The sequence below is a fragment of the Spirulina sp. LEGE 11439 genome, assembly GCF_059821285.1.
In genome coordinates this window covers 1-49950 of record NZ_JCAMRX010000048.1, presented here as the reverse complement: position 1 = coordinate 49950, position 49950 = coordinate 1, and the positions used below count along the sequence as shown (strand labels likewise).

Sequence of the window (49950 nt, the reverse complement as noted above, 5' to 3'; positions counted from 1 at the left end):
TAAAGGAGTCAGTAGCGGCGCTTTGACTACGCCTGTAAGAGTTCGTTACTGGACTGCTTCCGAATCCCCGTCTCTTTAGAGCGGGGAGGGTCAAAGTTACGAATATCGGTATTACTGGGTTGGTTGCGGAAAGGTTCGAGAGAACAAGGAATCGCGACCATTTGCCCGAGTAGTCCTAAGTCTGGGGGTGAAGGTTGGGGAGTGAGTGAGGGAGAAAAGTAGACATCTACTTGACGCACTTCTGAGGATACCTCTTTTCCGATCTTAACGTTGCCGAGAGGTGAGAGTAGCCCTTCAAGATATTGTTTGGCGAATTGGTCATGGGGTTGACGGGTCATTTCAGTTATCAGTTCCGACTGCTAAAGTAGGAGGCTTGAGACCTCAATTATTTTGGTCATTGATAGTTAAATTTTTCAATATTAACGGCGGACGGGTGCAGGGGAAGAAATGGCAGAGCGATCGCCTGGAGAGTCTTCAAAAATAGCCCCTCGTCGGATGAGATCGGCTTTTAAGGTTTTGCTAATTCCAAAGTTGTAGCCAAAGTGAGCTAATTCTACGATAGCTCCTCTGAGGTTAGTTTCTCTGAGGTTGGCTTCTCTGAGGTCGGTTTCTCTGAGGTTGGCTCCACTGAGGTCGGCTCCTCTGAGGTCGGCTTCTCTGAGGTTGGCTCCTCTGAGGTCGGCTAGTCTGAGGTTGGCTTTAATGAAGTTGACTCCTCTGAGGTTAACTCGTCTGAGGTCGGCTCCTCTGAGGTCGGCTTCTCTAAAGTTGACTCCTCTGAGGTCGGCTTCTCTGAGGTTGGCTTCAATGAGGTTGACTCCTCTGAGGTTAGTGAATTGTCGCATCCGAATTGCTTCAACGAGACGCAATTTCTCATTCGTTTGCTTCTCTTCTTCCTCAGTTAAAGTGCTGATCTCTTCGACTGCAACCCCTTCAAGTTCTTTGAGTTCTCCCGAGGCAAATAATTCTTCAATGCGCTTTAAACCCTCTTCTGAGCCTTCTATAATTAGTTTGATGCTTCCCTCTTGCAGATCGATTAGTTGAATTGAATTATCTCCACTAATTTCTCGTAAAAGAATCACGATCGCTTCTAATTTCGTGCGATCGCATTCTGCAAAGGTCGTCCCGATATGAATCCCCAAACGATTGCTCGTTTTTGGCTCTGGTTTTGGCGGTTCTGTAACATTCTCGGCTGGTGTATCGCCAATAAAAGTACAGTTATTGTATTGATGGCCTCCCACTTTTCCAGCCGCACCATTGACCGACTGAAGGTTCATTTGGGTCTCAACCGATTTTGACTCTTTTTCTGTCATCATCATTAGCGATCGCGGGTAATTCTTGTGGGTCAAACTTCTTTATTGGGGTTCTCGCCATCCTTCGTAAGTTGCTAGCAAAATATTAACATAGGGATTATCCGTCAGTTCTTTGAGTGCTTCCATACCTCCCGCTTTCAATGCACCGATCGCTCGTTCTTTGAGAGCGGGATCGCGATCGATTCCTTCAACCGCCACCGCGATCGTATTGCGAGTTTTTTCGGGAATATCGGGGGGATAGGAGCGATCGAGGATTCGCAACAATTGCTGAATTTCGGCGGCGGAATCAGCTAGATTTGCTTTAGCGTTGATTTGATTGCCCATAACTTTCCCAGCTATTCCGGTTACTTGACCGCCGCTTACATTCATTTCAACTTCGGTGTATTTTGATTGATTTTCTGTCATTGCTTTTGCCTCTGCGTTATTAATATTATGAATCGGTCTGCTGGCTGCCAGTTTCGCTAATTCCATTATGTCAGCACTTTTTTCTTTATAAATTTCGATTTCTCTCTCTTTTGCCTGCAATTTCTCCCGATACACCGCTTCGAGTAACTTCACTTCTGCATCATAGCGATCGCAAAAGGATCGCTCGATTTCTCCTTTATTCGTATTTTCGGGAACTTCAACTCTGACCACAAAAGAACCATCGCGTTTTTTCTCAATCGCTTGGATGGAAAGTTCGCGATCGTCTCCTTCTACTTGCAATCCTTGGAATGATTTGAGAAAAGCACTCCAATCAATTCCTTCTCTAAAGATGAGATCCACGGTTTCGAGAGATTTCTGCACGAGTCGGGCAAAATCTCCCGGTGCAAAGGTTTTATCGGGATCGGATGGCCTGCGATCGGTGAAGACTATCTCATTGTTTTGGTTTTCAGATTTTAAGTAAATGTATTCGCAAATAACATTTTCGAGATTGGTATCGCTATGAATATGCCAATCTTCAATACAAGCTCCTGTCAGATTTACACCGTCAAAGTTAGTATAGAGTGCTTGAGTTACGCGAAGGTCTGCTCCACTGAGGTCTGCTCCACGGAAGTCGGCTTCACTGAGGTCAGCAAAATCGAGTTTAGCTCCACGGAGTTCAGCTCCACGGAGGTCAGCTTCACTGAGATAGACACTACGAAGGTCAGCTTCGCTGAGGTCTGCTCCACTAAGATAGGCTTCACTGAGATTAGCTTCGCTGAGATTAGCTTCATTAAGGCTGGCTTCACTGAGATCGGCAAAACTGAGAAGGCTTCCTCTGAGGTCAGCAAATCTGCGTTCTAGCTGTCCGAGATAGCGATCGGCTTGCGTTTTGCCCCAAGTTTGATAGGTATATTACCAAATTCCGACAATATCTGCATCCGCAAGTCGTGTCAGGCGATATTCAGGCATTCTCTTCTACAAAATTGTTGGCGGTGGCGACGATCTCAGCCACCGAGCGATCGCTGAATTCTCCTCGTTCGGCTTGGTCAAAACCCAAGAGAACGGCATCTCTTAAGGCTTGACGCTTTATACATTTCCATGCTGCCTAAATTGACAAAGATTGTCAATGTTTGAGAGTCATTAGATTTTCTTTTTTCTCTGGAAATCTCTCGTGATTTTGAATCAATCACCACGGAGAGCCGATCGCAACGAAAGCCGACCAATAATAGGGATGTGCTAAATTAACTTGACCAAACGGCAAGTCTGGAGGCAATTCGATCGCACCACCAGAATTGATTAACTGACCTCCTTCCAAGCGAATATCGCCGCGAATCATGGCGATTTGTGCTTGTCGCAGAGCTTCGGCTTTAATCGGGGCGGTTTTAAGTTGCTGATAGAATTCACTCATCAGAGCAAGGGTACCAACGTCGCTCACAGACCAGAGACTCGCGATCGCGGTTTTCACTCCTGCTTGTACTGCCAGTCCTGCAAAGCCCAATTCTGCCTCGCGATCGCCTAATGCCGTTTGACAAGCGCTTAAAACCAACAATTCCACGGGAGGATCGCGCCAACCCAATTCATCAAGGCGCTCGAGGGAGAGTTGGCGATCGCTAAACTGAATGTAGGAGCGATCGGGGGCACCAGAGCGAAATTCGGCGTGGGTGGCGAGGTGTATGATTTCTACGGGGTTTTGTTGGCGCTCGGCTTGCAGGTTGGTGATGGTAAAATTTTGATTGAGGAAGGCTTTTCCCGGCCAAACTTCCGGAACGATCGCAGAAAGTTCGACTTCCACTCCCGGTAAAGGAAATTGTTCTTGAAATTCCGAGGCTCCCATGGCCAAAACTCGAGCGTTACGAACATCGGTATAGGTGGTTTCTGTGAGGCTAAAGGCAGGGATCGTCGCGAGGCTATATTTTTCAATGAGGAATTGTTCCCCATCGTACAGTGCCGCAAAAGGAAGCGATCGCAGATTTTCCCCGACGCAAAATAAAAGCGTGTCGATCTGTTGACTTTCGAGAATGGGTTCAATGGGTGCAATCAGCCATTGATAAAGCTGTCTGGCGGCTCCTTTATGAGCGGCACTATTGGCTCGGCGAGGGTTGGCAACTTCTCGGCGAAAGGTTTTCGCCATAATATCAATTTCGTGGCTATCTGCTTCGATAATGGTGCGGCTGATGGGTTCCCGACCGGGGGTAATGAGTAAGATAACGAGGTCGTCAGGGCGCGGAAATGCCCAAATAACCGCAGGATTTTTGCCCGTTTCTCGGGCGATATCGAGGAGTTTTTGCGCGATCGCGTCGGTTTGTTGGATCTGTTGTTCGAAACTTTGCCGATAGAAGTTTTGATAGTCCTTTTTCCAACCTGTTTCCACCATTGCGATCGCTTCTGATATTTCGCCGCGATCGAGGAGATTATCAAAACGAGATGGTTTCTCTTGGGATAGAGAAGGAAAGAGAGAGGAAAATGTTAGCAAAAACAGCAAAGACAGCAGAAATGGCAAAAGAAAAAACCTTTGCCAGCGATGTAATTTGCGGAAGAACCAAGCATTGAAAATATTCATAATCAGAATTCAAGCGAAAGGTTCGAGGATAATCATAATTTCTGTAATTTCTTCGCTGTTTCGGGAATTTTTGAGTTTCCGTTTTCGGTTAACTTCCGGGTTCGGAAGATTTTAAAAGTCTCAGAATTTTCCGATAAGTTTCTCGATTAAGAGTAACGGATTCTTTGCGATCGCTTTGTGGAAAAAGAACAAGAGTGAAAGTTTCTTCTTTTTCCGGTTCTGCAACAGTTTCCTCGCTCGCTTCGGTTTCTGCAACAATTTCCCCTTCTTCTTCTGGAGAAATCATCGGAGTCACGACTTCTTCATTGACTTCTGCTGGTATTTCTTCAGGAGCGGTAATAACTTCCTCGCTCGCTTCGGTTTCTGCAACAATTTCCCCTTCTTCTTCTGGAGAAATCATCGGAGTCACGACTTCTTCATTGACTTCTGCTGGTATTTCTTCAGGAGCGGTAATAACTTCCTCGCTCGCTTCGGTTTCTGCAACAATTTCCCCTTCTTCTTCTGGAGAAATCATCGGAGTCACGACTTCTTCATTGACTTCTGCTGGTATTTCTTCAGGAGCGGTAATAACTTCCTCGCTCGCTTCGGTTTCTGCAACAATTTCCCCTTCTTCTTCTGGAGAAATCATCGGAGTCACGACTTCTTCATTGACTTCTGCTGGTATTTCTTCAGGAGCGGTAATAACTTCCTCGCTCGCTTCGGTTTCTGCAACAATTTCCCCTTCTTCTTCTGGAGAAATCATCGGAGTCACGACTTCTTCATTGACTTCTGCTGGTATTTCTTCAGGAGCGGTAATAACTTCCTCGCTCGCTTCGGTTTCTGCAACAATTTCCCCTTCTTCTTCTGGAGAAATCATCGGAGTCACGACTTCTTCATTGACTTCTGCTGGTATTTCTTCAGGAGCGGTAATAACTTCCTCGCTCGCTTCGGTTTCTGCAACAATTTCCCCTTCTTCTTCTGGAGAAATCATCGGAGTCACGACTTCTTCACTAACCTCTGCTGGTATTTCTTTAGGGACGACAACAGTTTCCTCGATCGCCTCTGTTTCCGTAACAATTTCCCCTTCTTCTTCTGGAGAAACTATCGGAGTGACTTCTTCTTCACTAACCTCTGCTGGTATTTCTTCAGGGACGACAACAGCTTCCTCACTCGCTTCGGTTTCTGCAACAATTTCTTGTTCTACTGTTGTTTCCGAAGCTACGATCGCTTCCTCCTCTTCAGTGTCAACAACATCCGATAATTCTGTTTCTTTTGTTTCTGGAATTGTTTCCTCGACAACTTTTTCTATAGATTCTTCTTGATTAACTTGGGGTTCTTCCTTATTGTTTTGAAACCGAGAGAAAATATCCGCATTAAACGGAAAGGTCTCCTCATTAACCACAGGAAACTTTAAGAGAACCGTTTCATCATCGATCCGTTCAACAGCAACACAGCCAGTATTGAGAAAGAGTAAGATTGCAAAACAAAATGAGAGAAAAAGTTGTTTAAACTTCATTGTTGTCAACATGAGGTGTTGCTCCAAATTAAGTTATTGAAGAAGCAATTGAGCATCGCCGGGTTCTGGAAAATCGCGATCCGATGAATTATCCGAATCTGATTGAGGTTCGTCGTTGTTTGGACTAGGAGAAGAAGAGTCCTGATTTTCATTATTAATATCAGGACTAAAAACTTGAATCAGTGCTTGAATGAGTTCCTCTCGTTGCGGTCGAGTTAAGCGATCGATAACGGCAATATCTCCTTTTAAAGGATTATCTCGCAACGTTCGCGTTCCCGAATATCGACTTGAAAGAATTGTTTCATTTGCGCCTAAATAATCAGCAAGAGTGAGTTTCCAATCAAAACGATATTGCGGGGGGCGATTTTTCAGGTAAATGTGATAGTAAATCAAACGAGCGATTAAGGTGTTTTGAGATTCAACTTCTTTAGACTCTTGCGAAATATATTGGTTTTCCCGGGGAAAATCAGGCAGGAGTTCGTAAGTATTTTCCGCATCTCGAATCGTTTGTAATGTTTGGGCAATGACGGGAGAGCGATCGCTTCCCATCACCAAAATAATTGCCAAAACAACTGAAAATATACCGAAATGACGCAATAAATTCTGTTTCATTCTGCCTCCTCTTGCCTTCACTAGATGCGATCGCCTCTAAAGTATTGATTTAATCTCCGATAATTTCCGGCTGAGTCAATTCGTCAGACATTTCGATGACCGCACGGATCACGGGTTTCATTGCGGGATCGTCGAGATTCTCAAATTCTTCATAGCGTCGGCGTTTGGCGCGATGTGCCACTTGGACGGTAATGCGATAGCGGTTTGAGGCAGCAGCCATCAACTCGTCAGCACGAGACATGATTTCAGGAGAATTGAAAGGTAGCCGTTTAGACATGGGGGAATCAATCCGAATTAAGGCAATGATTGTCTGGTTTTGAGCCAATGAGCCAACAATAACGGTACAATCCGTTAATTGTTGCTGCAATGACTAGAGAACAGTCTAGCAAAGTTTTGCCAAGGGCTTCAGCAGATTTCGCGATTGGTTCAAGATACTTTTTTGATTGTCGCCATGCTGTCAATATTAACGCGAGGAATCTTAGCATAGGCTCGTTTAAATAACCCTGCTAAGACTTTACCCGGTCCCACTTCTACGATTTGTTCGACTGAGTTGGCGGCGATCGCGTCCATAATTTCCCGCCAGCGTACCGATCCGGTCATTTGTTGTTGCAAGCGTGCTTTTAATTCTCCGGCATTGGTTGCCGGAATGGTTTCGACATTGGAGAGAACGGGGATTTTTGCCTCGCTAAAATTCACCTTTGCTAAAATCTCATTAAATTGTTCTGATGCCGGTTTCATTAAATGAGAATGAAAAGCACCCGAAACATTTAACTCTACCGCGCGTTTGGTTTTCACAGCAGCTACGACGCGATCGACGGCTTCTGGGGTTCCAGAAATAACCACTTGTGCGGCACTATTATCATTAGCGAGGACGACATTGGCGGTTTTCTCGATTTCTCCTTGGAGTTGTTCGCGATCGAATCCCATCAGCGCATACATTTTCCCCCCTTCTGCCTTATCCATCAATTCTCCGCGACGCTTCACCAACTGCAATCCGGCTTCAAAATCGTAGACTCCTGCCGCATAGAGGGCAACGTATTCCCCCAAACTATGTCCGGCGACGTATTGGGGGGTTTGGACTGCTTCTTGGAGCAAATCGGCAAGAATCGCTTCAATCGTGTACAAGCAAGGCTGCGTGTAGAGGGTGCGAGAAAGTTTATCGGGTTCGTTTTGACAAACTTCGAGGATAGACCACCCTAAAATTTCTGCGGCGCGATCGAGTTTGGCTTTGGCAGAGGGAATCTCTTCGAGATCCGCTTGCATCCCGATTTTCTGCGATCCCTGTCCGGGGAAAACCCATGCTGTTGTTGTCATTGTTGTGATTTCTTCATAATTGCCAGCATTTATCTTAAAACTACGAGTCCTTTTTGCCTAATGCGCGATAATAATGCTATTTCTCAATCTCAAAAGCTCTTGTCTTCTTCACCCTCGAAACACCATCCCTTAAAACGCCTCCTTCGCTACGGACGCAAATATCGCTTATTAGTTTGGCAAGCGATCGCCTGCTCCATTCTCAATAAAATCTTCGATCTTGCTCCTCCCGTCCTCATCGGCATCGCTCTTGACGTAGTAGTACAAAAAGACCATTCTTTTATTGCTCGCTTCGGCATTACCCAAATTTTCCCACAACTGATCGTGTTATCAATTTTAACGGCGATCGTTTGGGGGTTAGAATCTGCTTTTCAATACGCTTATGAGCGATTGTGGCGCAATTTGGCGCAAAGCATCCAGCACGATTTGCGCCTCGATACCTACGCGCATTTACAAGACCTCGAACTCGCGTTTTTTGAAGAGCGCAGCACGGGAGGATTACTCGCCATTCTCAATGACGATATCAACCAACTAGAGCGCTTTTTGGATGTTGGAGCCAATGATATTTTACAAATTTGCACTGCCGTGCTGACGGTCGGGATCGGGTTTGCGATCGCTGCTCCTAATATCGCTTGGATGACGGCTTTACCCATGCCGATTATTGTTTGGGGATCTTTTATATTTCAAGGACTTCTCGCCCCTCGCTATGCAGAAGTTAGAGAAAAAGTGAGTTTGCTGAGCACTCGTCTTGCCAATAATTTAAGTGGAATTACTACGATTAAAAGTTTTACCACCGAAGCCTACGAATTGGAGCGACTGACCAAGGATAGCGAGGCTTATCGACAAAGCAATTATAAAGCGATCGCTCTCAGTGCCGCTTTTATTCCCCTCATTCGCATTGCCATTTTATGCGGTTTTACGGCGACTTTGTTGGTGGGGGGTTTAAATGTCGTCGAAGGGCGCTTATCCGTAGGAATTTATAGCTCTTTGGTGTTTATGACCCAACGTTTGCTCTGGCCTCTGACCAGTTTGGGGAAAACTTTGGATCAATATCAGCGATCGATGGCTTCTACTTATCGAGTAATGAGTTTGCTGGATACCCCCATTACGATTCCCTCTGGACACCTTTCTCTTCCTCATGCAAAAGGCGCGATCGCATTACAAGATGTTCATTTTACCTACAGCGATCGCAAACCCATCTTAGAAAATCTTTCCCTCACTATTCCCGCCGGACAAACCATCGGTATTGCCGGGGCGACGGGTTCGGGAAAAAGTACCCTTATTAAACTTCTCTTGCGCTTTTACGAGATCCAAGGGGGCAAAATTACCATTGATGACATCGATATTCGCGATATTCACCTGAAAGACTTGCGGCGAGCGATCGCTTTAGTCTCTCAAGATGTATTTTTATTTCACGGGAGCGTACAAGAAAATATCGCTTATGGAACTCCGGAAGCTACTTTGAATGAGATTATTGAAGCGGCAAAACTGGCAGAGGCGCATGAGTTTATCACACATCTTCCTCAAAAATACGACACGATTGTCGGGGAGCGAGGACAAAAACTATCGGGAGGACAGAGACAGCGTATCGCGATCGCTCGAGCCATCCTGAAAAATCCCCCCATTCTCATTCTCGATGAAGCGACTTCTGCGGTGGATAATGAAACCGAAGCCGCGATCGCGCGTTCCCTCGAACATATTACCGAAAATCGCACCACGATTGCGATCGCTCATCGTCTTTCTACGATTCGTAATGCGGATTGTATTTATGTGATGGATCGAGGGCAAATTGTCGAACGGGGCAAACATGAGGAATTGTTAGAACTCAATGGCATTTACGCGAATTTGTGGCGCGTTCAAACCGGGTTGCGATCGTGATGGATGTTGCTAAAATGAGAAGAAATCAATTTCAAGAATTGAGGAAATGCCCTCCCAACAAACAACACCTCACAAAATTGCAATATGCACGATCGCATCCCCTTGATTGATCAAAGGATTTTGCGTATGACCGATGACTAATCCCGCCACATTAGCACGCGCAGAAACCGTTTTTTCGCCAAACGCATCAAAAATCGTACCGATCGCTTGCCGTTTTTCCACTCGATCTCCTAAAGTCACAGATAAGCGTAAAATCCCGCTTCGAGACGCACGAATCCACTTAGAAGCATGAATTTCTACCGATTCCGATACAGGGTCTATGGTGATGGGACTCGACATTTCTAAAGCAGCCATAACGCGAAAAACCCCTTCAACACCGATACGAATAGCCTCGCGATCGAAGCGTAATGCTTCCCCTGCTTCATAAAGTAATACGGGGATTCCTTTTTGTCCGGCAGCTTCTCGCAAAGATCCATCTCGTATATTCGAGTGCATCATCACCGGTGCCCCAAATTCCCGCGCAAAGCGATAAGTTTCTGGATGTTGCAAATTAGCGCGAATTTGGGGTAGATTGGTGCGACCATTAGAAGCCGTATGTAGATCGATGCCGTGGGTGCTGCGACTGACAATTTCTTCCATAAATAAATGCGCCAAACGGGAAGCTAAAGACCCTTTGGGAGAACCGGGAAAACAGCGATTTAAGTCCCGACGATCGGGAAGATAGCGAGATTGTTGTAGAAAGCCAAAAATATTCACAATAGGGACAGTAATTAAAGTTCCTCGGAGATTTTCAGATTGGATCTGTTTGACGACTTGGCGAATAATTTCCACTCCATTTAACTCATCGCCGTGAATAGCCGCACTCAGCCATAAAGTCGCCCCCTCTTCCCGGCCATGAATAACCGTAACAGGAAGAGAAAGTAAAGTTTGCGTCGGCAATCGCGCCACTGGAATCTCTACACGCTGGTGTTTCTTGGGAACAAAAGTGAAAATCTGACGATAATTAGTATCCAAAACTCACTAATAATTGTTCATTGTTCATTGTCAATAGGGAATGCGATCGCGCGTTTTCCCGGAAGTGGCATTTTTGGCAATAAATTCAATAATTTTTCCCGCTACATCAATATTTGTTGCCTTTTCAATACCTTCCAAACCGGGGGAAGAGTTCACTTCCATCACCACAGGTCCGTGATGCGATCGCAGCAGATCCACCCCTGCAACCCGCAACCCCATCGCCTTCGCCGATCGCACAGCAGTACTGCGTTCTTCTGGGGTCAATTTAACGATTTCCGCCTTCCCCCCTCGATGTAAATTAGAACGAAACTCCCCTTCTGCGCCCTGTCGCTTCATGGCTGCAATGACTTTCCCACCCACCACCAAACAACGCAGATCGGCTCCTCCGGCTTCTTTAATAAATTCCTGCACTAAAATATTGGCATCCAAACCCCGAAAGGCTTCGATTACTGATTTTGCCGCTTGTTGAGTTTCAGCTAACACCACCCCGATCCCTTGCGTCCCTTCTAAAAGTTTAATCACTAAAGGCGCACCGCCCACCGTTTCGATCAAGCCATCGATATCTTGAGTCGCATGGGCAAATCCCGTCACCGGCAAACCCACCCCATCCCGCGCTAAAATCTGTAGACAGCGCAACTTGTCTCGCGATCGCGAAATCGCTTGAGATTCATTGGCACTAAACACCCCCATCACTTCAAACTGACGCACCACCGCAGTCCCGTAAAACGTCCTGGATGAACCAATACGAGGAATTATGGCATCAAAGGCTTCGAGAGGCTGACCTTTATAAACAACAGTAGGCTTGTGAGAGGTAATATTCATATAACAGCGTAGGTAGTTTACTACCCGCATCTTGTGGCCGCGGTCTTCTCCCGCTTCTTTCAGGCGTTTGGTAGAATACAATTGGTCATCTTGGGATAAAATCGCAATTTTCATTGGGTTATTGTCAAGGCTATTCTTCGTCACTATCGGCTTGGCTGTGTTGCTGAGGATTTTGAACGTAGGAATTGCCTGCATCTACCAGAAAGCGCCGTCTTACTGCTTCCCGTCCCAAGAGCATCCTAAACCCCATTTCATCGCGATTGGTCAGAGTTACTTCTATTCCCCATTGTCGTCCGCCTAATTTTACTATAGTTTGAATGACGGGGCGTAATTGCGCCTTGCCGCTAGAACTACGGACGCTGCGGCGATCGTGCAAAAAGGCTTCGGCGGTGACAACGCGATCGCTATCTCGCTGGTAAGGGTGAACGCGAAAACGAACTATTGTTTGGCCATCGCGTTCAAATTCCGCGATCGCAAAAGCGTGCAACGCTGACGATCGCGCCCCTGTGTCGATTTTGGCTTTAATTTCGGGAATCTTTAGCTCGGGCAAAGCCACGTACTCGCGCCAGCCAATAATGGGAAGTTGAGACATTTCAATTCGTCATTAATCATCCACAATTATTAACGATCGATGGAAGAGAATAAAGTTTTTCGTTTGATTTGGCGCTTTAACGCTTTTGTCATTATGGGGGCGGGACTCTTGGCGATCGCCGTCCTCGGGTTTGCTGCCCTCAGCATTCTCAGAGATACGACTCGAGAACGACAGGTCAGCAATATTGTCAATATTGATGAAGAAAGCGAAATTGCAGAAAATTTGCACTTTGGCGAACTTCGAGAAATAGCAGGAACACCTTATTTATTGCTGCCTTTATATTCCCATCAAGCTTACAATCGCGTCTCTTATGAAAAATCAACCGAATCAACCCGAAATTTTCTCTTTTTCGAGAGCGAGACTGGAGAAAAACGCTGGTTATTCGATCGCAATGACTATTTAATCGTCAGCGATCGCGCTCTCGCAGAGTCTTCCCGCGATGCTCAACCCCAAACCGTTCTGGCAATTTTGTATTCTCTCGTGAAAGAAGACAGCGACGGCGATAAACGATTGAGCGATCGCGACTTATTAACTCTCGCGCTGAGTAAACCTACGGGATTAGAATATCAAGAAATATTGACGGATATAGAAAGAGTTTTGGGGTACAAGCTCATCGATCGTGAAACCCTCATTATTTTTTATCAACAGGCAGGAAATGCTTACTTTGCGAAAATTTCTTTAAATGACTTTACCGCGATCGAGCAAACAAAATTACCTGTTGTCGAAAAAAAGTGAATGAACGATCCAGATGAGAGTATGCGCTTTACCAATAATCTTTTGCGCGATCGAGAGCAAAACAACAAACGATCCGGATGCTATAGCGATCTAGCTGTCAGAACAAATATAGGCGATTATAATAGTCGTTCAGATTGGAGCGAATGAAGATCATGCAGCCCTTGCTAAAGGCATTTCTGAAACAACACCTCCCAAACTCTCTCAACCCTTCTTTATCCTTGCTTTGCATTGCCAGCATTGTTGGCTTTACCGTTCCAGAATGTCTTGCTACTGCTTTGCCCTCAGAAACCCCAAAGAGCGATCGCCCCCTTTCTCCTCCATCCCTAGAACCTCCCTTTGCGGCAAACCTTAAAAAAGAAATTAAACCGACTCCAATTCCCGAACAACCCGAACCGATTGATTTCGTAAAAGCCTTTGAATTAGAAGAACCAGAAGAACTCAAAACATCTCTCAGTCCTTCTCCTCTCCCCAAATCCGAGCCGAGAAATACTCACAGCATCGATCGAGACAGTCCTTTATTAACCCACAAAGATTTTACGCCTTTCTTGCAAAGCGATCGCAGTGTTAGCGAGGCATCTCAACCCACATTCCCACAAGATTACATCACCTCTAGCACCGTTCTCAATACTGACTCCTCAGAACTAGCTGCAATAAATCCCTCATTTTTTCCTCAACATCCAGAAAATCAGTTCGGATTAAACCTCGAAAAAGAAATTAAATTCGCTCAAATTCCCGAACCGCCAGAACCCATCGAACCCGTAGAACCTTTTGAGCCGGAAGAACCCGAAGAACCCGAAACGCCACCAACATCCCCTCCCATCCCCGAACCCGAGACTGGAGATATCCAAGTCGATCGCATTATCATTCAAGGGAGTACCTTCTTCTCCGACGCAGATTTTGCGCCGCTCATTCAACCCTATCTCAATCGCCGCGTCAGTGAGGAATCCCTACAAACCCTCGCCGATAGTATTACCGAACGCTACCTCGAACAGGGCTATATTACCTCTCGCGCCGTTCTCGATACCAATTCTTTTGCCAGTGGCGAGATTAAACTCCGGGTTCTCGAGGGCAGTATCGAAAAAATCGAGGTAGAAGGGATGCAAAAGTTAAGCGCAGCTTACGTGCGCGATCGCGTTCGTTTGGGAGCCGGCGCACCTTTAAATACCGGGAAACTAGAAGACCAACTGCGCCTACTGCGGGCAAATCCCCTCATCGATAATATTGAAGCCAGCTTGCGAACCGGTAGCACTCCCATCCAAAGTATTTTAATCGTCCGCGTTACTGAAGCCGATCCCTTTCGTGCCAGTGGCAGTTCCGACAACTATTCTCCCCCGAGTGTGGGTTCCGAACGCTTTGGATTCAATGTCGGTTGGTTGAATACCACCGGGATCGGCGATAGCATTTTCTTGGGCTATACCCGTACCACCCGAGGGGGTTCGGATACGGTCAATTTCAACTATAGCGTGCCGTTAAATGCGATGGACGGGACTCTTAGCTTGAGAACCTCTCTCAACCGCAATAATGTCGTTCAAGAAAATTTCAGCGCCCTCGATATTAGTGGCAATTCCACCCTCTACGAAATCAGTTTTCGCCAGCCCCTCGTCAAAACCCCTCGGGAGGAATTCGCCCTTTCTGTGGGTTTTGCTTATCAAACCGGACAAACGTTTACCTTTCTCGGCGGGACTCCTTTTGGTTTCGGCCCGGAAGCCGATGGGACAACCACCACCAGTATTTTTAAATTCGGACAGGATTATATTCGCCGAGATACTGCTGGAGCTTGGGCCTTGCGCTCTCAGTTTAGCTGGGGAACGGGACTTTTTGATGCAACTATCAATTCTGGGTCGATTCCCGATAGTCGCTTTGTCAGTTGGTTGTTGCAAGCACAGCGCGTTCAAGTTCTCAATGAAAACAATTTCTTGATTATTTCCGCCGATTTGCAACTATCGACGGAACCGTTGCTCTCTTCTCAACAATTTGTTGTGGGTGGAGGTCAATCCGTGCGCGGTTATCGTCAAAATGCTCGCTTTGGTGATAATGGCTTGCGTTTTTCCGTGGAGGACCGCATTACTTTAGTAAGAAACGAAGCCGGAAATCCGACTTTTATCCTTGCACCTTTTTTCGATCTCGGTTGGGTCTGGAATAATCCGGATAATCCCAACCCGCAACCCGTCCCCGATCAAACCTTTATTGCGGGAATTGGCGTGGGGTTCATCTGGGAAGCGGTGCCGGGGCTGAACCTTCGTTTGGATTTGGCTTATCCTTTGGTTAATTTAAGCGATCGCCAAGTCAATGCTCAAGATGATGGCTTATACTTTAGCGTTTTGTGGAATTTCTAACGGGAGTTCACTGGCTATGACGCTGTTGTTCAAAAAAGCGATCGAGGATTTCAGATTTTTGGTGGGGGTTGATTTCGGATGATTCAGCGCGGACGGCGTAAGAGCCTCGTTCCTGTTCGGTGAGAAAAAAGCTGGTTTTCTGTTCTGATGGTTCGACTCGTTCTCGGGAAAAGTTGGTTTGTTCGATTGTGTTGATGGGATGAACAATTTCTTGGGGGATGTTGGCGAGTTGTTGAATTCCTTGACAAAAAGAGAAGTAAAAAACGAGGCTACCTAAACGAACCCGATCGCCTTCTTGCAACAAAATGCGATCGCTGACGGGTTCTTGATTGACATAGGTACCATTGGTACTATTTAAGTCTTGTAAATAAAAACCGCGATCGCTGACATATTGAATCGCGGCATGATTGCGAGAGAGGCGATCGTCGGCGATGGAAATTCCCGCTTTTTTTCCCCGTCCGATGGTCCAAATATTTTGCGGTTGAAAAAGTTTTTGGCTTTGGGTGCCGACCAAATTGGCAATTAAGTAAACCCGTTTCGCTTCGACAACGCCCATAATATATTTGTATTTTCCTCTCGATCTCGTGAGGGCGCGATCGCTGGCATTCTCCAATTGGAGAATTTCCTCGAGCAAACCGCGATCGTTCTCATAAAGATTCAGAAAAACTTGATACAAACCCAATTTTTGTTCGAGTTCTAACATGGACTGAGGGGGTGAGGGGTCTTCCCCTCTAGATTAACCGAAGATTTGCCGGATCGGGAATAGTCGCGAGATTCCGATCGGAAGACTGCGATCGCATCATTTTTTAGTTTTTAGCAAAATTTCTTAACTTTTTCTGATTTTTATGATAAATTTTGATAATATCTGTAATATAATGCAACAAAGTTTTTAAGAAAAGGAGATTAAAGATGTCAGATTTCTTTCTCGAGCCCGATGAAGCTAAAACCTTTGGCGATATTGAATATATGCGTCAGCCTAACACCGTGACTCACACATTTCCCGGTAATGTCAATAACGGTGGCTCTTTTGCTGTGACCAAGCAAATCAATGCAATGGAAGAAAAAGTGCTGGACGCGCGCCCCGGTTTTGGCACGGCTTCCACACCCAAAGCGTCTACTCCTGCAACCCCCGCCCCCAAAACGCCTACCCCTCGTCCTAACAATACTCAATCTTCTGGTGGCATCGATTTTCTGAAAATGGCTAAAGGTATCAAACGGTAAGTTGGCCAATTTGAACCGACAAGCAACAAATAAGGAGAGCAATAACTCGCTCTCCTTTTTCTTTGTTGTCAAAATCACTTTAACGCATAGTGACAAATTCTTCCGCCGAACTGGGGTGAATGCCCACCGTCGCATCAAAATTAGCTTTGGTTGCGCCAGTTTTCAGAGCGATCGCAACGCCTTGGATAATTTCCGCCGCACTATCCCCCACCATATGCGCTCCCACCACGCGATCGCTTTCGGTATGGACGATGAGTTTCATTAAGGTTTTCTCATCTTTACCCGCAAGGGTGTAATACATGGGGCGGAATTTGGAGCGATAGACTTTAATCTCGTCCCCGTATTTTTCTCGCGCTTCTGCTTCGGTTAAGCCTACGGTAGCGGCTTCGGGGGTGGTAAAGACGGCAGAAGGGACATTCTCATAACTCATGGTTCGAGATTGGCCGCCGAATTCCGTATCGGCAAAAGCTCGCCCTTCATTAATCGCAACTGGGGTTAAATTCATGCGATCGGTACAGTCTCCCACGGAATAAATATTTTCTTCAGCAGTTTGACTGTATTCATTGACAGCGATCGCGCCCTTCTTCACTTCAATTTTAGTATTTTCTAACCCCAAATTTTTTAAATCGGGTTTGCGTCCCGTGGCCGCAAATCCCACGACATCAGCAATAACCGTTTCTTCTTCTTCTCTATTGAGAGTGACTTTTAAACCACCGTCTGTCTTTTCAATCGCAATATCCGTACTATTGTTTAGCAAGCGAATGCCGTGTTTTTGCATGGCCTCTTGAATTTCAGTGCGAATATCCTCATCAAACCCGCGTAAAATTTTATCAGCGCGGATGATTTGCGTGACCTCACTGCCCAATCCGTTGAGAATACAGGCAAATTCGCAACCAATATAACCACCCCCTAAAATCACAATACGCTTAGGTTGTTCGGGAAAGTGGAAAATATCATCAGAGACGATCGCGTGTTCGATCCCCGGAATTCCCTCGGGGCGATGGGGTTTGCCGCCAACGGCAATGAGAATTTTATCGGCTGTTACTTTTTGCTCTCCGACTTCCACGGTATGAGGATCGAGCAATGTGGCGCGGGCATTAAACAATTGCACTTCAGCCTTGTCTAGCATTCCTTCATAAATGCCCTTTAACCTTGTTGTTTCATTATTAACGGCGGTAGTCAGTTGCGACCAATCAAAAGTACGCTCTCCCACCGTCCAGCCATAACCACCGGCTTCTTCAAACTGTCCGGGAAAATGGGAGGAATAAACCATAAATTTTTTGGGGACGCAACCGCGATGAACGCAAGTTCCCCCCAAAAGATTGTTTTCAGCAACCGCCACTTTCGCACCATATTGAGAAGCGCGTCGGGCGGTGGCAACGCCACCAGAACCGCCGCCAATGACAAAAAGATCGTAATCGTAACTCATATTTTTTGTTGTTGGTTATTGGTTATTAGTTGTTGGTAATCGCTCGAGCTTTCCTTGCTTCCTCTACCTTACAATTCCTTGAAGGGCACTGACGAGAACGGAGAGGGCTTTATCATGGGCGGCTAATTTTAATTCCATTTCCCGTAATTGAACTTTGAGGGCAGTAATGTCTTCTTGGCTGTTTTCCAGATCGGTTTCGAGAGTTTCGGGGATTTGGTCTTGTAGCGATCGCAAGGCGGTTTCAAAACTGTCTAAGGTTTTTCCTTCCAAGCGATCGAGACGCACGCGATTAATTTCCACGCCTCCTTCATAGTTCGCCAATTGGGTTTGCGTGGTTTTAAGATTTGCCACCAACCAGCCTAAAACAATCCCTAATGTCAAAATTGTTCCCACCGATAAACCCGCCAGCCACAAAAAGCGATTCTTCAAGCGACCCAATTGACGATTGTAGTAATCGTTGTCAGAAAGGGCAACAAGTTTTAATTCCCACAATTCTCGCGCCAACTCTTCGATGCTTTTTTCCTCGGGCTGGGTTGAGGATAAAGCTGAGATTTCTAGATCGGTTGCTTCTACATCCAAGGTGGCGCGATCGCGATCGAGGGATGAGGAGGGAAAAGTCGGTAGAGGAGGAGAAGGAGCGATCGGATGCGGGGAAGTCGGAGATTTTCCTTGAGGGAGAGAAGCAAGGGGAGGCTGAGAACGTTTAATCGCTTTGGGTCTCTGAGGATTGGTCGGAGTTTGTTTCTCGTTCGCCAGATCGGAATTTGCCAGATCGGAATTTGCCAGATCGGACAAAATCGACATTAAGTCCGAGACGGCAATATATTGGTTGGCATTTAACTGTTTTTTTAACAGTTTTTTAGAGCCATTATTATTGTCATTGCTTGCTCTGATCTTAGCCATATCTGTTGATGAACTCCCCCTCATTGCTATATTAGCCATTAACCGAGTTCATGGGGTTGGGTTTTTGGGGCTGGTATTGTCGTCTCAACCCTCATGCCCAAACCCTAAGTCTTATGGTAACAGTTACCTATAAAATCATTGAGTTTAAGTCCCCGCTAAATTACCGTTCATTGATAACTGATGACTGGTAACTGATTTAAGATGCTCCAGGCATCGTTGTATTTTCTTCTCGGTCGGGTTCAACAAAGTCGCCGCGCAATTGTTGCCTACCATTGCGAATGACCCGCAGCATTTCCCCTAATTGCTGTTCGATTCGCACCAATACCGCATCAGCATACTCGTCTGCCCCATCTTGAATTTCCTCGCACTCCGCGATCGCAATCTGTCGCATTTGTTCGAGTTCCTGTACGGCCTGCATTCGCATTTGCTCGATTTCAGCGAGGGTTTGTTGTTGGAGTTCCTCGCACTCTTGGCGCACGGCTTGACGCACTTGAGTGGCTTCGGTTTCGGCTTGGCGCACTAATCCCAATTCGTCTAAAAATTGTGCGGCTTGTTGTTTGGCCGAGTCAACAATTTCTTGGGCATATTCCTCAGCTTGCAGGAAAATTTCTTCTTTTTGGCGCACGATCTGCATGGCTTCCTCGAAGGCTTCGGGAAGATTGATCCGCACGTAGTCGAGGCGATCGAGCAATTGCTCTTCATCGACGATGGTTTTGCGGGTTAAGGGAATGCGGGGATTATCTAAAATTAATTCTTCCAAGCGGTTGAGTTCGGCTTGAATGTCAAATCCTAAGACTCGACCGCGATCGAATCCATCGGGTTCGCGATATTCGGCGTTACTTAGGGGGTCTTCTTGTTGTAGCATCGATAGAGTTCTCGGGCGACGTTGGAGGGAACGAGGTGATCGATTTTACCGCCAAATTGGGCAATTTCTTTGACCACGCTACTACTTAAAAAACTATACTCGGTGGATGTCGCTAAAAAAACGGTTTCGATATCCGCCATGAGGGTTTTATTGGTATGTGCCATTTGCAATTCTTTCTCAAAATCCGAAAGAACGCGCAAACCTCGTAGTAAAATCTTAGCCTTCTTGTGCTGGGCATAGTCTACGGTTAAGCCGCTAAAGTTGTCCACTTCAACGCGATCGAGGTGTTGGATGCAGGTGCCAATTTGTTCCATACGCTGTTCTATGGAAAAGAGCGGTTTTTTATCGGGATTGCATAATACTGCCACAATCACCTTGCCAAACTGTCGGCTACCGCGTTCAATAATGTCAAGGTGTCCTAATGTAATGGGATCGAAACTCCCCGGATAGATTGCGATCGCGCCTGCCATTTTTGCCCTCTGCTCTGAAGGGATTATAGCTTATCGGGCAACAAGCAACGAATAACAAAAGGGTTGGCTTTTATCCTTGATTTTATCCTTATTGTTGGAGATCGGCGATCCAGTATTCGGGAATTTCTGCTTCTGCATGGATAGTAATTTTTTCACTGCTTGTTCTGCTATAAATTCCGTGCGGAGTTCCATCCTGAGTTTGCGTTCTTGAATGGTAAATGTTGCAAATCCGGTTATAGCAGCAGTAATTAGGGCTGTTATGGCAGCTGTTAAAATAGTCGAGAATATTGTTTTCAATGGATCGGCCAGCTTAAAATTCAGCTTAAACTCAGATGGAATTCTTTACTGGCACGATCGCTTTGTTTAACGTATTTTCTAACGTAAATTGCGGCGGAATAATTCGCCACTCCAAAGAGAAAATAACCCGTGAGGAAAATAACCCACAATGAGTCCTAATGTTAAGGCAAACATCATACCACCAACCATATTAATTTCTATCTGAGCGGAATGAAAGGCAATTTGTCCGAGAATGTAGAAAATAATTGCGCCCCAAACTGCTTTATTACGGAGTTGCCAGCCTTGGTACATTCCCAAAACCATGCAAATAAAGAGAGAAGGATAAAATAGATAGAGTGAGAGTTGATGAATTGTGTCTGATGCAAACATAATTTTAAGAAAGTAAGGATTTTCCGGATATATCCCTTGAGTCTTGATGGTACGAACACCAGAACTCAAAAATACTCGCTTTTCAATTTAACAGCAGATTGTGAAAAGGGTTGGAATTTACTTATTTTTTTTACAACAACGATAATAAACTTTACTGAATATGGAGAATTTCCGGCGATCGCCTCGTTCTGTGTGACATAGACTACCAAAATCTAGAAAAAATCATTGAGTTTTGTTACACAATATTTAGATCGGTTACTTTTGCAATGATTTTGTTGTTTAAATTTTAACTTTTTTGAACGCTCTATTTTAAAAATAGAAAGAAAGAATTTTTATGAGTCATGGGTATTATTTTTTATTTAAACCTTGTCATTTGGACTCGATAACGTTGCTTTTTCGTGACAGCAATTTCCCCTACCTCAATGCGTCCTTTCCCTCGCAAAGAAATCAGATCGCCAGATTTTACATTATAACTAGGTTGTTTGATTTCTTTCCAGTTTACCCGCACGTCTCCAGAAGAAATCGCTTCTACCATTTTATTGCGAGACATTCCTAACCCTGCAGATGCGATCGCATCTAAACGCAAAGATGCTTCTACTGTTGTCATTTCTTTCTTTTTCGGAGGACGAACTTTTAATTCCTCAAGTGCGATCTTTCGGACTCGGACGGGAACCGATCGCACCTGTACCAAACTTGTCTCTAAAAACGCCACTAATTCCGGAACAACGATCGCTTGTGCGCCGCGTTCTCCTAATACGAGAATATCGCCTATTTTGTCTCGGACCACACCCGTTCCTAATATTGCGCCTAAAAAGTCGCGATGGGTCGCAGGATCGAATAAAAAATTGCCTGCAATATCGATCGCAGCTAATTCGACTTGCGACTCATCTAAAGGTAATTCAGAACGTGCAATCGCAATTCTTTGACGTTCTGCTTGAGGATATCCTCCCCAAGTTAAGATCTCAAATTCTGTCAATTTAGCAAACTTTTCTCGCACTTCTATGAGTACGGGAGGGGAGAAAAAATCTGTCACCGTGACTTCCCAAGTTTTTAAGGCTTGTTCGGCGCGATCGATAACGCGAACCATTTCTTCGCGGTTTTCAGTTCCTTTTAATAGTTCCTCTTTCATGATTTCTGGTTACTGGTTATTGGTTGTTTGTTATTGGTTGTATATCCTCTTCTCCTCCTTGCTCATATCCTTTGAGGAGAGGTAATATATTATTATGCAATCCATAATTGTTGAGCAAAACGAATAGAAAAAGTTGCTAAAATAATGCCACTCACTCCTAAGATTCCATAACCGAAGCGAGGAAACTTATTTAATACAATTCCTGCGGCCATGGATAAAGAAATAATACCATAGGCGAGGCGTTCTGAAGAGTCGCTGCGTCCGGAGGTTAAAATTAAGCCCAAGCTAAACAAGCCGTAAAGTGTTGCAACTGGACTCAATTCTTTTCTGGTCAACCAAAGTAATATAATCCCACCAATAACGATAAAAATGGTTAGAAATGGATCGCCTCCCAATAACCAAAGAATAAGGATCAAAAATGCACCACCATAGGGAGAAATTGCACCCAAGCGATCGCGAAATTTCCAGAGTGCAAAGGCGATCGCGCAGATAGAGCAAAAAGCCAAAGGATGAGTTATTTCTTTAATCCCTCCCGCATCGTAATTGGGAACGCCGATCGCCACATACATGAGAATTTGCCACCAGTCTAACAGATCGATGGTTCGCGATCGCCCCCACGCTTCTTGGACGCGCACAAACGCCAGAGGATCGCCAAACTGCCACCAGCAATATAAGCTGTACAGTATAATTCCGGCTGCTATACTTAAACTGGCAAAATAGGCAATTTTTCTGCGACTTTCTCGCCACGACAGGAGCAAAAAAGCAGGAATCATGGCGATACCGGGTCCGCGAGTTGCTGTTGCTAATATTCCCCAAAGTGACATTTTAACATATTCTTTTTTCTCGAAGGCTTGTAAAGTGATAACTGTTAATAATAAAAATAATCCCTCTGTATAAATAACCGTACCATAGAGAGAATAGGGACACCATGCTAACACAGCGATCGACCATTTTGCCGCACCAATTCCATTGCGCTCTTTAACCCATCGATAGAGGAAAAATATTGCACCCAAAAAGGCAAAATTATTAATTGATATGCCTGCGAGTTCGGGAGAAAATCCAATCCGTGTCAACGAAGAAATAAGAAGGGGATATAGAGGAAAAAAAGCGACAGAATGCTGCTGGTTATCATTAATATATTCATATCCTTGCGTCGCAATTTTTAAATACCATTCCCCGTCCCACCATGCAAAAGATTGTAAATCGATCGCGGGTTGAATATGTCCGGAAGGAATCTCTAAAAGCGGTGCAATTCCCCATAACGCTAACAGAATCAGCAAGCGACTCCATAACCATATTTTAACTACAAATCGGAAATCTTCATTTTGGATCGCGCTCATTGGGTAGAAATCTATCGTCGTATTGATTTTTCAGGAACGAGAATAGATTATACTTTAGTTTGTTGTCCTTTGCTTCATTTTGATTAGATCGCCTTGCGATCGCAACAACAGCCTAAGTTATTTGTCGAGAAAGATATCTTACTTGTTCTTGAAAAACTTAATTTGATATTGACTTTTGAGTAAGTTTTTAATTAAAAACAAGAAGTGAGTAAGGAACGACAATTCTAGGAAAAATAGTCGTTTTTTCACTCTACTTCAAAAAGATAAGGTAAAATATCATTAATGAATCTGGATTGACCGATCGCATATTTCTGGAGGAGACAAAGAAAAAAGTTGAGGCCTATATTTAGAAGCCTAGTAACCGATGATCGCTCCCAAATCTTCCCCTCGCACTCCCTCAACTCTCTTCTCCTCAAACACCCCGATCTCACCCAAAAATCCCCTCCGCCGAAATCGTCTTGAGCGATCGGAACGCACTCTTGGTACAATAACCCTAGCCAAAAAGAAATTAGCTGCGATTAGAGCGTTGGCGATCGCTTCATTTTCAACCAATCAAAAATTTGCACGACATTAATTTCAAGCTCGATTCCAGTCAATACGGGCAAGCGATCGTCTCGAACGAAAATAACGGGTTCTTGTTTGGGTCGAAAAACAAGAATAGAGCGATCGCTCGGGTCGATAAACCAACCTAATTCGCTCCCGTGTTTCAAACAATATAAGATATTAGCCGTAACGCGATTGGAAGATTGGTCTGGAGAGAGAATTTCAATAGTCCAATCGGGAAATGAGTTAAACTTATTAACAAGCTCTCCTTCTGGTGTCAAAGGAATTCGCTCCCAACACAATACGGAAAGATCGGGAACGAGGGAACGACCCCCGAAAGTACAGCGCAATTCGGGAAAAGCACAAGCAATCTCTGCACTTTCTCCAATTTGATTAATTGCTTCGCAAAGTTTGAATTGCAATCGACTGTGTTGAGTTTGAGGCATGGGTTTTTGTCTGGCTTGTCCGTCATATTCCCATGCTGGTGATTCCTCAATGTCGAGAAGTTTAAGGAAGGTTTCAAGCGTTAAAGGTTTAATGGGTGTGGCAGTCATGGCAACAATATTTCCCCTTTGTCTTAATGATGACATGAATTGGGATAGAGGCGATCGCACCCAAAAATTGCCCCAACCAAAATCCTCTTGAGCGATCGCGACGCTCTCTCGGTACAATAACCCTAGCCAAAAATGACTTGTTCTCCTGTAGGGGGTAAACTCAATTAATGTTGCCCGAACCCTCGTTCGCTGAGTAAAAACGACTGAAGTATGAAAAACCGCCAGCGCTTAGGACTACTGATTCTCACCATGACAACTCTTTCTATCGTTGTCGCGGGAGCCGGTATCGCATATCTCTATCAGACTGCACTACAACAAGAACAAGAGCAATTGGTGGAGGAGGCCAAACGCCAAGCGCGTTTCCTCGAAAATCTCAGAAGCAGCGAGGAAAATGAAGAGAGTCTGGTTAAAACCCTGACGGAAAGCCTCAAAGCGACTCCCGACTCTACCCGCACGGGAGAAACTATCTTGGCCAAACGGGACGGCGATCGCATTGTCTTTTTACTCAGTCAGCGTAACGGGGAAACCAGCACTCCCAACCCGATCCCCTTGGTGGAACAAGAACGGGCAGAACACAGCCGCAAAGCCGTTCTCGGAGAATCGGGAAAATCCATTGGTCAAGACTATAGCCAAATCGCCACGATCGCTGCCTATGAACCCGTTGCCGATAGTGATTTGGGTGTCGTGGTCAAAATTGACCTCGATGAATTTCGCGCCCCCTTCCTGCAAGTTTCTCTACTGGGAATCGTGGCCGCGATCGTTGCCAGTGCCATCGGCGCGATCGCCTATCTGCGTTTGAGTCGTCCCATGTTTCGGGAATTGGAAGACAGTGAACGCAGAAATCGCGCTATTGTCGAAACGGCTGCCGATGGGGTCATTGTCATTGACGATCGCGCCATTATCGAAACCTTTAACAGCAGTGCCGAGAAATTATTCGGTTACAGTGCCAAACAAGTCATCGGGCAAAGTATCGATAATCTCCTGCTTTCTTTTGCGGAAGGAGAAGTCGAAGCCGCCCTTTTTGGTACATCTGCTCTGCAACCCGCTTCCCTCTCGGAAGAAAGCGTTCAAGAAATTGAAGTTACCCCCAACTCTCAACCCTCAACCCCCAACCCCCAAAACCCGCCCCCCATGTCCGCAAAACGGGAATTAATGGGGCAGCGTCAAGATGGGACGATTTTTCCCCTTGAAATTGCCGTCTCGCGTCTCACCAAAGGCAAAAATAAACGCTTTACCCTCCTCGTGCGGGATATCGGAGAACGGAAAAAAGCAGAAGATGCGATCAAACGCTTAAATGAAGAACTGGAATTGCGAGTAGAAGAACGCACGACGCAATTAATGAGCCTAAATGAAGAACTCCTGCACGAAATGGCAGAACGCAACAACGCGGAGGAGTCCTTTCAGGAGTTAGAAAAGCGCTTCCGCACCCTCTTCGATCGCTCTGGAGTCGGGATTATTCAAACCAATAAATCCGGGCAATTCCTGAAAGTGAATGCCAAATTCCGTCAATTGGTGGGATATAGCGAAGGGGAATTGAAAGAGAAGACGTTTCAAGAGTTAACCCATGCTGACGATCTGGGAAATGCGATCGCGCAATTTCGCCAACTGGTTGAAGGAGATATCCCCAATATTTCCGTCGAACAGCGATATCTCGATCGCGAAGGGACGGAAGTTTGGGTGAATTTGAGCGGTTCTGTGGTTCGCAACGCCATGGGAGAGGTCGAGTATTTCCTTGGAGTCGTGGAAGATGTCAGCGATCGCGTGGCAGCAAAATCCGCTCTCATGGCCACAGAATCCACCCTGAACAGCTTCTATAACAGTACTTCGATGATGATGGGCATTATCGAGATCGCCGAAAGCGATATGCGCCATATTTCCGATAATGCCGTGACGACGGAATTTTTCCGCCTCTCTCCCATCACCATGCACAACCAACTCGCTAGCGATATGGGGGTTCCCGAAGATATTCGCCGCTACTGGATCGATCATTGTCACGAAAGTCGCCAACTCGGTAAACCCGTTCAGTTTGAATACGCTTACGAAATGGATCTCGATGAGGGAGAAACCGATATTCGCTGGCTATCGGCGACGGTTTGCCCCATTCCGGGACAGCAACGCTTCTCTTATATGGTGGAGGATGTCACGCAACAACGACAGCAAAATGAGTCTCTGCGCCTTGTTAACGAACGTTTAGAAGATTCCACCTTCGAACTGGATGCCCGTCGCCAAGGCATGGAAAAGTTAGGGGAACTGACGGATTTTCTTCAAGCTAGCTTAACTCTCGAAGATGCTTATAATGTCATTGCCGAATTGATGGCTCCTTTATTTCCTCAATGTTCTGGCGGGGTTTTTGTGGTGAATGAAGCCGGAAATTTGGTGGAAGCGATCGCCTCTTGGGGCGAGCATTTTAATAGCGAAACGATCTTTTCTCCCGAGGATAGCTGGGCGTTGCGACGAGGAAAAGTACATTGGGTAGATGAGTCTCATCCTCGCCTTCTCAGCAAACACGTTCATCGCGATCCCTTGCCCGCAGAAACTTTGAGCGTACCTCTGATCGCCCAAGGAAAAACCTTGGGACTGCTTTATCTTACTTCTCCAGAACGAGGCGTACTTTCCCTCGGAAAACAGCAGTTTGCTCAAACCGTGGCGGAACAATTGGGAGTTTCTTTGCTGAATATTAAAATGCGATCGAATTTGCAGATCGATAGTATCCGCGATGCTTTAACCGGATTGTATAATCGCCGTTATTTAGAAGAAGCCTTAGAACGAGAAGTGTACAGTGCAGCACGACAAAATCGAGCGATCGGGATCGTCCTCCTCGATATCGACCATTTCCGCAACTTTAATAATACTTTCGGTCACGAAGCGGGAGATTTGGTCTTAAAAACCGTAGGCGGTTTTCTGCGGCGAAGTTTGCAAAATTCCGATTTGGCGGCGCGATATGGTGGGGAAGAATTTGCACTGATCTTACCCGATAAGTCTTGGGAAGAAACTAAAGTCAGAGCAGAACAATTGCGAGAAGGGGTGAAACATCTCAATTTCGAGTATGCCAATCAACAATGCGATCGCATTTCCGTTTCTATCGGGATGGCGATGTTGCCCCCCAATGGGATGACTCGCGAGGCATTGTTGCAAAGCGCAGAGATGGCACTTTCTCGCGCTAAAGTAGAGGGACGCGATCGCGTTTGTACGCCAGAAGGATGATTTTAACGAACAATGATTAATTTTCAATGGGGAGATGCGATCGCAACAATGATGAGAACATGATGATTACATCATCGGTCTGCTTGTTTTTATGCCAACAAATCACTCAAAATTACAAATCCAAGCCCAAAGCATTCTCGATGCGATCGCGTTCACTCCCTTTGAACAATGTCAACTTTTGAATCGCAATTTTAATACGATTCCCTCTCGTCCCGGCATTTATGCAATTAGACATAAAATCGTAAGCTTATGCAAGCCCAACTTTTAGAGCAACTTTCTTCCTCTGATGCCGAAATGATTTTAGAACGTTTGCCAGAAAAGATTCGCTCTGCTTTAATTGCCCGTGCGACTGAAATTGAATATCCCATTGAAGCAGTTCTCGAAATGGCGATCGCAAGTTTCCTCGATACAGAAGCATTAAGTTTTGTAGATTGCCAGCCCGGACGCGGCCAGTAAATAATATTGAGAGCGATCGAGTATCGTGAGGATGAAGCCATGCAATCTCTATTTTCCGGTATGGATTCTTATTTGGAAAATCCCGATCTTTGGCCGGAAATTCACAGTCGTCTCATTGTCGCGATCGCTGATGTTCTTGTCGACCAATTGAGCGAAAAATATCGGATTGCGATCGAGATTTTTCATACTTTAACATGAGCCTTGGATAAATGCGATCGCATTTTCAAGAAGGAGAATCTCCAATTACAGGAAAATCGGTACAATTAAAAAATAGCCATTTTCCTCAAACCATGACTCTTGCATCCCTAAAAACTCCCATCATTTACCCCGAGCCGGATGGTGAACCAATGGCAGAAAGCGACCCCGCACGAGATTACTTAGTTTATGGTGTTGAGAGCCTCAAACTCTACTTTCAAGAACGGGAAAATGTTTACGTTTCAGGCAATCTCTGGCTTTCTTACGAGCGAGGTATTCCGGATGCAGCCGTCTGTCCCGATGTTTTTGTCGTCTTTGACGTAGAGAACCGACCACGAAGGAGTTTCAGAGTTTGGCTAGAAGGGGGAAGGACACCGGACTGGGTTCTTGAGATCACTTCCGCAAAGACTTGGAAGAAAGACGAGGAACAAAAACCTATAATCTACACTCAATTAGGGGTCTCGGAATACTTCCAATACGATCCCACTGGGGACTATCTCGATCCATCTTTGAAGGGACAGCATTTGGTCAATGGGGTTTACCAACCCATGACCTCAGAAAGGAGAGAAGATGGTTCAATGTCAATCTATTCGGAGGTTTTGGGATTAGATGTTTGCTTGCTTGCTAATGGTCAGCTCCGATTTTTCAACCCTCATACAGAAGAATATTTGAGAACGTATCAAGAAGAAGGAGAACGAGCCAACCAACAACAACAACGAGCCGAACAAGCTGAAGCAGCATTGCAAGGGTTACGCGATCGCCTTACGGAAATGGGTTTAGACCCCGATAATCTTGCCTAAAACATAAGTAAGGTAGCAGAAAACCTCATAAACCTACCTCGGATTCAGTCCGAGAGCAGTTCTTCAAATCCGGCTCTGAGGACTTTGGCTGCGGGATGGTCGATCTCTGTCAGTAGAGGGGAGTCTTCCAATTGTTCAGTAGTTTCTATAAAATTGCCGAATAAATTGGACAAACTCTCCAGGCGCAAAAGTCTGGTAGGGATGAGAGGGATAGCGATTAGTGTATTTCTTGGTATATTTGTCATAACCCAAATAAATAAAATTACAGATTACTCCATTGAAATTAGCACTATTAAGATTGGTACGGTTGAGATTAGCACCACTGAGGCCAGCGCCACTGAGGTCAGCGCCACTGAGGTCAGCACTACTGAGGTCAGCACTACTGAGATTAGCACCACTGAGGTCAGCACCACTGAGGTCAGCACCACTGAGGTCAGCACTACTGAGATTAGCACCACTGAGATTAGCACCACTGAGATTAGCACCACTAAGTCGAGTTCGATCGACATGAGCCTCTCTAAGATTGGCTCCACTAAGATTCGCACCTGTGAGATTAGCACCTGTGAGATCTGCATAAACAAGGTTAGCGTAGTTGAGGTTGGTATTATTAAGATCGGCGACTCTAAGGAGGGCACCTCTGAGGTTAGCACGGCTGAGGTTGGCATTATTGAGTTTAGCGCCACAGAGTCCAATGTAATTGAAGTCGATACCACTGAGATTGAAACCACTGAAGTCAGTATTATAGTCAAGATCAAACCTAATGCCCGGATGCTTCTCCCTCCACTCATTCCACTCGTGCACTCCCCGTCTCAGTCCCGGCACCAGTTTCTTCTTAGCCTCCTCAATCCTTATCCCCATGTACCACAGGGGTACCTCCCGAAGATCTCTCGATTCCATCACCAAAGCCGATATAATTACTAACCCAAAGACTAAAACTATAACTATAAAAAACCACATAACCTGTCCTCCACAACTACGACGGATCTCTTTACCAATGCCAGCATCAAGATCGGGATGAAGAAATAGGCAATATTTTGGGAGGGTGTCAGTGTTGACAAAAGTAGGAATCGGATTTGGGAGCGATCGCAAGCAAGATACACAAAAACTATTGACTCATCAGCAAAAATCCCGATAGATCGCTCGGGCTTTCCCGATCTGATACGATTGAATAGGAGATCGTAAAAAGTAGAACTTATGCTAAAAACTATCTCAACCATTAGCACATCTCCCGAAATTATGAGTGGAACTCCTGTTTTCGCTGGCACTCGAGTTCCCGTACAGACTTTTTGGGATTATCTCAAAGCAGGAGAATCGATTAACGATTTTTTAGATGGATTTCCCACTGTTACCAGAGAGCAAGCGATCGCTTTACTAGAAGAATTAGAGCAGCAATGTTACGGTTTTTTGAATGAAAATTCTGTTAGATGAGTGTATCGATCGCCGATTTGCTAGAGAATTTGGCAATTATGAGATTAAAACAGTACCGCAAATGGGATGGGCAGGTACAAAAAACGGTCAACTTCTCACACTGGCCGAAGTAGAGTTTGACGTTTTTATCACAGTCGATCGCAATTTATCGTCTGAGCAGAATTTATCGAAATTCGATTTGGCAGTGATTGTTTTACAAGCACCATCTAATCGATTAGCAGATTTGCAACCTTTAGCCTCAAAAGTTTTGGCTGCTCTAACTAAAGCGGAAAAAGGACAAGCAATTTTAGTTCTTTAATCAATGAGATCGACGATCGCTGTTTTTTCGGCTGGACTGAGTTGAGCAAGATCGCCCTCAAATCCTTTTGTGGATTCAATCAAAATTTCCATGCGTTAAGTATCTGCACTATCTCTTCGTGTTTGTCTCTACAATAACCACAAATCCGATAATCGCGATCGCAATTTTCCGGTTGGTTGGGGTACAGTCGATGAAAAGAGAACTACGATCTCCATTCCCATTATTCCCATGTCTGCCCTCAACCGTCCGATCGCCAATCTTTTAGGTAAGATACCTCTGCGCGTCCTTCTCGTCGTCCCTTTCGTATTGCAAATTGTCATTGTAGTGGGACTGACGGGATATCTTTCCTTTCGCAACGGACAGGAAGCGGTAGACGACTTGGCAGGACAGTTGCAAGGCGAAATTACCGATCGCATTCAACAACGTCTCAATACCTATCTCGGTACCCCTCATCTGATCAACCGCATTAGCGCCGATGACGTAAAATTAGGTAAATTAGATTTAAACGACCCCCTCGCTCTCGAACGCCATATGTGGCGACAAGTTCAGGTATTTCCCGACGCATCTTATATTTATCTTGGCACGATACAAGGATTATTTAGCGGTGCGGAATTCGTTCCGGGTAAATTACCCAACGTTGCTTATTCTTTTGTAGAGACTCCCGATCGCAACTTTGAAACCTATGCCACCAACAACCAAGGCGATCGCACGGAATTGCTTTCTGCTTCACCCGATTACAATCTTTTACAAAGACCTTGGTATTTAGCAGGAAAACGAGCAGGTAAACCCATATGGGGGGATGTTTACGTTTGGGTGGCTCCTTATGAGAATCTGGCTTTACCTGCTTTGCGTCCAATTTATGATGAAGAGGGAGATCTCGAAGCAGTTTTTGCTGTGGATCTTTCTTTGTTAGCGATCGGTGAATTTCTCCAAAGTTTAGAAATTGGCACAACCGGAGAAACATTTATTATCGATCGTAACGGATTATTAGTGGCTTCCTCAACCAAAGATCTGCCTTTTATTGAAGAAGATGACAAACCCAAACGCCTTGAAGCAACGGAAAGTAATAATCCTTTAATTGGAGCTACGGCAAGATATTTACTCGCTAAATTTGGCGAATTCGATCGCATTGAACAAATTCAACAATTAACCTTTAATCTGGATGGCGAGAAACAACTCTTACAAGTCACGCCTTATCAAGATGAATTTGGCTTAGATTGGCTCATTATCGTCGCCGTCCCCGAAGTTGATTTTATGGCGCGAATTCATGCCAATACCCGCACGACGATTTTGCTCTGTATTATTGCCTTGATAGTCGCGATCGCAATTGGAATCATGACCTCTAGCTGGATCGCACGGGGTATTTTTAGCCTCAATGAAGCGGCGAAAAAGTTATCGGCTGGAGATTGGGAGCAAACCGTCCCGATTGAGCGATCGGATGAGTTGGGAGAGTTGGCTCAATCGTTTAATACAATGGCAATTCAGTTACAAGAATCTTTTCAGACATTGGAAGCACAAAATGCAGAACTACAGCGCCTCGATCGCCTCAAAAATGAATTTTTAGCGAATACTTCCCATGAGCTACGAACGCCCTTAAATGGGATGATTGGCATTACCGAGTCGATGTTAGAAGGGGCAACCGGTCAACTTTCCAAACTGCAACAAAAAAACTTATTAATGGTTTCCCAAAGCGGACATCGCTTAGCCAATTTAGTCAATGATATTCTCGACTTTTCTAAGTTGCGCCATAACAATATAGAATTACAATTAAAGGCGATTGGCATGCGAGAAATTGCCGAAGTGGTTTTGAACTTGAGTCAAACTGCGATCGGTTCAAAAGATATTAAATTAGTTAATGCTATTCCAGCCAATTTACCTTCCGTGCAGGCCGACGAAAATCGATTGCAGCAAATTCTCTATAATTTAGTAGGGAATGCAATTAAATTCACCAATGTTGGCAGAGTCGAAATTTTGGCAAAAATCAAGAAGCAAAATAATTCCTCTCAATCTTCCTTCCTAGAAATAACAGTTTCCGATACAGGAATTGGCATTCCAGAAGATAAAATCGAACGAATTTTTGAATCTTTTGAACAAGCTGACGGTTCGACAGCGAGAGAATATGGAGGGACGGGTTTAGGATTAACGATTACCAAACAATTAATTGAATTACATGGCGGTACAATTTGGGTTGAATCGATACTCAATCGAGGCTCTAAATTTATTTTTACACTGCCGATCGCACCTGAAAATAAACGAGAAAAAAATATAACAAAAGCGCTAAAAGAAGACCGAACAAGAAACTATATTTTACTCGAAGAAGAGATACAACAGAACGATTTAATTATCCCTTCTTATGCAACACAGGAACGACAATTCACAATTTTAATTGTTGATGACGAACCGGTAAATCTGCAAGTTTTGGTTAATTATTTAGCTTTGGAAAATTATGAGATCGCGCAAGCTAATAATGGTTGGGAAGCCTTGGATGCGATCGAAAATGGTTTGCAACCCGATCTAATTTTACTGGATGTTATGATGCCGCGCATGACGGGATACGAAGTCTGTCAAAAATTGCGAGAAAAATATCTCCCCAGCGAACTGCCAATCTTAATGCTAACTGCAAAAAATCAAGTTTCCGATCTCGTAGAAGGACTCAATTCTGGAGCTAATGATTATTTAACCAAACCGATTTCTAAATCCGAACTCCTCGCGAGAATTAAAACTCATTTACAACTTTCTTTTATCAATCAAGCTTACAGTCGTTTTGTCCCGCGTCAATTCTTAGAATTCTTGAAAAAAGAAACAATTCTCGATGTCAATTTAGGAGATCAAATTCAACAGGAAATGTCTGTTCTTTTTGCCGATATTCGTAATTTTACCACATTGAGTGAAAAATTAACGCCTGAAGAGAATTTTCAATTTATTAATTCTTATTTGGCTTATATGGAACCCTCTATTACCGAACATAATGGTTTCATCGATAAATTTATCGGCGATGAGATTATGGCATTATTTGGAGGAACTGCTGACGATGCGTTAAAGGCTGGAATTGCGATTCTCGATCGCTTAAATGAATATAATGCCGATCGCGATCGCAATGACCAAACTAAAATTAAAATCGGTATTGGTATCAATACCGGTTCTTTTATGCTGGGAATTGTGGGAGGCTCGAATCGTATGGATGGGACAGCGATCGGTGATACTGTGAATTTAGCGTCTCGTTTGGAACAACTGACTAAAGAATATAGCATTAATTTAGTCATTTCCCATCATACTTTAGCGGCTTTGAATAATCCCGTCGAGTATAATTTTCGCTTTATCGACAAAGTGAAAGTGAAGGGAAAAAATCGGGAAGTTGCGATTTTTGAAGTCTTGGATGGAGACGATCCTAAAAGTCGAGAACTTAAAATCGAAACAGCTTCTCGTTTTGAAGAAGGAATTTTCTTATATTGGCAAAAATCTTTTTCGGAAGCAGCAAAATGCTTTGAGGAATGCTTACAAGGGAATGCAGGAGATCTTGTGGCTCGCTTGTATTTACAGCGTTGTTTACAATATGTAGACTTGTAAACAGCGATCGGTTATCGCAAGAATTAATAACTTCTACAATAAGAATGAGAAAATTTCTAATTTTGCATTCCTTTGGGTAGAGTAACGATAACTTCAGTACCGCGTCCTAATTCACTGTTTAAAGAAATTGCACCATTGTGTAACTCTACTTGTGTTTTGGCAATGGCTAAACCCAAACCCGTTCCCGGAATTGTATCCACATTACTCCCACGATGAAAAGATTGAAAAATTATTGTTTGCTCTTCTAGTGGAATCCCAATTCCTTCATCGCGAATGGAAAAAATAACCTTATCTTCTTTACCTGTTAAAGAAAGTTCGATTTGTCCTCCATTGGGAGAATATTTAATCGCATTAGAGATTAAATTATCGAAAATTTGTTCGAGTATTCTGCGATCGCCATGAAAATTCTTCAGATTACCCGAAAATTTAAGATTTAATTCGCAAAGATCGCTTTTCTGTTCCTGATGTTCTTGAATCAAAGTTGCAAAAAATGGCATCAATTCGATGTGAATGGGTTTAAATTCAATCTTTTTCCGTTTGATGCGATCGATACAGAGAATATCGTCAATGAGTCGAGACATATGCCTAGATTTATTTTCGATAAGCTGTAAAAATCGTTCTTGTTTTGCAGGTTTTAACGATTCTCCATGCTGTTTTAAGGTTGAAGCTGCAGCGAGAATTGTGGCTAAAGGGGTTCGATATTCATGGGAAACAGTGGCGACAATTTTAGATTTAAACGCATTCAATCTTTGTTCTTCTCTGAGAGCGACTCGGGTTTTTTCCAGTAATTCTGCTTGTTGAATGGCAAGGGCTAATTGGACGGAAACTTGGTGAAGGATTTCAATTTCTTCGCTCTGCCACTGACGCTTTTGAGAACAGTGATGAATGAGGAGAAATCCCCAAGGTAATTGCTTGGTGTTCTCACCAGTATTGAGGGTAATGGGAATCTCTAAATTAGTCTTTATTTCTCTTGTTTTTAATGGGTTCTCGCAATCTGGTTTAAGTTTTGCTTCGCAGACGAGAGTAACATTTTCGCTATCTTTGCTGCGATAACAAAATTGTTTGGAATTGTGTTGGCGATCGCAATCTTCTTGGCTTGCTCGTATTTTCTCAATTTCGCCGCGATCGCTCTCAGTAAACTGATAAATTGCCGTATAATCGCACTCGAGAAGGCTCTGCACCTCCATTACCGCCGTTTGCAAGATTTGTTCGAGTTCCAAGGATTGCCGAATGCGAAGGGACATCATGGCAATGAGTCGCTGTTGTTCTTGGGTTTTTCTCAGTTGTTTTTGCAAATGCGATCGCTCGAGGGTATTGCGAACGGTAAGCTGCAAAATATCGGGTTTGAGATGCGCTTTGGCTAAATAATCTCGAGCGCCTTTTTTTAGGGCTTGTACCGCGATCGCCTCGCTCCCATAGCCCGTTAAAATGATTGTGGGTAAAACAATATTTTTCTCTCTCAATTCATCGAGAAATTCCCAGCCGTCCATTTGCGGCAATTGGAGATCGAGTAAAATTAGATCGCAAGTATTATTCTGGCAGAGCACAAGTCCTTCTTCTGCCGAGTCAGTTTCGAGAAAGCGGTAGGATTGGTGCGGGTCTTTTGACAGGTATTGGCGATAAACTTCCCGATCCTCTACACAATCATCAATAATTAAAAGCGTTCGTGACTGCTTCATATAGCACGGAGATGAAGGAATGAGCTTCTCTCCGGAACAAAGATTTAAAGATTTCTTAATTCTAAAGAAAATCTTAACGCAATGCAACAAAACTGGCAATCGGGTGTAGCGATCGCTAACTGGCAATGGGAGGAATATTACTTTCCAGCCAATATTCGACAAAAGCCCGAATGGTTTTTTGCAGCTCGAGGGAGTTGACCGGTTTAATTAAATAGCCGTTGGCTCCCCGTTGATAGCACCATTCGATATCCTCGGGGTTTGAGGAGGTGGTAAAGATGATAATCGGAATCGCTTTCAAACTCTCATCTTTTTTAAGCTGTTCGAGGAGTTCGCGACCGTCAACACCGGGTAGATTCAGGTCGAGGAGAATGGCTGAAGGGCGAGGGGCTGACACTGCATCCTGATAATCTCCTTCTTGGTAAAGAAAATCTAAGACTTCATCTCCATCAACACAACGATAAATGGGGGTTTGTACCTCAAGTCGCGTCATAAAACGCTGTAATACTACGAAGTCTTCATCGCTATCTTCCACAACCAGTAAGATTTTCTCAAGAATTGCTTTCATGCGCGATCTTAAAGAAAGTTTACTAAATGTTATTTTTTGGTATCTTACGGGTCATTTGTAAAGATATGTATCAAAACTCACTTTTTCTTAAGGTTGCGATCGCATCAGGGTAAAGTAAAAAGCCGAGCCTTCTCCATAGGTAGACTCGCACCAGATTTGACCGCCGTGTCGCTCGATAATTTTTTTCACGATCGCTAGTCCGGCTCCCATCCCACCCCCATATTTATGCTTGGCATGGAGTCGCTTAAAGAGGCGAAAAATGGTCTCGCGATGGCGTTCTCGAATGCCGATCCCATTGTCTCGAACATAGTAAGTCACCGTCGGTACATCTTGTTTGGACAATTGTTGATGGTGCTGTTTCTCTTCAGATTGCAGAAAACCGATTTCAACCCACGGCTCGGGTTTATTGTTGTATTTAAAGGCATTCGTAATCAGGTTGCTAAACACTTCATTGATGAGAACGGGATCGCAGCAAACGGAAGGTAAAGGATGGGGAAGACGAATCTCTAGGGAACTATCTGGGTTACTGGCACGAAAAATCGTAATGACTTGTTTGAGGAGAATGTTAAGGTCGATCGCTTCGAGGTGGAGTTCGGTTTGACCGAGACGGGAATAATTGAGGAGAATATCAATCAGAGATTCCATTCTCTGGGTCAAACGAACCAACGTTTTTAAGCGATCGACTCCAGCTTTGTCTAGGACATTGGCATAGTCTTCTAAGAGAAAAGTGGAATAATTATGAATGCCCCGTAGAGGTTCCTTGAGGTCGTGGGATGCAGCAAAGGCAAAAGAAGCGAGTTCGCGGTTGCTGCGTTCTAATTCTCGGTTGAGTCGGGTGAGTTCGTCGGCGCGATCGAGAACTAAACCGATGAGAGCATTTCTAAACTCCATTGCGCTTTCTATTTCGCTTGTCAGCCACGGTTTAGCGGTAAAGCGTACAGTTTCTTGCCATTGTGCAAAGGACGATCGCGGACTGAGGACAATGCGACCCTCTGCGTCAACTTGCAAGGATTCCTGCGGTTCTCCTGCCCATGTTACGGTTTGGATGACTTCCGGACGAAACCAAAGTAAATAATAACGGCGAATTTGAGAAATTCTGAGTAAGAGAAGTCCGCTAGCCGTATCTGCGATCGCTTCTCCTTGAGGATAGTTTCGCGCTAAAGAATCAGTGTGAAATAAACTCTCATTTCCCTGAGAATCGAGCCATTTAATGAGGGGGTCAATTTCTGCTCGATCGGGGGTATTTCCCAAGAGGACAGTCTCATGATTAAGATAAATTGCCATACCCGTCGCCCCGACTAATTCTAAGAAACGAGGATCGGGATGGAGTAAGGCTGTTTTCAGGTTCTTTTGCTTGGCGATCGCTTCAAGAAGTTGAGAATGATGCGATCGCAGTTCGAGTTTGTAATCGAGTTCCTCTTGTTTGATTTTATTGGCAAGTTCTAGGGAGACAAATTGCCCCAATAGTTCGCACGCGACGCGTAGAGAATGAGAAAAATATTTGGGAGTTTGATGATGGCACGAAATAAGTCCCCACAACTTATTTTCATGGATGAGAGGAATCACGAGAATCGCTTTTGCACCAATATTTTGATGATATTCAACGCAACAAGAATCGACGCTTCTCAAAATTGAAAAGCTCAGATCGAGAGCGTCGGAGGATATATTTTCAGTCGTCATTATTGGCACGGAATGTGCCGCAAGATCGGGAATTAAGCGCAGGCGAGATTGCAAATATATTTCTCGCGAGGCTTCGGGAATATCTGTGGCGGGATAATGCAATCCCAAATAAGCAGGAGTGAGTGTCTCTGTTTTTTCCTCAGCAATGACTTCTCCTGCACCTTGGCGATCGAATTGATAGACCATAACGCGATCGAATTGAGTTATATTTCGTACTTCTGTTGCTACAACTGCAAAGAATTCTCTTAAAGTTGAAGTCATTTGCAAGTTAGTCAGAGTTTCTCGAACCCAAGTCGAAAAATTGGGTAAATTTTCCTCGCTTGCAGGATTTTTGGGTTCTAATTCAATGATGATAACTTCGGCGATCCGATAGGCGATCGCATCGAATTCTTGTTTTCCCCAGTCTGTTTGCAGAGATAACATTAAAGATATCCTGGCTCCGATGGGTTTGCTCGAGGCTTGTTGTAGGAGAGCTTGTTGCGATGGGTTGAGGAGGGTGGAGATCGACTGTCCGAGGAGGTCGCGAGGAGCTATTCCGAGAAAATCTTGAGTATTATTACTGATGTATTGGATGGTGTAATGAGGTTCTGCGATCGCCAATAAGATGCCGTGGGGTTGAATTGACCCCGGCCTGCGAAGATTCGAATTTTCGTTATCGGGTGCGCGATCGGACTGGATCATTACCTTGATTTTTTCTACTTGTTTCTAAATTTTACATTATTTTAAGATTTGTGAAAATAATCTTGACTTATGGGAAAGGGTGGCAATGCGATCGGGTTTTATTGTGCGATCGCCTCCTTGAGGCAGTATTGCCATTGAAACAACTACAATGAGAGTATGACAAGGAAAGTACGACAAGCATCAGAGTATAGTCCCATGCCAGTTCTTAACTTAACCACAGAACAGATCGTAGAATTAGTGAAACAACTGTCTCACGAAGAGCAACAAATAGTTCTCAAGGCGATCGAAGATAACATCAGCAAATCCAAAGAGAATCCTTGGATGCAATTTGCAGGAATGTTTAAAGACGATCCTGAATTTGATGAGATGTTGACATTGATGGAAGAAGATCGCCGTCAATTTGATGCAGAAATGGAAGATTATTACTGCAAACGAGAAGCAGAAGAATTGGCAAAAATCTAAATTTTTATCTCAAATACGCCAAGAAAACAAGATTGTACGAAAAATGATAAAAATTCCTTTTTATATTCTTGACACTGATTGTGTTTCACTATTCCAAAGATCGGATTCTATAATACAGCAGCGCGTTAATTCTTTAGATTTTCAAGAGATTGCAACAACTATAGTAACGGTAGAAGAGCAAGTTCGAGGAAGTCTGAAGATGGTTCGCCGAGCATCTTCATCAACACAGCAAATAGCGGCTTATGCCAGGCTACAAGCAACGTTAAGATATTTTCAAACCATTCAAGTTCTCGATTTTACAGCAAAAGCAAGTGATATCTGTGAAGCATTAATACAACAAAAAGATGTCCGCAAAATCGGAACGAGAGATTTACGAATTGCCGCGATCGCAATTTCTGTCAATGGAATAGTTGTTACTCGAAATCGTCGGCATTTCGAGCAAGTTCCAAATTTAACATGGGAAGATTGGACTATTTCGAGTCCATAATTATATATATAGATGTTTTTGATAATAAATTAAAGCCTTTAATGTTAATCCTTAAAAATAAACTCAACTCCTCTCAAATTCAACTCTTGCTTATTATCAGTTTTCTGATTATTGGCACGATTCTCCGGCTAATTTGGGCGATGGATATGGAGTGGAAAAATGAAGAAATCTGGACTTTTGAACAAGCGCGGAAAATTGCTACGGGAGAGATTTCTCTTCCCGCGATCGGGATTTTGAGTTCCATCGGAATTCCCCAAGGGGGTTTAAATATGTGGTGTTTTGCTGCGATCGCTTCTTTCTCCGAGGATCCTGTCGCGATGGTGCGTTGGATCGGAGGAATTAATAGTTTAGTCTTATGGTCGTTTTTTGCCTTTGTTTTACGGCAAATTGCAGCTTATGAGCGACAATCTTGGTTATGGGGACTTGCGATCGCCAGTGTTAATCCCTTTGCGATTCTCTTCTCGCGGAAAATTTGGATACCAGATATCCTCGCACCGTTTTGTTTTTTAAGTTTTCTTGGTCATTGGTTCAGAAAGCAATTTTGGGGGAGTTTTCTTTGGGGTGCTTTTACGCTATTAAGCGGACAAATTCACCTCGGCGGTTTTGTCTTTACGGCTGGCTTATTTCTCTGGACAGTTTGGCACGATTATAAGCAAAAAACACTTAAAAATATTGCTTGGTTGGGATGGTTATGTGGCTCTTTTATTGCCAGTATTCCCATGTTTTTCTGGCTAATAGAAGCATTACCGCAATGGCAGGGAGCGCGTTCTTCAATTGTCGGTATTCTCGTCCCTAAATTTTATAGTCAATGGCTGACAACAGCTTTAGGTGTAAATATGAGTTACTCGCTCAAAGATATCTTTTGGTCTGACTTTTTACGCGAACCCCTAATTTTAGGAATACCGACTTATTTCATGATTCCCGCTCATTTATTTCTCATTGGTTTGGGTTTATATCCATTCTCTCAATGGTTGAGACAATCTCGGCGGATTTCATGGCAAAAAATGACACCAAAGAAAGATGATTCTCAACTCATTTTTTATCTCAAAGCAATGGGATTAGGAGTCGGAGGAATGTTTACGTTATCTGCCATTAATTTTGTGCCTTACTATATTCCCGTGGTTCTTCCATTTCCCTTCTTCTGGTTAGCTCGAATCTATGAAAATAGACTGAAATTTTTACTGGCCATTGTTTTGTTGCAATTATCCATTAGTTTAACTTTCCTAACTTTTATTCATTACACGGGAGGTTCGGAAAATTCCGATTATGGACTGACTTATAAAACTCAAATGATGTTAGAGCAGTCGAAATAGCGATCGTGGAAATCATTTGCAAAAAAGATTCGCTTGGTGACAGATTTTCCTGAAAATAAACCCGAAAGAGTTCGGCTCAGATATTCCCACGATCGTTATGTTTTCCTATAAATAAAAAGAGAGTCATTCTTCTGAGAAAGTTTTGCATGGAGAAAGTTTACAGAGAGATTTGAAAAATCGCATATCAATTGGGAAGTGCGTGTTAAAAATAAAGAAATAGATTGACAGGGCGATCGATGAACAATTTCTGGCAAACTTTAATATCTCCGAACTATTATATTCCCCACGGGCATTGTTATCTCTGGCAAACACCATTAGTAGGACTACATCTCACTGCCGATTTTATTATTGCTCTTTCCTATTATCTCATTCCTCTGATGTTGGTGTATTTTATTCGCCAACGTCACGACGTGCCGTTTAAAGGTTTATTTATCTTATTTGGGGCGTTTATTGTCACTTGTGGTACCACACATCTCATGGCCATTTGGACGCTCTGGCATCCTGTCTATTGGCTCTCTGGGGCGATCAAAGGCATAACCGCTCTAGTTTCTTTTTACACCACCCTTGAACTTTTTCCAATTATCCCACAAGCCTTAGCATTAGCCAGTCCCAGTCAACTCCAGCAGCTTAACCAAGATTTAGAACAACAAATTCGCGATCGCCGCACTGCCGAAATGCAAGTTCGCCAACTCAATCAAAATTTAGAAAAGAGAGTGGAAGAAAGAACGCAAACTCTCAAACAAGCGAATCAAAAACTAGAAAGAGAAATTGAAGAGCGCAATATTCTCACAGAAAAGCTATTGTTTTCAGAGACTTATATTCGTTCGATTCTCGAAGCCATCACCGATATTATCCTCATCCTCGACGAAAGATGCCAAGTGATTGAGATTCCTCCTACTCGTTCGGTATTGGCGGCGGAAGCTGACGAGAAACCCTTAATCGATCGCACGATCGAACACCTTCTCCATGGCGATCGCGTGGATGAATATCGAGAGCGAGTGCAATGGGTTCTCACTAATCAGGAGCCACTCGTTGTTGATTATCGCCTTGGAGAACAATGGTTTTCTGCCAGCATTGCGCCGCTTTCTCGAGGGCAAGCGATCTGGATCGCTCGAGATATCACTCCCCGTAAGCGCATGGAATCTGCTCTGTACCAGAATGAAGCACGCAATCGCGGTATTATTTCCGCTATTCCCGATTTAATGCTGCGAATCGATCGCAATGGCTACTATCTCGATCATATTCCCGCCCAATATACTCCCGAACTCTTATGTTCCGATCGCCTTGGCAAACATATTTCTGAAGTGCTACCGACGGAGTTAATTGCCGTACAAATGCACGCCATTGCCCAAGCCTTCGCCACCCAAGAATTGCAAGTATACGAACAGCAAGTTTACGTAGGCGATCGACGCTACGATCAAGAAGTACGAATTGCTCAGAGTGGGGAAAATGAAGTTCTTTTAATTATTCGCGATATCAGCGAACAAAAACAAGCCGAGATCGCTCTCTTCGAGCAAATGCGCCTTGCTGCTTTGGATGCAGAGATTGGTATTGCCCTCACCAAAAATCAGGATTTAAAGGATACCCTTGAATGTTGCGCCCTTGGTTTAGTCCGCAATCTCAATACGGCGTTAACTTGTATCTGGACGATCGAACAAGATAAGCTCAAACGGCAAGCGATCGCAGGAGAAACAAACATTAGTGAAGAATGCGATCGCGCTCTTGAGGAGAAATTAAATCTCGATCGCGTGCTTGCTCAACGGCAACCTTATATTAATAATACTTTAAGCGATGATGATGAGATTTGCTGTCCCAATTGGGTGCACAAGTATCGATTTAAAGCGATCGCAATTTATCCGCTCTTCGTTGATGAAAAAGCGATCGGGATTTTGTTGTTGTGCGATCGCGCAGATTTTTCCGATACGATTCTCCACGCTTTAACTTCCGTTGCTAACGGGATCGCTTTAGGCATTAACCGTCACTTAGTCAATATTGCCCTACAACAAGCCAAAGAAGCCGCCGAAGCAGCTAATTTAGCCAAAAGCCAGTTTCTCTCTACCATGAGTCACGAGTTACGAACTCCTCTCAATGCAATTCTCGGCTTTTCACAGCTTTTGCATCAGGATGCAACACTGCAAAAGGAGCAACGGAAGTTTATCGGTATTATCGAACACAGTGGAGAGCATCTCTTAAGTTTAATTAATGATGTTCTTTCTATGTCTAAAATCGAAGCCGGAAAAGTCTTCCTTGAAGAGAGAGCTTTTAGTCTCGATCGCCTTTTAGACAATCTCTACAGTATGTTTCAATTGCAAACTCAAACTCAAGGAATTCATTTATCCTTCGATCGCTCTCCAGACTTACCTTCTCTACTGATTGGCGATGAAAGCAAGTTACGTCAAATACTGATTAATTTATTAAGCAATGCGATTAAATTTACCCAAAAAGGCAATATTAATCTACAAGTCAGTTACCTATCACCCTTTACCCGTCACCCGTCACCCGTCACCAGCACTAAAATTTACTTTGAAGTGAGAGATACGGGATCGGGAATCTCTCCAGAAGAAATGCCGCATATTTTTGCAGCCTTCATGCAAAGTGAAAGCGGACGAAAATCCGGACAGGGAACGGGTTTGGGTCTGGCATTAACTCGTGAATTTGTTGAGTTAATGGAGGGAGAAATTACAGTTCGCAGTCACGGCTATATTTTTTCGCCAACTTCTCAACACTTTGGGCAATCCGATCCGATAGATTCTGAAGTTGTCGGGGCAATATTTTCTTTGGTTATTCCTTTTCAAATCGCCGAACAATCTGACAAAATTGAAGCCCAAAAACCGATCGCGATCGCTGCAAATCAACCTCTTTATCGCATTTTAATTGCCGACGATCTCCGCCAAAATCGCTTATTGTTGCGATCGATTCTTGCGCCTTTCGGGTTTGAAATTGCCGAAGCCGAGAATGGAGAGGCCGCGATCGCACTTTGGGAGCGATGGCAACCTCACTTAATCTTAATGGATGCGATTATGCCGATCGTGACAGGTGAGGAAGCAACACGGCAAATTCGCTTAAAAGAAAGAACAGGAATGAGAAAAAAATCTACTTCGATCGTGGCGTTAACTGCAAGCGCTTTCGATCGCGATCGCGAACAAATGCTAGAGGCGGGGTGCAATGACTTTCTAAGCAAACCTTTCCCAGCGAAAATACTTTTAGAAAAAATTGGCGGTCTTTTAGGAATTCGCTATCTTTACGAGACTCCTGTTGTAGAAACTGTCCCATCAGTCTCAAAATTTCCGGGCGATCTGGCTTTAGATATTCTCGCAACCATGCCTCGATCGTGGCTTGAGGCATTCTATCAAGTTGCGTCAGTTGCTGACGAGGAAGGAATGCAGCAACTCATTGCAGAGATTCCCCCAGAGAAGGCTGATTTAGCGCGATCGCTCGCCGCACTACTCGATGACTTTCGCGTCGATTTAATTTTCGAGTCTGTCAAGTCACTGGTCAATAAAATTCCGTGATATCTCGGACTTATCTATAATATTGCGAGATGGCGAAGCGCTTAGCGGTAGGAGGATGTCAAAATTAAGAGAGAAGAAAAGAGAAATCAACCTTAGTTTATTCATCATCCATGTCCGATTCATTTAAAGCCGATATTCTCCTAGTTGACGATAAACCCGATAATCTACGCCTTCTCGATACGATGCTGACACAAAAAGGTTATAAAGTTCGCAAGGTCACAACTGGAAAAATGGCACTACAGGTTGCTGAAAGCGCTCGACCCGATTTGATTTTACTGGATGTCGCGATGCCAGACATCGATGGCTATCAGGTTTGTCAGTATCTGAAGGCCGATCCCGTCACGGTAGAAATTCCCATCATTTTCTTGAGTGCTTTGAATCTTGCGTTTAATAAAGTCCGGGCGTTTGAAGTGGGTGGAGTTGACTATATTACTAAACCTTTTCATCTCTCCGAAGTGCAAGCGCGAATTGACAATCAATTAAAACTGCGATCGCTCACGCGAGAATTGCAAGAAAAAAATACCCAACTGGCAGCAGTCAACCGCAAATTACAAGAGTTGGTGAATATTGATGGTCTGACTGAAGTGGCCAACCGCCGTTATTTCGACCTTCGTTTGCAACTAGAATGGCGCAGGCTCTGTCGAGAAGAAAAGTATCTCTCCCTGATTATGTGCGATCTTGATGCCTTCAAAACCTATAATGATACCTATGGACATCAAGCTGGCGATCGCTGTTTGCAGCAAGTTGCTCGAGGGATCGCAGCGCAACTCAAGCGACCTTACGATCTTGTTGCGCGTTATGGAGGAGAAGAATTTATTGTTATTTTACCCAATACCGATCGCCAAGGCGGTCTCGCTGTTGCAGAAGCTATTCGCCATACCGTACAAACCTTAAAAATCCCTCACGATCGAAACGTTGGCGGCGGGATGGTTACGTTAAGTTTAGGGGTAGCGTGCCTCATGCCTACCCAAGAAAATTCCCCGGAAGAAGCGATCGCCTTAGCTGATAAAGCCCTTTATCAAGCAAAAGAACAAGGTAGAAATTGCGTCTGTTTTCAGGGCGATCGAGAAACAATAACCAATAACCAATAACCAATAACCAATAACCAATAACCCATTACATTGCTCCCCTTCTGCGTCTTCCCCGACGACTGGTAGAAACGTCATATTCTAAAGCCGTCCCGATCGCGAACAAAACCCCTGCAAAAACAAAAAATACTTCCATCAAACCCCCGCTTTCATACTGTCCGGGTAAAGCGGCGACATATTTTAACCACATATCTGCAATATATTTAGAAAGTACCGCCGCCGCAATCATGCGCCAAGACTGGGAAAAACGCCCTCCCCAAAATGCGAGTAATAACGTGGAGGCTACGATCATGAGCGCAACATCAGCCACCGCATAAAATAAGTTGATCGGTTTAGCAAAGACACCTAAAAAGCGATCGGTAGCGACAATAAATCCTGGCAGTCCTTCATAGGGATTATCTTCTTCAATTTCCACCTGTTCGATCGCCGCTCCGGTTCCCACACCTTCAATTTCTGTATCATCCTCAGCCGTTGCTGCATTCAACCATAAAGCAAAAGCAATACCCAAGATAGCAACAATAGCAATAACTCCCCATTGTTTGAATTCGAGATTCAAACGTCTCGGTAAAACTGCTAAAATCATCCCCCAACCGACAAAAATGGTAAAGGCAACATAAAACAAATCCGCAGGAGAAATTTCGGGATCTAAGCCGAAATAGAGTTCCCAAATTCCGAATAAGAAATTGGCGAGAAAATAGGACCCCAGTCCCAAACCAATAAAAAACCAAACTTCTCGTCCGCTAGCAATTTGAGGGCTTTTCCAATTGCGATAGCACAACCATGCAGCCACGCCATAAGGAAAGGTTTCGAGGATATAAGTTCCCAATTGATACCACAGGGGGCTATCTTCCCCCGGAAGCGTAATGCTAAAGGAAAGAAAAAAGAAAACTGTGACTGCGGACCAAGCCAGTCCGACAAAAACAATATTCTGCCCGGTGAGTAAATTGGTTAGTGTGGCGAATCGATTTGCAGGCTTACTCATTTCAATTATCAATGAACAATTCTCAATGGGAAACTTATTTCAATTATCAATGAACAATGAACAATTATCAATGGGAAGAGAAAATTGAGGGAGCGGGGGATTATTGTTGCTCTTGGAGTTGTTGAATGATTTTATCGAGTTTGGCTTGATGTTCGCATTTGAATCCTTTTTTGAGCCATGTTTGCATATTTACTGATTTTAAAGGCTGGATGCGATCGCATTGTGGACTCGGTAAAAAAAGACCCGCGATCGCCCAAACCCCACTACGGGTGACATCGAGAATCGTTTTGAGTAAAAATTCGCGATTTCCAGGCACGCCGGTTTCTTTAGCAATATCTAACTCTACCCAAATGTTGCGAACCCCCAGATGGATGCGTGCCATCCACAGCGCTCGGGGAAGATGAGTTTTGGAGGTAATGAGTTTAATATGTTGGACTCCCCATGCTTTTAAAATCGGGGTGGCGTAGTAAAAATTGTCAAACGTATTTTTCGCGCATTTCTCTAAACAAACGCTGTCCATTGACGCATTGGCGCGATCGAAAATCAACCAAATACAAGGATCTCGAGAACCGTTGGAAATTAAAATTTTAGCATCGGGATAATCTTGGCTCAGTTCTGCAGCATAGATTTCGCGGCGAATGCTTCCCCCCAAAACCAAAAACGCATCAATTGGGTGAGATGCGGCATTCAATAAATGCGAAGCTAAAACAAGCACCCAAAGGAGGAATAGTCCCAAGAAGATTTGCCCGAGCCGCTTGAGCCATTTCCAAGGTTTCATAAGCGATCGCGATAAATATTGGTTAAGAGATGGGATCGTGGACGGTGACTAATTTGGTGCCGTCGGGAAAGGTGGCTTCGACTTGGACTTCGGGAAGCATTTCTGAGATACCGTCCATCACGTCATCGCGACGGAGTAAGGTTCTGCCGTATTCCATCAGTTCGGCGACGGTGCGCCCTTCTCGGGCACCTTCGAGAATGGCAGCAGAAAGATAAGCGACGGACTCGGGATAATTGAGTTTGAGTCCTTTCTCTTTGCGTCGTTCGGCTAGGAGGGCTGCAGTAAAAATTAAAAGTTTATCTTTCTCTTGAGGAGTGAGTTGCATTATCAATAAACAATGAACAATTATCAACTATTGACCTCAATTATCAACGATCGATCGTCAACTATCAACTTTTAATGGCAGTTCGATCGCAAATTCGGTTCCCTTTCCCAATTGCGAATGACAGGAGAGATTCCCTTGATGCTTTTGGGTGACGATCTGATAGCTGACGGTGAGCCCCAAACCCGTTCCTTGGCCGATCGCTTTGGTGGTAAAGAAGGGGTCAAAAATTTTATCGGCGATCGCTTCTTCGATCCCCTCACCATTATCAATAATCTGAATTTTAACGATTTTTTGGCAGGGGTCGAAGCTGGTTTTGAGGTGAATTTCGGGAGTCCATTGCCCTTCTCGCGGACGTTGGCGCGGAAGTTCTAGGGCATCGATCGCATTACTCAGTAAGTTTAAAAAAACTTGGTTTAATTGTCCGGCATAACAGTGAACCTCGGGGATTTCCCCATATTCTTTCACCATCGCGATCTCTTGTTTGCCCGGTTTCCCGTGTAAGCGGTGGCGCACAATACTGAGTGCTCCGTCTAAACCCCGATGAATATTGACGGCTTTATATTCTGACTCATCCAAGCGGGAGAAATTGCGTAAATCGAGGACAATGGTACGAATGCGATCGGAACCTTGACGCATGGAGCGGAGGATTTTCACAAAATCCTGAAAGAGAAACTCTAGATTTATATCTTCGCGTCGAGCAGCAATTTCGGCAACGGGTTGGGGATAATGTTTTTGGTAGAGTGCCAGCAAATCCTGCAATTCTTGTAAGTAGGCATCGGCATGGGGAATATTGCCATAGATAAAACTGATGGGATTGTTGATTTCGTGGGCGATCCCGGCGATCATTTTGCCGAGGCTGGACATTTTTTCGGCCACGAGATGGCTTTGAGTCGCGGATAGATCTTGTAGGGCTTTTTCTAATCGTTGCACGTGGTCTTGAATTTGTGTTTCTCTCTCCTCCAGTTGTGCGGCCATGAGATTAAAACGATGTGAAAGTTTGCCGATCTCGTCATCCGAGGAAATACGAAGGCGCGTTGTCAGTTTTCCCGAACCGACTTTTTCCGTGGCACTGATGAGACTATTAATTCGATAGGTAATGAGGCGGGCGATCGCGTGACCGACAATCATAGAAACGATCGCGCCGATGCCGCAAAAAATCCCCAAAATACTCCAGACTCGCTGTTGAGCTTTTTGTAAAGGCGCGAGGGGTTGAAACAATACTAAACTCAGTTGAGTCTCGGCTAAATTGGAAAGAACGACAGTTTCGGCAATGTAAGCTTTAGAGCCGATCGCAATGCGGGCTATTTGCCCGACGGGGGGCGGTTGCCAAGGATAATGATGCACTTCCGCTAAATTACTGGCAATGAGGCGATCGCCATGAAAGGCCGCAATATTTACTCCTTCGATCCCTCGGGCGATTTCACTCAACAAAAGATCGTCAATAATGCGACCGACTAAAACGCCTCCTTCGCTTCCTTCTCTCGATCTGATCGGAGCCATTCCCAGTAATAGGGCAAAATCGCGAATTTTTGCAGTTTTGGGAAACTCTACACTCTCGAGGGTTGAGAGGGCAACACCATTGAGAACTTGAGAAATGGCGATTTCGTCGCCGAGTTTTGCCTCTAATAGATTGGATTGTCGCAGATCGGCGAGGAACTGACCTTGGCGATCGACGATGGCGATGCGATCGAGGTTAAAGCTAATTCTCAAAGGTAATAAAATACGCCGTAGGGTGACGAGATCCCCTTTTTGTATGGCATGAGTCAAGCGTTCGCGATCGGCCAGCAACTGGGCATTGAGACGGAGTTGCTGGCGTTCTTGCTCAAATTCCCGCAAAATGACTGCAGCGAAGGCGCTTGCTTCTCGATAGGCTCTCCGTTCTAAAGTTCGATTGACATAATAACCCATACTGAGAGTCGCTCCCGTCCAGACTGCAATAAAAATAGAGACGAAGGGAAGAATAATTTTTCCTCGCAGGGACAGGTTTTTGTATATTTTAGTCAACGAATTTCTCTTATTTTTTTGTTCCAAAAAACGTTTATTAAACGTGAGATTATTAGCCATTAGTTTCGATCGATCGCGATCCTCCTCTACAAATTTGGCAATTTCTCTATAACTTGGATTGTACAAAAAACTTGTGAAAAACTTGTGAAGGTTATCCATTAAAAAAACTTGTGAAAAACTTGTGAAAGTTATCCACCTATGGGGTCTACCGAACTTAGTATGTAAAACTAAGTTGAGAAAAGGGCATCCAACC

45 protein-coding genes and 2 pseudogenes are annotated in these 49950 nt (G+C 44.3%); 17 read left to right on the top strand and 30 right to left on the bottom strand.

Features of this window, described 5'->3' with window-relative positions; all coding sequences use genetic code 11:
* Window positions 1-26: 26 nt before the first annotated feature.
* The 9 genes and pseudogenes from AC6RV6_RS23745 to fabD all read right to left on the bottom strand — a co-directional run bounded on the left by AC6RV6_RS23745 (window position 27) and on the right by fabD (window position 7699).
* On the bottom strand, window positions 27-338 hold the full coding sequence (locus AC6RV6_RS23745) for a hypothetical protein (protein ID WP_500243361.1): 312 nt from the start codon (window positions 336-338) through the stop codon (window positions 27-29).
* An 81-nt stretch (window positions 339-419) separates the two neighbouring features.
* The gene (locus AC6RV6_RS23740; RefSeq protein ID WP_500243360.1) at window positions 420-1349 is read right to left on the bottom strand and encodes a pentapeptide repeat-containing protein; all 930 of its coding nucleotides are present in this window, start codon (window positions 1347-1349) and stop codon (window positions 420-422) included.
* A gap of 6 nt (window positions 1350-1355) precedes the next feature.
* Complete coding sequence (locus AC6RV6_RS23735) at window positions 1356-2099, bottom strand: hypothetical protein (protein WP_500243359.1); 744 nt, start codon at window positions 2097-2099, stop codon at window positions 1356-1358.
* 171 nt (window positions 2100-2270) lie between these two features.
* Window positions 2271-2552: pseudogene (locus AC6RV6_RS23730) on the bottom strand (pentapeptide repeat-containing protein); the annotation flags it as partial.
* A 352-nt stretch (window positions 2553-2904) separates the two neighbouring features.
* The gene (locus AC6RV6_RS23725; protein WP_500243358.1) at window positions 2905-4278 is read right to left on the bottom strand and encodes a CHAT domain-containing protein; all 1374 of its coding nucleotides are present in this window, start codon (window positions 4276-4278) and stop codon (window positions 2905-2907) included.
* An 88-nt stretch (window positions 4279-4366) separates the two neighbouring features.
* Window positions 4367-5773 carry a hypothetical protein gene (locus AC6RV6_RS23720; protein WP_500243357.1) on the bottom strand — a complete coding sequence of 469 codons (1407 nt, stop codon included), beginning with the start codon at window positions 5771-5773 and terminating at the stop codon, window positions 4367-4369.
* A gap of 33 nt (window positions 5774-5806) precedes the next feature.
* Complete coding sequence (locus AC6RV6_RS23715; protein ID WP_500243356.1) at window positions 5807-6385, bottom strand: hypothetical protein; 579 nt, start codon at window positions 6383-6385, stop codon at window positions 5807-5809.
* Between the two features lie 49 nt (window positions 6386-6434).
* The gene (locus AC6RV6_RS23710) at window positions 6435-6662 is read right to left on the bottom strand and encodes a DNA-directed RNA polymerase subunit omega (protein ID WP_500243355.1); all 228 of its coding nucleotides are present in this window, start codon (window positions 6660-6662) and stop codon (window positions 6435-6437) included.
* Between the two features lie 149 nt (window positions 6663-6811).
* Window positions 6812-7699, bottom strand: coding sequence for an ACP S-malonyltransferase (gene fabD / locus AC6RV6_RS23705; protein ID WP_500243354.1), 888 nt, complete (start codon window positions 7697-7699; stop codon window positions 6812-6814).
* A gap of 60 nt (window positions 7700-7759) precedes the next feature.
* Between fabD and AC6RV6_RS23700 the strand changes: the two genes are divergently transcribed.
* Window positions 7760-9574 (top strand): ABC transporter ATP-binding protein, encoded by a 1815-nt coding sequence (locus tag AC6RV6_RS23700; RefSeq protein WP_500243353.1) that lies wholly within the window; start codon window positions 7760-7762, stop codon window positions 9572-9574.
* A gap of 69 nt (window positions 9575-9643) precedes the next feature.
* Here AC6RV6_RS23700 and AC6RV6_RS23695 read toward each other — a convergent pair whose 3' ends face one another.
* Genes AC6RV6_RS23695 through AC6RV6_RS23685 form a run of 3 tightly spaced genes read right to left on the bottom strand, consistent with a single transcriptional unit; the run spans window position 9644 to window position 12002 of the window.
* Window positions 9644-10588: a succinylglutamate desuccinylase/aspartoacylase family protein gene (locus AC6RV6_RS23695; protein ID WP_500243352.1), complete on the bottom strand. Its 945-nt coding sequence runs from the start codon at window positions 10586-10588 to the stop codon at window positions 9644-9646.
* A 30-nt stretch (window positions 10589-10618) separates the two neighbouring features.
* Window positions 10619-11524: a 30S ribosomal protein S6--L-glutamate ligase gene (rimK, locus tag AC6RV6_RS23690; protein ID WP_500243351.1), complete on the bottom strand. Its 906-nt coding sequence runs from the start codon at window positions 11522-11524 to the stop codon at window positions 10619-10621.
* Window positions 11525-11540: 16 nt separating this feature from the next.
* A complete protein-coding gene (locus tag AC6RV6_RS23685) occupies window positions 11541-12002 on the bottom strand; it encodes an ATP-dependent zinc protease family protein (RefSeq protein WP_500243350.1) in 462 nt (153 codons plus the stop codon).
* Between the two features lie 39 nt (window positions 12003-12041).
* Between AC6RV6_RS23685 and AC6RV6_RS23680 the strand changes: the two genes are divergently transcribed.
* Window positions 12042-12737, top strand: a complete 696-nt coding sequence (locus AC6RV6_RS23680) for a hypothetical protein (RefSeq protein ID WP_500243349.1) — start codon at window positions 12042-12044, stop codon at window positions 12735-12737.
* 152 nt (window positions 12738-12889) lie between these two features.
* The gene (locus tag AC6RV6_RS23675; RefSeq protein ID WP_500243348.1) at window positions 12890-15073 is read left to right on the top strand and encodes a ShlB/FhaC/HecB family hemolysin secretion/activation protein; all 2184 of its coding nucleotides are present in this window, start codon (window positions 12890-12892) and stop codon (window positions 15071-15073) included.
* Between the two features lie 7 nt (window positions 15074-15080).
* Here AC6RV6_RS23675 and AC6RV6_RS23670 read toward each other — a convergent pair whose 3' ends face one another.
* Complete coding sequence (locus AC6RV6_RS23670) at window positions 15081-15776, bottom strand: FHA domain-containing protein (protein WP_500243347.1); 696 nt, start codon at window positions 15774-15776, stop codon at window positions 15081-15083.
* A 206-nt stretch (window positions 15777-15982) separates the two neighbouring features.
* On the opposite strand from AC6RV6_RS23670, the gene AC6RV6_RS23665 reads away from it, so the two are divergent.
* Window positions 15983-16294, top strand: coding sequence for a hypothetical protein (locus tag AC6RV6_RS23665; RefSeq protein ID WP_500243346.1), 312 nt, complete (start codon window positions 15983-15985; stop codon window positions 16292-16294).
* 79 nt (window positions 16295-16373) lie between these two features.
* On the opposite strand, the gene gor is transcribed toward AC6RV6_RS23665, so the two are convergent.
* From gor to AC6RV6_RS23620, 9 genes are all read right to left on the bottom strand, one after another.
* Window positions 16374-17723 carry a glutathione-disulfide reductase gene (gene gor, locus AC6RV6_RS23660; RefSeq protein ID WP_500243345.1) on the bottom strand — a complete coding sequence of 450 codons (1350 nt, stop codon included), beginning with the start codon at window positions 17721-17723 and terminating at the stop codon, window positions 16374-16376.
* Window positions 17724-17786: 63 nt separating this feature from the next.
* Entirely contained in the window at window positions 17787-18626 is an 840-nt protein-coding gene (locus tag AC6RV6_RS23655; protein WP_500243344.1) for a hypothetical protein, read from the bottom strand.
* 196 nt (window positions 18627-18822) lie between these two features.
* Entirely contained in the window at window positions 18823-19491 is a 669-nt protein-coding gene (locus tag AC6RV6_RS23650) for an ATP synthase subunit B family protein (RefSeq protein WP_500243343.1), read from the bottom strand.
* On the bottom strand, window positions 19467-19961 hold the full coding sequence (gene coaD, locus AC6RV6_RS23645) for a pantetheine-phosphate adenylyltransferase (RefSeq protein WP_500243342.1): 495 nt from the start codon (window positions 19959-19961) through the stop codon (window positions 19467-19469). Before coaD ends, AC6RV6_RS23650 begins: the two co-directional genes overlap by 25 nt.
* 30 nt (window positions 19962-19991) lie before the next feature.
* Window positions 19992-20258 (bottom strand): hypothetical protein, encoded by a 267-nt coding sequence (locus AC6RV6_RS23640; protein WP_500243341.1) that lies wholly within the window; start codon window positions 20256-20258, stop codon window positions 19992-19994.
* Window positions 20259-20336: 78 nt separating this feature from the next.
* Window positions 20337-20627: a hypothetical protein gene (locus tag AC6RV6_RS23635; RefSeq protein ID WP_500243340.1), complete on the bottom strand. Its 291-nt coding sequence runs from the start codon at window positions 20625-20627 to the stop codon at window positions 20337-20339.
* Between the two features lie 355 nt (window positions 20628-20982).
* Window positions 20983-21756, bottom strand: coding sequence for a photosystem II electron transport protein, Sll1252 family (locus AC6RV6_RS23630; RefSeq protein ID WP_500243339.1), 774 nt, complete (start codon window positions 21754-21756; stop codon window positions 20983-20985).
* 92 nt (window positions 21757-21848) lie between these two features.
* A complete protein-coding gene (locus AC6RV6_RS23625) occupies window positions 21849-23096 on the bottom strand; it encodes a mannosyltransferase family protein (RefSeq protein WP_500243338.1) in 1248 nt (415 codons plus the stop codon).
* A gap of 518 nt (window positions 23097-23614) precedes the next feature.
* Complete coding sequence (locus AC6RV6_RS23620) at window positions 23615-24193, bottom strand: Uma2 family endonuclease (protein WP_500243362.1); 579 nt, start codon at window positions 24191-24193, stop codon at window positions 23615-23617.
* 210 nt (window positions 24194-24403) lie between these two features.
* Here AC6RV6_RS23620 and AC6RV6_RS23615 point away from each other — a divergent pair, with 210 nt between their 5' ends.
* The 5 genes and pseudogenes from AC6RV6_RS23615 to AC6RV6_RS23595 all read left to right on the top strand — a co-directional run bounded on the left by AC6RV6_RS23615 (window position 24404) and on the right by AC6RV6_RS23595 (window position 28848).
* The gene (locus AC6RV6_RS23615) at window positions 24404-27397 is read left to right on the top strand and encodes a diguanylate cyclase (RefSeq protein WP_500243337.1); all 2994 of its coding nucleotides are present in this window, start codon (window positions 24404-24406) and stop codon (window positions 27395-27397) included.
* Window positions 27398-27488: 91 nt separating this feature from the next.
* Window positions 27489-27635: pseudogene (locus AC6RV6_RS23610) on the top strand (GIY-YIG nuclease family protein); the annotation flags it as partial.
* 11 nt (window positions 27636-27646) lie between these two features.
* Window positions 27647-27853 carry a hypothetical protein gene (locus tag AC6RV6_RS23605; protein ID WP_500243336.1) on the top strand — a complete coding sequence of 69 codons (207 nt, stop codon included), beginning with the start codon at window positions 27647-27649 and terminating at the stop codon, window positions 27851-27853.
* 39 nt (window positions 27854-27892) lie between these two features.
* The gene (locus AC6RV6_RS23600) at window positions 27893-28051 is read left to right on the top strand and encodes a DUF4058 family protein (RefSeq protein WP_500243335.1); all 159 of its coding nucleotides are present in this window, start codon (window positions 27893-27895) and stop codon (window positions 28049-28051) included.
* A gap of 11 nt (window positions 28052-28062) precedes the next feature.
* Window positions 28063-28848 carry a Uma2 family endonuclease gene (locus AC6RV6_RS23595; RefSeq protein WP_500243334.1) on the top strand — a complete coding sequence of 262 codons (786 nt, stop codon included), beginning with the start codon at window positions 28063-28065 and terminating at the stop codon, window positions 28846-28848.
* A 135-nt stretch (window positions 28849-28983) separates the two neighbouring features.
* Here the strand turns inward: AC6RV6_RS23595 and AC6RV6_RS23590 are convergent, their stop codons facing one another.
* The gene (locus AC6RV6_RS23590; protein WP_500243333.1) at window positions 28984-29649 is read right to left on the bottom strand and encodes a pentapeptide repeat-containing protein; all 666 of its coding nucleotides are present in this window, start codon (window positions 29647-29649) and stop codon (window positions 28984-28986) included.
* 393 nt (window positions 29650-30042) lie between these two features.
* Between AC6RV6_RS23590 and AC6RV6_RS23585 the strand changes: the two genes are divergently transcribed.
* The 3 genes from AC6RV6_RS23585 to AC6RV6_RS23575 all read left to right on the top strand — a co-directional run bounded on the left by AC6RV6_RS23585 (window position 30043) and on the right by AC6RV6_RS23575 (window position 34141).
* A complete protein-coding gene (locus AC6RV6_RS23585; RefSeq protein ID WP_500243332.1) occupies window positions 30043-30276 on the top strand; it encodes a DUF433 domain-containing protein in 234 nt (77 codons plus the stop codon).
* Entirely contained in the window at window positions 30257-30574 is a 318-nt protein-coding gene (locus AC6RV6_RS23580) for a DUF5615 family PIN-like protein (protein ID WP_500243331.1), read from the top strand. Before AC6RV6_RS23585 ends, AC6RV6_RS23580 begins: the two co-directional genes overlap by 20 nt.
* Before the next feature lie 228 nt (window positions 30575-30802).
* Window positions 30803-34141 carry an ATP-binding protein gene (locus tag AC6RV6_RS23575; RefSeq protein ID WP_500243330.1) on the top strand — a complete coding sequence of 1113 codons (3339 nt, stop codon included), beginning with the start codon at window positions 30803-30805 and terminating at the stop codon, window positions 34139-34141.
* A gap of 56 nt (window positions 34142-34197) precedes the next feature.
* Here the strand turns inward: AC6RV6_RS23575 and AC6RV6_RS23570 are convergent, their stop codons facing one another.
* The 3 genes from AC6RV6_RS23570 to AC6RV6_RS23560 form a co-directional block, all read right to left on the bottom strand.
* Window positions 34198-35820, bottom strand: a complete 1623-nt coding sequence (locus tag AC6RV6_RS23570; RefSeq protein ID WP_500243329.1) for a hybrid sensor histidine kinase/response regulator — start codon at window positions 35818-35820, stop codon at window positions 34198-34200.
* A gap of 115 nt (window positions 35821-35935) precedes the next feature.
* Window positions 35936-36385 carry a response regulator gene (locus AC6RV6_RS23565; protein WP_500243328.1) on the bottom strand — a complete coding sequence of 150 codons (450 nt, stop codon included), beginning with the start codon at window positions 36383-36385 and terminating at the stop codon, window positions 35936-35938.
* A gap of 87 nt (window positions 36386-36472) precedes the next feature.
* Complete coding sequence (locus tag AC6RV6_RS23560) at window positions 36473-38746, bottom strand: ATP-binding protein (RefSeq protein WP_500243327.1); 2274 nt, start codon at window positions 38744-38746, stop codon at window positions 36473-36475.
* 195 nt (window positions 38747-38941) lie between these two features.
* Between AC6RV6_RS23560 and AC6RV6_RS23555 the strand changes: the two genes are divergently transcribed.
* From AC6RV6_RS23555 to AC6RV6_RS23535, 5 genes are all read left to right on the top strand, one after another.
* Entirely contained in the window at window positions 38942-39208 is a 267-nt protein-coding gene (locus AC6RV6_RS23555; protein WP_500243326.1) for a hypothetical protein, read from the top strand.
* Window positions 39150-39695, top strand: a complete 546-nt coding sequence (locus AC6RV6_RS23550; RefSeq protein ID WP_500243325.1) for a type II toxin-antitoxin system VapC family toxin — start codon at window positions 39150-39152, stop codon at window positions 39693-39695. The genes AC6RV6_RS23555 and AC6RV6_RS23550 overlap by 59 nt, the downstream gene beginning before the upstream one ends.
* A gap of 41 nt (window positions 39696-39736) precedes the next feature.
* Window positions 39737-41008 carry a hypothetical protein gene (locus AC6RV6_RS23545; RefSeq protein ID WP_500243324.1) on the top strand — a complete coding sequence of 424 codons (1272 nt, stop codon included), beginning with the start codon at window positions 39737-39739 and terminating at the stop codon, window positions 41006-41008.
* Window positions 41009-41244: 236 nt separating this feature from the next.
* Window positions 41245-44520 (top strand): ATP-binding protein, encoded by a 3276-nt coding sequence (locus AC6RV6_RS23540; protein WP_500243323.1) that lies wholly within the window; start codon window positions 41245-41247, stop codon window positions 44518-44520.
* 110 nt (window positions 44521-44630) lie between these two features.
* Entirely contained in the window at window positions 44631-45611 is a 981-nt protein-coding gene (locus AC6RV6_RS23535) for a diguanylate cyclase domain-containing protein (protein ID WP_500243322.1), read from the top strand.
* A 25-nt stretch (window positions 45612-45636) separates the two neighbouring features.
* Here AC6RV6_RS23535 and AC6RV6_RS23530 read toward each other — a convergent pair whose 3' ends face one another.
* The 4 genes from AC6RV6_RS23530 to AC6RV6_RS23515 form a co-directional block, all read right to left on the bottom strand.
* Window positions 45637-46590, bottom strand: a complete 954-nt coding sequence (locus AC6RV6_RS23530; RefSeq protein ID WP_500243321.1) for a hypothetical protein — start codon at window positions 46588-46590, stop codon at window positions 45637-45639.
* 100 nt (window positions 46591-46690) lie between these two features.
* Window positions 46691-47368, bottom strand: a complete 678-nt coding sequence (locus AC6RV6_RS23525) for a YdcF family protein (RefSeq protein ID WP_500243320.1) — start codon at window positions 47366-47368, stop codon at window positions 46691-46693.
* Window positions 47369-47390: 22 nt separating this feature from the next.
* The gene (gene ureA / locus AC6RV6_RS23520) at window positions 47391-47693 is read right to left on the bottom strand and encodes an urease subunit gamma (RefSeq protein ID WP_500243319.1); all 303 of its coding nucleotides are present in this window, start codon (window positions 47691-47693) and stop codon (window positions 47391-47393) included.
* A gap of 57 nt (window positions 47694-47750) precedes the next feature.
* On the bottom strand, window positions 47751-49697 hold the full coding sequence (locus tag AC6RV6_RS23515) for an ATP-binding protein (RefSeq protein WP_500243318.1): 1947 nt from the start codon (window positions 49695-49697) through the stop codon (window positions 47751-47753).
* Window positions 49698-49950 lie beyond the last annotated feature (253 nt).

What these genes read in the sequence shown, in the direction of transcription:
- AC6RV6_RS23680 (WP_500243349.1), top strand. Translation starts at nt 12,042, where the DNA reads ATGGAAGAGAATAAAGTTTTTCGTTTGATTTGGCGCTTTAACGCTTTT.
- AC6RV6_RS23545 (WP_500243324.1), top strand. Translation starts at nt 39,737, where the DNA reads ATGTTAATCCTTAAAAATAAACTCAACTCCTCTCAAATTCAACTCTTG.
- AC6RV6_RS23670 (WP_500243347.1), bottom strand. Translation starts at nt 15,776, where the DNA reads ATGTTAGAACTCGAACAAAAATTGGGTTTGTATCAAGTTTTTCTGAAT.
- AC6RV6_RS23715 (WP_500243356.1), bottom strand. Translation starts at nt 6,385, where the DNA reads ATGAAACAGAATTTATTGCGTCATTTCGGTATATTTTCAGTTGTTTTG.
- AC6RV6_RS23725 (WP_500243358.1), bottom strand. Translation starts at nt 4,278, where the DNA reads ATGAATATTTTCAATGCTTGGTTCTTCCGCAAATTACATCGCTGGCAA.
- AC6RV6_RS23675 (WP_500243348.1), top strand. Translation starts at nt 12,890, where the DNA reads ATGCAGCCCTTGCTAAAGGCATTTCTGAAACAACACCTCCCAAACTCT.
- AC6RV6_RS23710 (WP_500243355.1), bottom strand. Translation starts at nt 6,662, where the DNA reads ATGTCTAAACGGCTACCTTTCAATTCTCCTGAAATCATGTCTCGTGCT.
- AC6RV6_RS23630 (WP_500243339.1), bottom strand. Translation starts at nt 21,756, where the DNA reads ATGAAAGAGGAACTATTAAAAGGAACTGAAAACCGCGAAGAAATGGTT.
- AC6RV6_RS23555 (WP_500243326.1), top strand. Translation starts at nt 38,942, where the DNA reads ATGCCAGTTCTTAACTTAACCACAGAACAGATCGTAGAATTAGTGAAA.
- AC6RV6_RS23570 (WP_500243329.1), bottom strand. Translation starts at nt 35,820, where the DNA reads ATGAAGCAGTCACGAACGCTTTTAATTATTGATGATTGTGTAGAGGAT.
- AC6RV6_RS23580 (WP_500243331.1), top strand. Translation starts at nt 30,257, where the DNA reads ATGAAAATTCTGTTAGATGAGTGTATCGATCGCCGATTTGCTAGAGAA.
- AC6RV6_RS23605 (WP_500243336.1), top strand. Translation starts at nt 27,647, where the DNA reads ATGCAAGCCCAACTTTTAGAGCAACTTTCTTCCTCTGATGCCGAAATG.
- fabD (WP_500243354.1), bottom strand. Translation starts at nt 7,699, where the DNA reads ATGACAACAACAGCATGGGTTTTCCCCGGACAGGGATCGCAGAAAATC.
- ureA (WP_500243319.1), bottom strand. Translation starts at nt 47,693, where the DNA reads ATGCAACTCACTCCTCAAGAGAAAGATAAACTTTTAATTTTTACTGCA.
- AC6RV6_RS23525 (WP_500243320.1), bottom strand. Translation starts at nt 47,368, where the DNA reads ATGAAACCTTGGAAATGGCTCAAGCGGCTCGGGCAAATCTTCTTGGGA.
- AC6RV6_RS23585 (WP_500243332.1), top strand. Translation starts at nt 30,043, where the DNA reads ATGCTAAAAACTATCTCAACCATTAGCACATCTCCCGAAATTATGAGT.
- gor (WP_500243345.1), bottom strand. Translation starts at nt 17,723, where the DNA reads ATGAGTTACGATTACGATCTTTTTGTCATTGGCGGCGGTTCTGGTGGC.
- AC6RV6_RS23655 (WP_500243344.1), bottom strand. Translation starts at nt 18,626, where the DNA reads ATGGCTAAGATCAGAGCAAGCAATGACAATAATAATGGCTCTAAAAAA.
- AC6RV6_RS23625 (WP_500243338.1), bottom strand. Translation starts at nt 23,096, where the DNA reads ATGAGCGCGATCCAAAATGAAGATTTCCGATTTGTAGTTAAAATATGG.
- AC6RV6_RS23535 (WP_500243322.1), top strand. Translation starts at nt 44,631, where the DNA reads ATGTCCGATTCATTTAAAGCCGATATTCTCCTAGTTGACGATAAACCC.
- AC6RV6_RS23550 (WP_500243325.1), top strand. Translation starts at nt 39,150, where the DNA reads ATGCAGAAATGGAAGATTATTACTGCAAACGAGAAGCAGAAGAATTGG.
- AC6RV6_RS23600 (WP_500243335.1), top strand. Translation starts at nt 27,893, where the DNA reads ATGCAATCTCTATTTTCCGGTATGGATTCTTATTTGGAAAATCCCGAT.
- AC6RV6_RS23635 (WP_500243340.1), bottom strand. Translation starts at nt 20,627, where the DNA reads ATGTTTGCATCAGACACAATTCATCAACTCTCACTCTATCTATTTTAT.
- AC6RV6_RS23595 (WP_500243334.1), top strand. Translation starts at nt 28,063, where the DNA reads ATGCGATCGCATTTTCAAGAAGGAGAATCTCCAATTACAGGAAAATCG.
- AC6RV6_RS23575 (WP_500243330.1), top strand. Translation starts at nt 30,803, where the DNA reads ATGTCTGCCCTCAACCGTCCGATCGCCAATCTTTTAGGTAAGATACCT.
- coaD (WP_500243342.1), bottom strand. Translation starts at nt 19,961, where the DNA reads ATGGCAGGCGCGATCGCAATCTATCCGGGGAGTTTCGATCCCATTACA.
- AC6RV6_RS23620 (WP_500243362.1), bottom strand. Translation starts at nt 24,193, where the DNA reads ATGACTGCCACACCCATTAAACCTTTAACGCTTGAAACCTTCCTTAAA.
- AC6RV6_RS23665 (WP_500243346.1), top strand. Translation starts at nt 15,983, where the DNA reads ATGTCAGATTTCTTTCTCGAGCCCGATGAAGCTAAAACCTTTGGCGAT.
- AC6RV6_RS23745 (WP_500243361.1), bottom strand. Translation starts at nt 338, where the DNA reads ATGACCCGTCAACCCCATGACCAATTCGCCAAACAATATCTTGAAGGG.
- AC6RV6_RS23565 (WP_500243328.1), bottom strand. Translation starts at nt 36,385, where the DNA reads ATGAAAGCAATTCTTGAGAAAATCTTACTGGTTGTGGAAGATAGCGAT.
- AC6RV6_RS23650 (WP_500243343.1), bottom strand. Translation starts at nt 19,491, where the DNA reads ATGCTACAACAAGAAGACCCCCTAAGTAACGCCGAATATCGCGAACCC.
- AC6RV6_RS23615 (WP_500243337.1), top strand. Translation starts at nt 24,404, where the DNA reads ATGAAAAACCGCCAGCGCTTAGGACTACTGATTCTCACCATGACAACT.
- rimK (WP_500243351.1), bottom strand. Translation starts at nt 11,524, where the DNA reads ATGAAAATTGCGATTTTATCCCAAGATGACCAATTGTATTCTACCAAA.
- AC6RV6_RS23560 (WP_500243327.1), bottom strand. Translation starts at nt 38,746, where the DNA reads ATGATCCAGTCCGATCGCGCACCCGATAACGAAAATTCGAATCTTCGC.
- AC6RV6_RS23530 (WP_500243321.1), bottom strand. Translation starts at nt 46,590, where the DNA reads ATGAGTAAGCCTGCAAATCGATTCGCCACACTAACCAATTTACTCACC.
- AC6RV6_RS23685 (WP_500243350.1), bottom strand. Translation starts at nt 12,002, where the DNA reads ATGTCTCAACTTCCCATTATTGGCTGGCGCGAGTACGTGGCTTTGCCC.
- AC6RV6_RS23540 (WP_500243323.1), top strand. Translation starts at nt 41,245, where the DNA reads ATGAACAATTTCTGGCAAACTTTAATATCTCCGAACTATTATATTCCC.
- AC6RV6_RS23720 (WP_500243357.1), bottom strand. Translation starts at nt 5,773, where the DNA reads ATGAAGTTTAAACAACTTTTTCTCTCATTTTGTTTTGCAATCTTACTC.
- AC6RV6_RS23700 (WP_500243353.1), top strand. Translation starts at nt 7,760, where the DNA reads ATGCGCGATAATAATGCTATTTCTCAATCTCAAAAGCTCTTGTCTTCT.